Raw genomic sequence first — 54,763 nt, 5'->3', positions numbered from 1 at the left:
ACTCTTGAAGGTGGCGAGGGTGATTTCCAGGGTCTTGGTGATCTGCTTGGGCTCGACCATGGTGAAACCCACGCCGAGCAGCAAGGCCAAGTGAATCAAGGCGGCCAGGAACAGGGTAAATCCGAGCCGATCAGCCGGGCGCACGCCGCTATGGGAGAGTTCGGGGGGCAGATCGGACGGGAGTGTCATGACAAAAAAACCAACATCGCGCGTTTCACAGGTGGCGCATGATAACGCAATGTTGGTGCGTGTCCGGCTGTTCTATGTCACTTGGCTTGTAGCTTGCGCTCAATGGCGGCCATCAGCATTTCGCCGATGTTGGTGCCAAAGGCGTTGTCGATCTCGCGGATACAGGTCGGGCTGGTGACGTTGATTTCGGTGAGATTTTCACCAATCACGTCAAGGCCTACAAACAGTAAACCCTTTTCCCGCAGGGTCGGGCCGACTTGGGCTGCAATCCAACGGTCCTTGTCCGTCAGAGGACGCGCTTCACCGCGACCACCGGCGGCCAGGTTGCCACGGGTCTCACCGGCTGCCGGGATACGCGCCAGGCAGTAGTCCACCGGTTCGCCGTCGATCATCAGGATGCGCTTGTCGCCGTCCTTGATCGCCGGAATGTAAGCCTGGCCCATGATCTGCTGAGTACCCAGCACGGTCAGGGTTTCCAGGATTACCGACAGGTTCGGGTCGCCGGCGCGGTGACGGAAGATCGACGTGCCGCCCATGCCGTCCAGCGGCTTGAGGATCACATCGCCATGTTTGGCGGCGAACTCACGCAGCACATCGGCGCGGCGGCTGACCACGGTCGGCGGTGTGCATTGCGGGAACAGCGTGGCGAACAGCTTTTCATTGTAGTCGCGCAGGCTCTGCGGCTTGTTGACGATCAGTACACCGGCGCGCTCGGCCTGCTCCAGCAGGTAAGTGGAGTAGACGAATTCCATGTCGAACGGCGGATCCTTGCGCATCAGGATCACGTCCAGATCGCTCAGCGGGCTGTCGATCTCGTCCGAAAGCTCGAACCATTTTTCCGGGTTGGCGAACACCTGCAGCGGGCGCATGCGTGCGCGGGCCTCGCCGTCGCCCTGGTACAGATCGCGCTGCTCCATATAAAACAGGGTCCAGCCGCGGGCCTGGGCGGCCAGGAGCATGGCCAGCGAGCTGTCCTTTTTATAGGAAATGCTGGCGATAGGGTCCATGACAATGCCGACGCGAACGCTCATGGGGGATTTCCTCTAGCAAATTGGGCGCATAAAAGTGGCGTCAGAGTGGCGCTGCGGCTGTTGTGGGTCAAGGAAAAACCACCTGGCGGGTGCCTCGATAGATTGCTCCCCGAGACTGTGCTAAAAAGACTGCCACGGCGCAGCAGCCCTTGAAATCCAAGGCCTGCGACGCTCATCCTGTGCAACATCAGGCAGTACACACCGAAAAACCGATTCGCTGTGGCGATGGTAGAGCAGATATGGAACAGCATTCCAACGCCTTGAGAGTGATGGTGATCGACGATTCGAAAACGATCCGCCGCACCGCCGAGACGCTGTTGAAGCACTCGGGCTGCGAGGTCATTACGGCACTCGACGGTTTCGATGCCCTGGCCCGGATTGTTGATCATCACCCGCACATTATCTTTGTCGACATCATGATGCCGCGCCTGGATGGCTATCAGACCTGCGCCCTGGTGAAGAACAACCCGGCGTTCAAGTCGATCCCGGTGATCATGCTGTCCTCCAAGGACGGCCTGTTCGACAAGGCCAAGGGGCGCATCGTGGGTGTCGATCAGTTTTTGACCAAGCCTTTCAGCAAGGAAGAACTGCTGGGTGCGATCAAGGCGTATGTGCCGGGGTTCGCCGCAGTAGAACAAGCACACTGACGCCGCCCCACAAGGGCCGGCGCCGACCAATGTAGTGGGGAAAACCATGGCACGTGTTCTGATCGTCGACGATTCGCCGACTGAAATGTACAAACTCACCGGCATGCTGGAAAAGCACGGCCATCAGGTCCTCAAGGCCGAAAACGGCGCCGACGGCGTAGCCCTGGCTCGCCAGGAAAAGCCCGATGCAGTACTGATGGACATCGTGATGCCGGGCCTCAATGGCTTCCAGGCCACGCGCCAGTTGTCCAAGGAGCCTGAGACCAACGCTATCCCGATCATCATCATTACCACCAAAGACCAGGAAACCGACAAGATCTGGGGCGCACGCCAGGGCGCCAAGGATTACCTGACCAAGCCGGTCGACGAAGAAACCCTGATCGCCACCCTGAACAAGGTGCTGGCCGGCTGACGGCACGCCATCATGACCGAGTCGCAAACCGCCTTCGAGTTGCTGCTGGACATCGACCGCCGCTGCCGCCTGCTGGCCGCCGACCTGCCGTCCCAGGAAGCCCGCCTGCAACGCTGGAGCGGGATCGGCTTTCGCCTGGGGCAACATTGGTATGTGGCGCCCATGGGCGAAGTCGCCGAAGTCCTGCATGAACCGCGATGCACTTTAATGCCCGGGGTCAAGGCCTGGGTCAAAGGTGTTGCTAACCTGCGCGGGCGCCTGCTGCCGGTGATGGACCTGGGTGGTTTCCTCGGCCTTGCGCTGTCCAAGGCGCGCAAGCAGCGGCGGGTGCTGGTGGTGGAATACAACGATCTGTTTGTCGGGTTGCTGGTAGACGAGGTGGTGGGCATGCAGCATTTTGCACAAGACGCCTTGCTGGCGAGTGCCAGCCCCGGCGCGCCGTTTATCCAGGGCCAGTTCGACGGCGACCCGCCGTGGCAGGTCTTCAGCCCCTTCGCCCTGGCCCAGGCCCCAGGCTTCATGGACGTCGCCGCATGACCACCGCTACCGCGCCCAAACCCCAGGCCGGCTCGCGCAGCCGCTCACAGATCATCGTGCTGTTTATCGCACTGATCGTGTTCATCATGCTGCTCTTCGCCAACTTCGCGTACCTCAACACCCAGTCCACCTACGACAAACAGTACATCGGCCACGCCGGAGAACTGCGGGTGCTGTCCCAGCGCATTGCCAAGAACGCTACCGAAGCCGCCGCCGGCAAGGCTGCTGCCTTCAAGCTGTTGGGTGACGCGCGCAACGATTTTGCCCAGCGCTGGGGCTACCTGAAAAAAGGCGACCCGCAAACCGGCCTGCCTGCGGCGCCCAGTGCGGTGCGGGCCGAGATGCGCGCAGTGCAGACCGACTGGGAAGCGCTGCTGAAAAACACCGACGCCATCCTCGCCAGCGAGCAGACCGTGTTGTCCCTGCACCAGGTGGCCGCGACCCTGGCCGAAACCGTGCCGCAATTGCAGATGGAATCGGAAAAGGTCGTCGACATCCTGCTGCAACGTGGCGCCCCGGCCAGCCAGGTGGCCCTGGCCCAGCGCCAGTCGCTGCTGGCCGAACGTATTCTGGGGGCGGTCAACACCGTGCTGGCCGGCGACGAAACAGCCGCGCAGGCCGCCGACACCTTTGGCCGCGATGCCGCCCGTTTTGGCCAGGTGCTCAATGGCATGCTCAACGGCAACCCCGGCCTGCGCATCACCCAGGTCGAAGACCACGATGCCCGCGCGCGGCTGGCGGATATCGCCGAACTGTTCGAGTTTGTCTCCGGCTCCGTGGATGAAATCCTCGAAACCTCACCGCAACTGTTTCAGGTGCGCGCCTCGGCGAGCAATATTTTCAATCTGTCGCAAACCCTGCTCGATGAAGCCTCGCACCTGGCCACCGGGTTTGAAAACCTCGCCAGCGGGCGCAGCTTCGACACCATTGGCGGCTACGTGCTGGGCCTGCTGGCGTTGGCCTCGATCATCCTGATTGGCCTGGTAATGGTGCGTGAGACCAACCGCCAACTGCACGAGACTGCCGAGAAGAACGAGCGCAACCAGAACGCGATCATGCGCCTGCTCGATGAAATCGAAGACCTGGCCGATGGCGACCTCACCGTGACGGCCTCGGTGACCGAAGACTTCACCGGCACCATCGCCGACTCCATCAACTATTCCGTGGACCAACTGCGCGATCTGGTCGCGACGATCAACCTCACCGCCGGCCAAGTTGCCGGTGCGGTGCAAGAAACCCAGGCCACCGCCATGCACCTGGCCCAGGCCTCGGAGCATCAGGCCCAGCAGATCGCCGAAGCGTCCACCGCGATCAACCAGATGGCCCAGTCCATCGACCAGGTATCGGCCAATGCCGCCGAATCCTCGGCCGTGGCGGAACGCTCGGTGGAGATTGCGAACAAGGGCAACGAGGTGGTTCACAACACCATCCACGGCATGGACAACATCCGCGAACAGATCCAGGACACCGCCAAGCGCATCAAGCGCCTGGGCGAATCGTCCCAGGAGATTGGCGACATCGTCAGCCTGATCGACGACATCGCCGACCAGACCAATATCCTCGCCCTCAACGCCGCCATCCAGGCGAGCATGGCCGGGGATGCCGGACGCGGCTTTGCGGTGGTGGCGGATGAAGTGCAGCGACTGGCCGAGCGCTCATCGGCCGCCACGCGGCAGATCGAAACCCTGGTGAGGGCGATCCAGACCGACACCAACGAGGCGGTCATCTCCATGGAGCAGACCACCACCGAAGTGGTCCGCGGCGCACGGCTGGCCCAGGATGCCGGCGTGGCGCTGGAAGAGATTGAAGGCGTGTCGAAGACCTTGGCGGCGTTGATCCAGAGCATCTCCAATGCAGCGCAGCAGCAGACGTCATCGGCGGGGCAGATCTCCCTGACCATGAACGTGATCCAGCAGATCACTACGCAGACGTCGTCGGGGTCGACCGCGACTGCCGAAAGCATCGGTAACCTGGCGAAGATGGCGAGCCAGTTGCGCAGGTCGGTGTCGGGTTTCACCCTCCCACCCCCGAAACAGGCAGATGACTGAAATGCATTCCAAATGTGGGAGGGGGCTTGCCCCCGATTGCAGTGGGTCAGCCATAGATAGATCAACTGACAGTCTGCAATCGGGGGCAAGCCCCCTCCCACATTGATTTCCATTGGTTCAAAAATACCAGCAACCCACGAATTCTAAGCGGAGCAGTTATGGTTGACCGGCACGACTACGTGGCCCTCGAATGGGTCAAGGGCGACATTGCCGAAACCCTGAAACAGGCCCGTTCGGCGCTGGATGCGTTTGTCGAAACCCATGACGATGACGTGATCTGCCAATGCCTGGCCGGTATCCATCAAGTGCATGGCGCGCTGCAAATGGTCGAGTTCTACGGTGCGGCGCTGCTCGCCGAAGAGATCGAAGAACTGGCCCTGGCGCTCCAGGCCGGGCAGGTCAGCCAGCGCGAGGAAAGTATCCGTCTGCTGCAACAGGCCCTTGGCCAACTGCCCCTGTACCTCGACCGCGTGCACAGCGCCCGCCGCGATCTGCCGTTGGTGGTGCTGCCGCTGCTCAACGACCTGCGCAGTGCGCGAGGTGAAAGCCTGCTCTCGGAAACCAGCCTGTTCAGCCCACAACTGCTGTCGATTGCGCCACTGCCCGATGAAGCCCTGGCCCAACGCGCAGTGCCGGACCTGCATGAACAACTGCGCCAATGGCACCAACTGCTGCAACAGGCCCTCGCCGGGTTGCTGCGCGAAGACCACGGCCCCAGCAATCTGGAAGACATGGCGCGTGTGTTCGCACGCCTTGAAGCCCTGTGCCAGGGCGCGCCATTGTTGCCGTTGTGGCAAGTGACGTCGGCGCTGGTCGAAGGCATGCTCACCGGCGTTGTTGCCAACAGCCCGGCCTTGCGCAGCCTGCTCAAGGCCAGTGACAAGCAGCTCAAGCGTTTGCTGGCCCAAGGTATTGGTGGAATCAACCAGTCTGCGCCGGATGAGTTGCTCAAGAGCCTGTTGTTCTACGTCGCCAAAGTCACCCGGCCGACGCCGCGCATGCAAAGCCTCAAGGAACGCTACGGCCTGGATGAAGCCTTGCCCGACAGCGCCGTGGTCGACGCCGAACGTGCCCGCCTGGCCGGGCCGGACCGCAATGCCATGGGCTCGGTGCTCGGTGCGTTGTGTGAAGAGCTGGTGCGGGTCAAGGAGCGCCTCGACCTGTTCGTACGCAGCGACCGCCAACACACCCACGACCTCGATGCGCTGCTGGCGCCGCTGCGGCAGATCGCCGATACCCTGGCGGTGCTGGGGTTCGGCCAGCCGCGCAAAGTCATCATCGATCAGCTTGCGGTGGTATTGAGCCTGGCCCAAGGCCAACGCGAACCCAATGACGCCGTACTGATGGACGTCGCGGGCGCGCTGCTCTACGTCGAAGCTACCCTGGCCGGAATGGCCGGCACCGTCGAACCGGAAAGCCGCGAAGAAAGCCGCCTGCCCACCACCGACCTGACTCAGATTCACCAACTGGTAATCCGCGAGTCTTGCCAGTGCCTGAAGCAAGCCAAAGAGTTGGTGATTGACTGCATCGAAGCCGACTGGGACCGTCAGCGCCTGGAGTCCCTGCCGGAACTGCTGAGCCAGGTGCGCGGCGCATTGGCGATGATTCCGCTGCCGCGTGCAGCGAGCCTGATGCGCGGCTGCACCGATTACGTCGATGAGCAGTTGGTCGTCAACCATGACGCGCCGTCCGAGACCCAGTTGGCCCATTTTGCCGAGGTAATCAGCAGCCTGGAGTACTACCTCGAACGCATGCTCCAGGACCCCGACGCCGCCGGTGAACGGGTATTGGAACTGGCCACCCAAAGCCTCGCGGCGCTGGGTTACCTGCCTGCTGAAAAACCCTGGCGCCAGGCCTTGCTGGCCCCCGATGGCGTGCTGTCGACGGATGAGGCCCCGAGCCAATCCCAGTTCGACGCGTTGGCCAACCCCACGTCGCGCCTCAACCCGCCGGCCTTGCAACGCCCCGGTAGCCTGTTGCCACCCCCGGCTGATGAAGAGCCCATCGACGATGAACTGCGCGAAGTCTTCCTCGAAGAAACCGACGAAGTCCTCGACGTGCTGCACCGTCACCTGCCCAACAGCGCGGACAAAACCGCCCAAGGCGAAATGCGCCGCGCCTTCCATACCTTGAAAGGCAGTGGTCGCATGGTGCGCGCCCTGGTGCTGGCCGAACTGGCATGGGCCGTGGAAAACCTGCTGAACCGTGTGCTTGAACGCAGCGTGGCCCTCGGCCCCGGAATCCAGCAGGTGCTGGATGATGCCGTGGCCTTGCTGCCGGAATTGATCGCCGACTTTGCGACGGACGACCAACACCAACGCGACGAAGTCGACGCACTGGCCGCTCGCGCCCACGCCTTGGCCGGTGGCGGCGCTGTATCCGCTGCCGAGCCCCATGACCCGATGCTGCTGGAGATCTTCCGCAATGAAGCCCAGAGCCACCTGGACAGCCTCAACCACTTCCTGCAACAGGCCGCCGAGCATGTGCCGCTGCAAGTCAGCGATGAGCTGCAACGCGCCCTGCACACCCTCAAGGGCAGTGCCTACATGGCCGGCGTATTACCGATCGCCGAACTGGTGCGACCGCTGGATCACCTGACCCGCGAATACAAGGCCCATCGCCTGCCGCTGGACCTGGACGAAGTGGAGTTGCTGCTGGAAGCCGAAGCCCTGTTCCAGCGTGGCTTACGCCAACTGGACCGCGACCCTCTGGTGCCGATCAAGGGCGCGGCCGACCTGATTGGCCGCACCCAAACCCTGCTCGACCATCAGTTGGCCGCGCTGCTCGACGCGCCCAACACCGGCTTGCGCATCAAACGCGACCCGCAACTGATCACCAACTTCCTGGCCCAGGGCATGGACATCCTGCTCGACGCCGAAAGCCTGCTGCGGCGCTGGCAACAGCACCCCGGCGAGCGCCAGGAACTCACCGCTCTGCTGGATGAACTGACCACCCTGGGGGAGGGCGCACACACCGCCGACCTGCATCCCATCGACGAGTTGTGCGAAGCCTTGCTCGACCTCTATGGGGCGGTGGAAGAGAGCAGCCTGGCGGTCAGCGAGCGGTTTTTCCATGAGGCCGAACAGGCCCATGAAGCACTGATCAACATGCTTGACCAGTTGGCCGCCGGCCAGGAAATCAGCCCGGTGCCGGCCCGGGTGCAGGCCCTGCGCGACCTGCTGGACGATGCCCTCGACCCGTCCGCCACCGGCCTGATCAAAACCGACGGCAACCGTGCGCTGAGTATTGCTGAACTGGGTACTGCCACCGCGCAGTTGGAGCATGAAACGGCGATGGACGATGAGATCGTCGAGATCTTCCTCGAAGAAGCCGTGGACATTCTCGACAGCGCCGGGCAGTCCCTCAAACGCTGGTTGCTGGAACCTGAAAACGCAGCACCGTTGTCCTCGTTGCAGCGCGACCTGCACACCCTCAAGGGCGGCGCGCGCATGGCCGAAATCGGCCCGGTGGGCGATCTTGCCTACGAATTGGAATGCCTTTACGAAGGCCTTGTGGACCGGCGCTATAGCTACAGCACCGAGCTGTCCCAGGTGCTCATGGCCAGCCATGAACGCCTGGCTTTACAGCTGGACGAACTGCACCGCCACCAGCCCTTGAGCGAAAGCGCCGAGCTGGTTGCCAAGCTGCGCGAACTGCGCCAGAGCAGTACCCCCGCCGCACAGGCTCCTGCGCCTGAAACGGCGGGCGCCGACCCGGAATTGCTGGATATCTTCCTCGAAGAAGCCGCCGATATTCTCGACAGCTCCGGCAGCGCACTGCTGCGCTGGCAGGCCGAGCCGAACAATCGCCAGGAAGTCGAGACCCTGCTGCGCGACCTGCACACCCTCAAGGGCGGCGCGCGCATGGTCGAGATCGGGCCGATTGGTGACCTGGCCCATGAGCTTGAGTTTCTCTACGAAGGGCTATCGGCCGGCTTGCTCGCACCGTCCGCCGAACTGTTCGCGCTGCTGCAAGGCTGCCATGACCGCCTGGCGCAGATGATCGACGCCGTGGCAGACGGCTTGCCCGTGGGCGCGGTGGACAAGCTTATCGGACGCATCAGAAGCCTGGTGCACCCAAGCGTAGAAGCAGTGGCACCGGTCGCATTGCCCGCAGGCAAGACCGAGGCGGTCGTTGACCCCGCCGCCGACATGGTGAAGATCTCCGCTGATCTGCTGGATGACCTGGTCAATCTGGCCGGCGAGACCTCGATCTTCCGTGGTCGGATTGAACAGCAAGTCAATGACGCACGCATCGCCCTGACCGAGGTGGAAACCACCATCGAGCGCATGCGCGATCAACTGCGCCGCCTCGACACCGAAACCCAGGGCCGCATCCTCAGCCGCCAACAGGCCGAGGCCGAGCGCCTGGGCTATGAAGACTTCGACCCGTTGGAAATGGACCGCCATTCGCAGTTGCAGCAATTGTCACGTGCGTTGTCCGAATCCGCCTCCGATTTGCTCGATCTGAAGGACACCCTCGACCGTCGCAACGAGGACGCGCACGCCCTGTTGCAGCAACAGGCACGCATCAACACCGAATTGCAGGAAGGCCTGATGCGCACGCGCATGGTGCCGTTCGAACGCATGCTGCCACGCCTCAAACGCATCGTGCGCCAGGTGGCGGGCGAGTTGGGCAAGGACGTGGAATTCATCGTCGGCAACGCCGAAGGTGAGATGGACCGCAACGTGCTGGAACGCATGGCGGCGCCTTTGGAACACATGCTGCGCAACGCCGTCGATCATGGCCTGGAATCCAGTGAGGCGCGCCTGCTGGCCGGCAAGCCGAAAAAGGGCCGCATCACCCTGGACCTGACCCACGAAGGCGGCGACATCGTGTTCGACATGCGCGACGACGGCGCTGGCGTGCCCCTGGACGCGGTGCGGCGCAAGGCGATCAAGCGTGGTTTGCTCGGCCCTCATCAAGAGATCAGCGACCGCGACGTGTTGCAGTTTATCTTGCAGCCGGGGTTCTCCACTGCCGAGAAAATCACCCAGATTTCCGGACGTGGCGTGGGCATGGACGTGGTGCATGAAGAAGTACGCCAGCTCGGCGGCTCGATGTTCATTGAGTCGACGCCGGGCGAGGGCGTGCATTTTCGCATTCGTTTGCCGTTCACCGTGTCGGTCAACCGTGCGCTGATGGTGCAGTGCGCGGACGATCAATACGCGATCCCGCTCAATACCATCGAAGCGTTGGTGCGGGTGCTGCCCCATGAGCTGGCGGGGCACTATCAGCAAGATCCGCCACGCTATGAATATGCCGGGCAGAGCTACGAGTTGTTCTACCTGGGCGACCTGCTGCACACCGTCGGCCGGCCCAAATTATTGGGCCAGTACCAACCGGTGCCGGTGTTGCTGGTGCAGTGCAATGAGCGCCGCGTGGCGGTGCATGTGGACGCCATGGCCGGTACCCGGGAGATCGTGGTCAAGGGCCTGGGGCCGCAGTTTGCCGGGGTGCAAGGGTTGTCCGGCGCGACCATCCTGGGCGACGGCCGCGTGGTGCTGATCATCGACTTGCTTGCGCATATCCGCGAACGGCAACCGGCGTTGCCGGCCCAGTCGGTGGATGCGCCGCTGATCCTCAACGACCCACTGAAAAAGCGCCCGCTGCTGGTGCTGGTGGTGGACGACTCGGTCACCGTGCGTAAAGTCACCAGCCGCCTGCTGGAACGCAACGGCATGAACGTACTCACCGCCAAAGATGGCATCGACGCCCTCGCGTTGCTCGAAGAACACACCCCGGACCTGATGCTGCTCGACATCGAAATGCCGCGCATGGACGGTTTTGAAGTGGCCACGCAAGTGCGCAACGACCCACGCCTGATGCGCCTGCCGATCATCATGATCACCTCCCGCACCGGCCAGAAACACCGCGACCGCGCCATGGCCATTGGCGTCAACGACTACCTCGGCAAGCCGTATCAAGAGTCGGTGCTGCTGGAAAGCATCGCCTATTGGAGCAAGTCCCATGCTTGACCACCGCACCAGCCAACTCACCGGCCTGCTGCTGCCCCTGGCTGACCGTCACCTGGTGCTGCCCAACGTCGCCGTGGCCGAACTGATCGACTTCCAACGCGGCGAACCGGCCAGCGATGCGCCGCCGTGGTATCTGCGGCAAGTGACGTGGCGGGATCGGCAGATTCCGTTGATCAGTTTCGAAGCCGCGTGCGGCGAGGCCAGCGTGACTGGCGAACGCTCACGGATCGTGGTGTTGAACGCGCTGGGCGGGCGACCGACGTTGAAGTTCATTGCGTTGGTGATCCAGGGGATTCCCCGGTCGTACAAGCTCGACAGCGAGTTGAGCTACGTGGACGTGCCGCTGTGCCCGTTGGAACTGGCGGCGGTGCAGGTGGGGGAACAGGTGGCGAAGGTGCCGGACCTCATGGGGTTGGAAGCCTTGCTGGTCGAATCCGGATTGGCCTGAACACTCTTCTCAAATTCAGTGAGACCTACTGTGGGGAGCTGGCTTGCGCTCGGCTCCAGCCCTCAATCAATCCGCGCAAACCGCTCAATCACCGGCTGCTCCCGATGCTCGGCCTGCCACAAATCGTAGGCACTTTGCATCGACAACCATAGCTGCGCGGTACTCACACCGGCCCGTTCCAACCGAACGGCAAGGTCCGGGCTGACCGGGGCGTGGCCATGCAAGATCCTTGAAAAAGTCTCGCGGGCGAAGCCAAGACGTCGCGCCATTTCGGTAATGGTGATGCCCAGGGCAGGGATTACATCTTCAAGCAAGATTTCACCGGGGTGAGGTGGGTTGTGCATGCCCATATCGATACCTCTACTCAGTGGTAGTCAAGATAATCGACCAGTTCGACCTGGTCGTCGAAATTGTGATGTGATGCATCACACTCTGCAACGGCCTTGCATCGGGTTTAACAGTCGGATTCATGATGTCTGCCCGTGGCACGATTCGGATGGAAAAGGCTACAAAAAACGGTGACACGGACGTGCAAGTCCGGTTACATGTCGGCGCACCAGCGCCCATAGCCATCCAACGGGCGTTTTTTATGCCTGCTGTATTCGTTATGGCGGCTGTGCGTGGGAGATCCCTTGGGGTCTGCCGGGGTCCGATATGCCCGGTCTTGCACACCTGCGCACGGCTGCCACCCTAATTCGCGTGCAAGCGGAGCGGGCAGTCTCCATCACATATCGGAGCTGTAAATCATGATCAAACCTACCCCTAATCCGCCCCTCTTCACCGTAAAGCCTCATCAAGACACCGAAACCCTGCTGGTCAACGCCAGCGAAACCCTGTCCTCCCTCAACGCACTCACCTGCAACCTGGCCTTCGACCTGGACACTTCCCAGCGCGCCATCATGCTCGGGATTCAGCAAATGGCCGAGTTGGGGCAACTGTTGGTGGATCGGGCGCTGGAACAGATTTCTCCATCTTCTACAGCTTAAAACTTGATCGTTCCCAAAAAGGGACCTATCGTTCCCTTTTTGGGACTCATTGGCCGCCGCAATGCAAAACTTACCGCTCAGCACCGCGCTCTTCACCGTCACCCAGCAAAAAGTACTGAGCCTGCTTTTCGGTAAGCCCGACCAAAGCTTCTTCACCAATGAAATTGCGCGATGGGCTCATGTGGGCAAAGGCAGCCTCACCCGGGAGCTGGAGCGCTTGCAGTTGGCGGGCATTTTGAGCATGACGCGCCAAGGCAACCAGATCCACTACCAAGCCAACCCCCAATGCCCGATCTACTCGGAGCTGTTAGCCATTGTGCGCAAGACGCTGAGCCTGGATGAGCCATTGCGCGCTGCACTGGCACCGTTCGCCGAGAATATAACCTGGGCTTTTATCTACGGTTCCATCGCGAAGGGCGAAGCGCACTCATCCAGTGACATAGATCTGATGCTGATTGGCGAAAGCCTCAACTACAGTGAAGTCATGGAGCAGCTCATACCGTTGGAAGAGCAACTGGGCCGTCCCATCAATCCGACGCTTTACACCCCCGAAGACTGGCTCAGCAAATGGAATGCCGGGAACAGTTTTGTGCAGCGGGTCGTGCAGCAGGACAAGATCAATCTAATTGGGGGCAACCCTCTGGAATCCTCGAATGGACAGCAAGGCAAACCTGGAGAATCTGCGACGTAGCGGTGGCTTGAAGGCTGAGCCACCGGATCGCAAGGAGTGTGATGGGCTGATGCGTTCAGCCCTGCACCGCCTGAAAGATGCTGGTAATCCACAGTTAGCGTTCGCCAGTCGTTTCGACCTGGCTTACAACGCCGCCCATGCTCTCGCGCTCACGGCTTTGCGTCTGCGAGGCTATCGCTCTGACAAACGCTATCTGGTGTTTCAATGTCTGGTTCACACCACCGACGTGAGCAAGGTGGCGGTAAGGTTATTGGCCCTGTGTCATGAGCGTCGAAATCTGGCGGAATATGAAGGGTATATGGATGAGGATGAGGCCCTGCTGGGTCAATTGATTGATAGCGCCACAGCACTGCTGAATAAGGTGCAGGATTTGTTGGCTGGCCATGAGTGGAGATAGCGTGGTTCGTTCAAACACAGCCACTCCCACATTCTGACCTTCAGCTGGCTCGGGTCGGCGTTTGCTGACGGTCCATTACTCCAGCCGTAACGATCCACCGCCGGGCTTGATTGATGGCCCCCTAAATCACTCCTAAGGTAAGCCCACGACAGCAACCCTCGTGGAGCGACCATGACAACAATAACTACCCCCGACTCGCGCTGGACGCGGCGGCGCGATGAGAAGCAGCGGCGGCTCGGGCTGGTCAAGAAGTACGCAGACGGGGCCGTGCTGCCCAGCGACAAGATCGTCGAAGCGCTTGAAGCCCTGATCCTCCCCGGCGACCGCGTCGTACTGGAAGGCAACAACCAGAAGCAAGCCGATTTCCTCTCGCGCTCCCTGGCCAAGGTCGACCCCGCCAAGCTCCACGATTTGCACATGATCATGCCCAGTGTCGGCCGTTCCGAGCACTTGGACCTGTTTGAAAAAGGCATCGCCCGCAAGCTCGATTTCTCCTTTGCCGGCACCCAATCCCTGCGCATCAGCCAGTTGCTCGAAGACGGCCTGCTGGAAATCGGTGCGATCCACACTTACATCGAACTCTACGCACGGCTGGTGGTGGACCTGATCCCCAACGTGGTGCTCTCCGCCGGTTTCATGGCCGACCGTGCCGGCAATATCTACACCGGCGCCAGTACCGAAGACACGCCAGCGCTGATCGAACCCGCCGCCTTCAGCGATGGCATCGTGATCGTGCAGGTCAACCAGTTGGTGGACGATGTCACCGACTTGCCCCGCGTCGACATCCCGGCGAGCTGGGTGGATTTTGTGGTGGTGGCCGACAAGCCGTTCTACATCGAGCCGCTGTTCACCCGCGACCCGCGCCACATCAAGCCAGTCCACGTGCTGATGGCGATGATGGCGATCCGTGGCATCTACGAAAAACACAATGTCCAGTCGCTCAACCATGGCATCGGTTTCAACACCGCCGCCATCGAGCTGATCCTGCCCACCTACGGCGAATCCCTCGGCCTGAAGGGCAAGATCTGCCGCAACTGGACCCTCAACCCGCACCCGACGCTGATCCCGGCGATCGAAAGCGGTTGGGTGCAAAGCGTGCATTGCTTCGGCACCGAATTGGGCATGGAGAACTACATCGCCGCACGCCCGGATGTGTTCTTCACCGGACGCGATGGCTCGATGCGCTCCAACCGCATGTTCTGCCAACTCGCCGGCCAATACGCGGTAGACCTGTTTATCGGCGCCACCCTGCAAGTGGATGGCGACGGCCACTCCAGCACCGTGACTCGTGGCCGCCTCGCCGGCTTTGGCGGCGCGCCGAACATGGGCCACGACCCACGTGGCCGTCGCCACGGTACCCCGGCATGGTTGGATATGCGTCACGACGATGCGCCTGAGGCCTTGTTGGAGCGCGGCAAAAAGCTCGTGGTGCAAATGGTCGAGACCTTCCAGGAGGGCGGCAAACCCACCTTCGTCAACACCCTCGACGCGGTGGAAGTGGCACGCAAAAGCGGCATGCCGCTGGCGCCGATCATGATCTACGGCGACGACGTCACCCACCTGCTCACCGAAGAAGGCATCGCCTACCTGTACAAGGCGCGCTCCCTGGAAGAGCGCCAGGCGATGATTGCCGCCGTCGCCGGGGTGACCGCCATCGGCCTGCGCCACAACCCCAAGGACACCGCGCGCATGCGCCGCGAGGGCCTGATCGCCTTGCCCGAAGATCTGGGCATCCGCCGTACCGACGCCACCCGCGAGCTGTTGGCCGCCAAGAGCGTGGCCGATCTGGTGGACTGGTCCGGTGGCCTGTACAACCCGCCCGCCAAATTCAGGAGCTGGTAAATGCGCGCTCTTAAACTGCACGAACTCAGCCTCGCGGATCGCCTGGCGGACATGGCCGTTGATGCATTGATCGATGAAGCCGACCTGTCGCCCAAACCTGCCCTGGTGGACCGTCGCGGCAATGGCGCCCACAGCGATTTGCACCTGGGGCTGATGCACGCCTCGGCGCTGTCGTTGTGGCCGATGTTCAAGGAAATGGCCGAAGCTGCGCTTGAAATCGGTGAGGTCGGCTTGCCCCTGCGCGAAGCCCTCGGGCGGATCGGCCGTGAAGGTGAGCAAGTGATGCTGATCACCACCAACGGTGTAAACACCCATCGCGGCGCGATCTGGGCGCTCGGCTTGCTCACTGCTGCGGCAGCCCTGGAACCTCGCGCAGTAACGCTGAATGCCGCCCGATTGGCCCTGCTCAACGACCGCTACGCCCCACAATCGCGGAGCCACGGTGCTGAGGTCGCGCAACGCTACGGCGCCCGTGGAGCCCGTGAAGAAGCACAACTTGGCTTCCCCTCGGTGATGCAACGCGGCCTGGTGCAACTGCACAAAAGCCGCAGCCAGAACGCCGGCGAACAGAACGCACGCCTCGACGCCTTGCTGGCGATCATGACCGAGCTGGCCGACACCTGCGTGCTCTACCGCGCCGGCACCGAAGGCTTGCACGCGATGCAGCGTGGCGCCCAGGCAGTGCTTGATGCGGGCGGCAGCGCAAGCCTCGCCGGGCGCCGCCAGCTGCATGAGCTCGACCACCAATTGCTGGCCCTGAATGCCTCCCCCGGCGGCGCCGCCGACCTGTTGGCCGCCTGCCTGTTTATCGACCGCCTCGACGGAGCGTTGTGATGGAAACCTTATCCTTTGAGTTCCCCGCCGGGCAGCCGCCGAAAGGTCGTGCGCTGGTGGGTTGCGTCGGCTCCGGCGACCTGGAAGTCCTGCTGGAACCGGGCACGCCCGGCACGCTGACCATTCAGGTACAGACCTCGGTGAATGGCGCTCAGCAACGCTGGCAGCATGTGTTCGAACGCATCTTCCAGGAGCAGACGCCGCCTGCCCTGAAGATTGATATCCACGATTTCGGTGCCACCCCCGGCGTGGTGCGCTTGCGCCTGGAGCAGGGTTTCGAGGAGATCGGCCATGATTGATTTCTCCAGACACAGCTTCGTTGAGCTGGGCGCTCGGCAGCGGGCCAAGGCCTTGCTGGACGCCGGCACGTTCCGCGAATTGATCGACCCGTTCCAACGGGTCATGTCGCCCTGGCTCAGCCGCCAGGGCGTGGTGCCCCAGGCTGACGACGGCGTGATCATCGCCAAGGGCAGCATCGATGACTTACCGGTGGTGATCGCCGCCATCGAAGGCAATTTCCAGGGCGGCAGCCTGGGTGAGGTCGGCGGCGCAAAAATCGCCGGCGCGCTGGAACTGGCCGCCGAGGACAACCGCAAAGGCATTGCGACCCGCGCCGTGCTGCTGCTGGAAACCGGCGGCGTGCGCTTGCAGGAAGCCAACCTGGGCCTGGCTGCGATTGCTGATATCCACGCGGCGATTGTCGACCTGCGCCAATACCAACCGGTGATCGGTGTGGTGGCGGGCAGCGTTGGCTGTTTTGGCGGCATGTCCATTGCCGCCGGATTGTGCAGCTATCTGGTGGTGACCCGCGAAGCGCGCCTGGGCCTCAACGGCCCGCAAGTGATCGAGCAGGAAGCCGGGCTGGAGGAGTACGACTCCCGTGACCGCCCGTTTATCTGGAGCCTTACCGGCGGCGAGCAGCGCTTCAACAGCGGTCTCGCCGACCGTTATGTGGCCGACGATGTGGCGCAGATCCAACAGACCGTCACCGCGTTGCTGCATCAAGGTATGCCCGCTCAACAGCGCAGCCAGCAGGCTGATCTGTATCTCGCACGCCTGGCCGAACTGGACGCGGCGGCGCAAATCGACCCGGCGACGGTTCGCGATCTGTATCAGGGAGAGCGCTCATGAGAGGTTTGCAGTGGTTCAACGCATTGAGCGCCGGCGCCGCACCTGTTGACGGGTTGCCGGCTTCGCTGAAAGTCGCCGATGGCCCATTAGGTCGTTTTATCGCCGTGGTCACGGATGAGCAAAACCGCTTCCCCCGTGCCCGCAATGGCGAAGTCGGCCTGCTGGAAGGCTGGGGGTTGGCCAAGGCCGTGGATGAAGCCATCGCTCGCGGCGACAAGCGTCCCATCATTGCTATCGTCGATGTGCCGAGCCAAGCCTATGGCCGTCGTGAAGAAGCCCTGGGCATCCATCAAGCCCTGGCCGCCGCCGCCGACAGCTACGCCCGCGCCCGATTGGCCGGGCATCCGGTGATCGCGCTACTGGTGGGCAAGGCCATGTCCGGTGCTTTCCTCGCCCACGGCTACCAGGCCAATCGCCTGATCGCCCTGCGCGATCCTGGTGTGATGGTGCACGCCATGGGCAAGGCGTCGGCGGCGCGGGTGACCCTGCGCAGCGTCGAAGAGCTGGAAGCATTGGCCGCCAGCGTGCCGCCCATGGCCTATGACATCGACAGTTACGCCAGCCTTGGTTTGCTGTGGGAAACCTTGACGGTCAGCCAGATTGAACAGCCTACGGCGGACGATGTGGCGCGGGTCAGCGAATGCCTGGTGAGTGCGATCAAGGACATTGGCACGTCTGATTTGAGCGGACGCCTCGGCGCCACCAATCGTGCCGCCTCCAGCCACGTGCGCCAACTGTTGCGCGAGCAATGGTGAACGCCCACGACCTGCTCTGGGGCATGACCCCGGCGCATCTGCCCGCCGACGCACCGGCCTGGGCGGTGGACGTGATCAGCGCCGGTCACCCGGTGGTGGTGCGTCGCGCCCTCGCCGAGCCGGGCGAGGTGGCGATCGGTGTGCGTGGGCGTTTGCGCGAACAGCGTTTTGCCGCCGTGATGCCGATGGCGGCGGTGCGTCGGCGCGTGGTGCCGGAGGCGTTGCGCGCCGTGATCTCGACCCGGGATTTGCCCGCGTTGCAGGCATTGCAGCAGGTGCGACCGGTGCTGGGCCAGGCAAGCTGGGGCGTCAGTGGCAGTGCGGGTTTTGAGTTGGCGAGCGGTATTGAAGCGCTGCATGCGATGAGTGACCTGGATTTGATCCTGCGCGCACCTGAGCCGCTGGATCGCAACGATGCGCGGGCGCTTCTGGAACAATTGGATAAGGCGGCGTGCAGCGTTGACCTGCAGCTGCAAACCCCGTTCGGCGCCGTCGCCTTGCGCGAATGGGCCGGGCCGTCACGCCGCGTATTGCTCAAAACCGTCAGCGGTGCGCACCTTGTACTCGACCCCTGGCAGGCCGTGGCATGAGCAGTCTGCTGGTGTTTCCGGGGCAGGGCGCCCAGCGCACGGGCATGCTCCAGGCGTTGCCGGCCGACATCCTGGCCGAGGCCAGCGATGCCTTGGGCGAAGACGTGCGCCGGCTCGACTGCGCGCAAGCCTTGGCCAGTACCCGCGCCGTGCAACTGTGCCTGTTGATCGCCGGCGTGGCGCACGCTCGCCTCCTGCAACACACCCCGGATTACGTGGCTGGTCTGTCCATCGGTGCCTACCCGGCAGCGGTAATCGCCGGCGCGCTGGCGTTTGCCGATGCGGTCAGGTTGGTCAGCCTGCGTGGTGAGCTGATGCAACAGGCTTATCCACAGGGCTATGGCATGACTGCTTTGATAGGCCCGCAGTTATCCACCGTCGAAACCTTGCTGGCTGAAATCCACAGCCCACAAACCCCGGTGTACCTGGCCAATATCAATGCCGACAACCAGACCGTCATCGCCGGCAGTGATGCCGCCATGAAGCGCGTTGCCGAGCGCATCAAAGGCAACGGCGTCGCCAAGCGCCTGGCGGTCAGCGTGCCGTCCCATTGCGCATTGCTGGAGCAACCGGCCCAGGCGCTGGCGCAAGCGTTCGTTGCACTGAAGGCACCGCGTATCACCTATTTGAGCAGCACCCGTGCGCGGCCGATCCACAATCCCGAGCAACTGCGTGACGACCTGGCCTTCAACATGTGCCGCGTGGTCGACTGGCGCGGCACCGTGCAAAGCGCCTATGAGCGCGGCGTGCGCCTGCAAATCGAACTGCCGCCGGGCGCCGTGCTCACCGGTCTGTCACGCCGCGTATTCGAACAAGGTACGGTGATCGCCTGCGAAGGCGCGCGCCTGGACACGTTGCAGGCCCTGCTGCAAGAGGAGGAGCGCCGCCACCGATAAAGCACCACCCAAGGCTTTCGAAGCACAAAAACAACAATTTCGATCGAGCACTTTGAGGACAACAACAATGATTATCTACGGTGTGGCGTTTCTGGCGCTCTGCACGTTGGCTGGCCTGTTTGTCGGTGAACTGCTGGGTAAGTGGATGGGTATTCCTGCCAACGTCGGCGGGGTGGGCATCGCCATGTTGCTGTTGATTGGGCTGGGCAGTTACCTCGGCAAGCGGGGCTTGTTTACCGGCAAGTCGGAGCAGGGCGTGAGTTTCTGGGCGGCGATCTATATCCCTATCGTGGTGGCCATGGCGGCCCAGCAGAACGTGTATGGCGCCATCAGTGGCGGGCCCATGGCGATACTGGCCGGGACCCTGGCCGTGGTGCTGGGCTTTGCCCTGGTGCCGGTGTTGGTGCGCATCGGCAATCGTGAGCCGAGCGCGGCCGTTCCCACCAAAGAGGCGGGGTGATCGCCATGTACGAATCCTTGATGAAAGTGATCACCGGCTACGGCCTGATCAGCGGTTTCGCGGTGATCGGCCTGACCATGTGGGTGTCCTACTGGATCTCCGACACCTTTACCAAAGGCCGCCTGCACGGCTCAGCCATCGCCATCCTGCTCGGGCTGGTGCTGTCGTACGTCGGTGGTGCCTTCACGGGTGGCGCCAAGGGTGTGGTGGATATTCCGTTGTTGTCGGGCATCGGCCTGTTGGGCGGGGCGATGCTGCGCGACTTCGCGATTGTCGCCACGGCGTTTGGTGTGAGTGTCGATGAGCTCAAGCGCGCTGGATACGTGGGTGTGCTTGCGCTGTTTGTCGGGGTGGGCTCGTCGTTTGTCGCCGGCGTCGGCGTGGCCATGGCGTTCGGTTACACCGATGCGGTGAGCCTCACCACCATTGGCGCGGGCGCCGTGACCTACATCGTCGGCCCGGTGACTGGCGCGGCGATTGGTGCCAGCTCCGAGGTGATGGCGTTGTCGATTGCGGCGGGGTTGATCAAGGCGATTCTGGTGATGGTGATGACGCCGTTCGTGGCACCGCTGATCGGTTTGGACAATCCGCGCAGTGCGGTGATTTTCGGCGGGTTGATGGGCACGTCCAGCGGCGTGGCGGGAGGGTTGGCGGCGACTGATCCGAAGCTGGTGCCTTACGGCTGTTTGACCGCAGCGTTCTATACGGCGCTGGGGTGTCTGCTGGGGCCGTCGTTGCTGTTTTTGCTGATGCGGGGGTTGGTGGGCTGATTTCGGGATTTGTGCTGTCTGGTGTGGTGCTATCGGGGGCAAGCCCCCTCCCACATTTTTAATTGCGGATACATTCAAGTGTGGGAGAGGGCTTGCCCCCGATAGCGGTCTCAGGCCTGCCGATTGGCATACATCCGACACTCCGCCAACAGCGCCAGTAAATTCGGGTCACGTTCCTTGGCCTTCAAGAACACCACGCCAATCTGCTGCTGCAACCGATACCTGGGTTGCAGCGGTATCAGCTTCACGCGGTTCTCATACACCGCCGCAATCCGCCCCGGCAGCAGCGCATAACCCACCCCCGAACTGACCATGCTCAACAGGGTGAAGATGTCATTGACCTGCATCGCCACTTTCGGCTCGAACCCCGCTTGCTTGAACACCCGGTTGCCATCCTGGTGAGTGGCGAAGCCTTGGGTGAGGGTGATGAAAGTAGCGTCGCGCACGTCGGCCAGGTCGATTTCGCGTTCACGGTCGAAGGGTGAATCGGCCGGTGTGGCGAGGAAGATGTCGTCGGAGAACAGCGCAATCTGCTCGCAATCGGGGTCGTTGGCGTGTTCGTCGAGGGAGATCAGGATCGCGTCCACTTCCATGTTCTTGAGCTTGTAGAGCAGGTCGAAGTTGGAGCCCAGGATCAGGTCGATGTTGAGCTCGCTGCGGCGGATCTTCAGGCCCATGATCAGCTGCGGCACGGTTTTGACCGTCAGCGAATACAGCGAGCCCAGCTTGAAACGCTCGGCGGAAAAACCCGCGGCTTCGCGGGTCAGGCGCACGCTGTCGACCACATCGGCCACCAGCTTCTGTGCGCGTTCTTCGAGCACGTAGGCGCTTTCCAGCGGTGTGAGGTTGCGCCCTTCGTGTTTGAACAGCGGGCAGCGCAGGGCGTTTTCCAGGGAGTGGATGGCGCGGTGCACGCTGACGTTGCTGGTTTGCAACTCGGCCGCGGCGCGGGCCAGGTTGCCGGTACGCATGAACGCCAGGAAGATTTCGAGCTTTTTGAGGGTGAATTCTTCGTCGATCAGCATGGCCGCAGGCTCTTGTTCGAATGTTCCCGATTGTGCCCGCAAAACTGCGCGGCGTCGCTGGAACGTCATGCGGCGCTTGCACTCTTAAGCCCAAGGCGGAAGGCTTGCCGCCAGCCGTTAATGGTTACAGGAGGTCGGTAACACATGTATCACGGGGAACGATTCAACGCCTGGAGCCATTTGCTCGGTGCAGTCGCGGCGTGTATTGGCGCCGTGTGGATGTTGGTGGTGGCGAGCCTCGATGGCAGCCCCTGGAAGATCGTCAGCGTGGCGATTTATGGTTTTACGCTGATGGTGCTGTACAGCGCGTCGACCGTGTACCACAGCGTGCGCGGGCGGCGAAAAGAGATCATGCAGAAGGTCGATCACTTTTCGATCTACCTGTTGATCGCCGGCAGTTACACGCCGTTTTGCCTGGTGACGCTAAGAGGCCCGTGGGGCTGGACGCTGTTCGGCATCGTGTGGGGGCTGGCGGTGATTGGCATTTTGCAGGAGATCAAGCCGCGCTCCGAGGCGCGCGTTTTGTCGATCGTCATCTACGCAGTGATGGGCTGGATTGTCCTGGTGGCGGTCAAGCCGCTGATCGCCGCATTGGGCACCGCTGGGTTTACCTGGCTGGCGTCGGGCGGGGTGTTGTACACCGTCGGCATTATCTTTTTTGCCCTGGAGGACCGCCTGCGGCACTCCCATGGGATCTGGCACCTGTTTGTGATCGGCGGCAGCCTGCTGCATTTCGTGGCGATCATGCGCTACGTGCTATAGGCGTTCCAGCAACTCACAGGCGCGGTTGCCGAAGATCTCCAACAGCTTGGCCAACATATGCGGTGGTGGCTCATTGGCGCGGGTCAGGGCGTACAGGGTGATCGGCAGCGGCGGCGTGAGAGGGCGGATGCAGGTAGTGGCCGTCGAGGCGCCCAGTGCGGTGAAGGGGTCGATCACTGTCAACCCCGCGCCGGACTCGACCATCGCGCGCGCCAATGAATAGGTTTGCACCGAGATCGTCACCCGTGGCGCCGGTTCGACACTCTCCAGGTAGCTGTCGAGTTTGGCGGCCAGCGGGTCGGCGCTGGATAACCCAATCAGCGGCGCACCGGCCAAGTCGGCCAATGGCAACGGCTGATGCAGTTCCGCATCCGGCCAATAGCCTTTGGACGCCAACGCCACCAGCACGCCGTTGGCCAGCACTTGGGTGGTCAACCCCGGATGGCCTGAGAAATTGAGGGTCAGCGCCAGGTCAATCTCGCGCATCAACAGCTTTTGCACCAGTTCGCGGCTATGGTCGCTGGACAGTTCACAGGCCATGTCCGGGTAGTCGCGCTTCCATTCCAGAATCGCCGGTGGCAGCAGCGATAGCGCCAGCGCGGGGATGGCACCGATGCGCACGCTTTGTCCCGGCGCACGGCGCAAGCTCTTGGCCAGGCGCCGCACCCCTTGCAGGCTCGCGGTGACTTTCTCGACTTCGCTTTCCAGCGCCAGGGCTTCCGGTGTGGGTTGCAACTTGCCGCGCACGCGCAGGAACAAGGGGAAACCCAGCTGCAATTCGGCGTGCTGCAACACTTTGGTCACTGCGGGTTGCGACACGTGCAGCAGTTGCGCGGCGGCGCTGACGGAGCCGGTCTGGCGGATCGCCTGGAAGATCTCGATATGACGCAAGCGCATGGCAAGTCCATAACCTTTGTTTATAGGTGGCCCATCTTTATTCATTGTCGGTGGCCTGTCACCTGCGCCTACGCTTGAAGCCTCTGATTTAAGCGGGTGACAACGATGGTGTGCATCATTGGCGGTGGGGTGATCGGTTTGGCCAGCGCCTACGCGTTGGTACGCGCAGGCCATGAGGTGACAGTGATCGACGCCCGCGACAGCCTGGGCAGCGAGACCAGTTACGCCAACGGCGGGCAGTTGTCCTACCGCTATGTGGCGCCGCTGGCCGACGCCGGTGTGCCGCTGCAAGCGATTGGCTGGCTGTTGCGCGGTGATTCGCCGTTGAAGCTGCGCCCGCGCCTGGACCCGCAACAGTGGCGCTGGATGGCCGCATTCATTGGCGCCTGCCGTGGCTCGGTGAACACGCGTAACGCGGCCCACCTACTGCGTCTGGCCTCCCTGAGCCAGAGCACCCTGCAACAATGGCGTATCGACGACCGCCTGGGCGACTTCGATTGGCGGCGCAACGGCAAGCTGGTGACGTTTCGCACTGCCGACACGTTTGAGCGAGCGCGCAATAAGGTCACCGATGTCCTGCAGCAACAGGTTCTTTCCACGCTGGATTGCGTCCGCCTGGAACCTGCACTGGCCCAAGCGGCGCAGGGTTTTGTCGGCGGTATCTACACGCCGAATGAGGAAGTGGCGGACTGTCATGCCTTTTGCCAACGGCTGGCGCAGCGGCTTGAAGCTTCGGGACGCTGTACCTTTATGCTGGGGCGCAAGGTGACTGGGGTTCGTCACGCCGACGGTGCAGTCACGGCCATCGAGTTGGGCGATGACGTGATGCCGGTCGAGCAACTGGTGCTGGCGGCCGGGCATCGCAGCGCGGAGCTGGGGTTGCCGGGGTTGTCGCTGCCGTTGTATCCGCTCAAGGGCTACAGCCTGAGTGTGCCGATTGGCCCGCAGCATCAGGCGCCGAATGTGAGCATCACCGACTACGACCGCAAGATCGTCTACGCACGCATCGGCGAACAACTGCGGGTCGCGGCGATGGTGGATATCGTCGGCTTCGATGCCGGCCTTGAGCCCAAACGACTGGCGCTGATGAAACGTCAGGCTGTTGAGACATTTCCTACAGTGGGTGACTACGACCATGGGGTGGAATGGGCCGGCATGCGCCCCGCCACGCCTACCGGTGTGCCGCTGATCGGCGCCAGCGTCTATCGCAACCTGTGGCTGAACCTGGGCCATGGCGCGCTGGGCTTCACCCTGGCGTGCGGCAGCGGCCACTTGTTGGCCGAACTGATCGGCCAGCGCACACCGTCCATTGATATGCAGGGCCTGGCGCCCCGCGCCGCTTGAGGATGCACACATGACCATCAACCGAATCAGCAGCAACGAGCGTCTTTCGGGTGCCGTGACCTATAAGGACTTGGTGTTCCTATCCGGCCAGGTGCCGGGTGACGGTCAGGATGTAGCGACACAAACCCGCGAAGTGCTGGCCAAGATCGACGAGCTGCTGGCCCATGCGGGCAGTGACAAGGATCACCTGCTCAATGCAACCATTTACCTGAAAGACATCTGCACCGGCTTTGCACCGATGAACGAGGTGTGGTCGGCGTGGCTGTCGCCGGGGATGGCGCCCACGCGCACCACCTTGCAGGCGGAGCTGGCACGGCCGAGCGTGCTGGTGGAAATCAGCGTCATTGCTGTACGTAAATAACCAACGGAGCATAACAATGAAAAAAATCCTGTTGACCGGCTGTACATTGGGGCTGTTGTTCGGGGCTCAGGTTCAGGCCAATGAACCGGCGCTGAACGGCACGTTGAGCAAGATCGCCAACGCCAAGTCCATCACCCTGGGCTATCGCGATGCGTCGGTGCCGTTTTCCTATGTGGGGGATCACAGCGGCAAGCCCATGGGCTATTCGGTGGACCTGGCGAGCAGGATTGTCGAGCGCGTCCAGCAGAAAACCGGGTTGGCGGACCTCAAGGTGAAGTACAACCTGGTGACGTCCCAGACCCGAATTCCGCTGGTGCAGAACGGCACCGTCGACCTGGAATGCGGCTCCACTGGCGTGACCGCCGAGCGGCAGAAGCAGGTGGCGTTTTCCTATGGGTTTATCTACGTGAAAGGCCAGTTGCTGACGGCCAAAGACAGTGGCATCAAAGGCTTCAGCGATCTTGCGGGCAAGAACGTGGTGACCACCGCTGGCACTACCAACGAACGTTTTCTCAAGAGCTACAACGCCGAGCACAAAACCAATATGTTCGTGATCAGCGCCAAGGATCACGGCGAGGCGTTCAAGATGCTGGAGACGGGCCGCGCAGTGGCGTTCTACATGGACGACGCGCTGCTCTATGGCGAACGCGCCAAAGCCAGGGACCCGCACAATTGGGTCGTGGTGGGCGAGGAGCAGTCGCGGGAGATCTACAGCTGCATGGTGCGCAAGGACGATCCGCAGTTTCTCGCGGTGGTCAACGACACCTTGGGTGAGTTGTACCGCAGCGGCGAGATCAACGGGATCTACCAGCGCTGGTTTGAACAACCGATTCCGCCCAAGGGCCTGAACCTGGAGTTCCCGATGACCAGTGAGTTGAAGGCGATCATTGCCAAACCGGTCAGCGACCCTGTCGAGTAAGACGGGATAATCCAATCCAAATGTGAGAGGGGGCAAGCTCCCTCTCACATTTTTGACTGGGTTGGCAAAGGCGGTTAGAAGTCGCCCCAGAGTTGTTGGGCGACGGCCAATGCGACGACGGGCGCGGTCTCGGTGCGCAACACCCGCGGACCCAGGCGCGCTGCATGGAAGCCGGCACTTTGGGCAGTGTCGACTTCATGGTCGGTCAAGCCGCCTTCCGGCCCGATCAGGAAGGCCAGGCTCGACGGCTTGGCATGGCTGATCATCGGCTCGGCCACCGGGTGCAGCACCAGCTTGAGGTCAGCTTCGGCCTGTTTCAGCCAGTCTGCCAGCAGCAGCGGTGGGTGAATCAGCGGCACCGTGGAGCGTCCGCATTGCTCACACGCACTGATCGCCACTTGGCGCCAGTGCAGCAGGCGCTTGTCGGCGCGTTCGTCCTTGAGGCGCACTTCGCAGCGGTCGCTGAAAATCGGCGTGATTTGGTTGACCCCCAATTCAGTGGCTTTCTGGATCGCCCAATCCATGCGTTCGCCTCGGGACAGGCCCTGGCCGAGGTGGATGTGCAGCGGCGATTCAGCCTGGCCGTTGAAGCTTTCGGTGAGGTTTACGGTGACACGTTTTTTCCCGACCTCCAGCAAGGTGCCGCGAAACTCCTGGCCGGAGCCGTCGAACAATTGCACGGCGTCGCCGTCGACCATGCGCAGCACGCGGCTGATGTAGTGCGCCTGGGCTTCGGGCAGTTCATGGTCACCGAGGCTCAGCGGGGTGTCGGTGAAAAAGCGGGACAGTCTCATGTCTGTTCTCTGAAGAATTTAGGTAGGAGCCATCAGCCCGGGTCGCGAAAGCCTGGGTGGAAGTCTGTTGGCACGGCGACGCTGACCTTGCTGTTGGTCGCGATATCGATGCCTTCGCTGGCGACGGTGGCGAGGAAGTCGATCTGCTCCGGCGTAATCACATACGGCGGCAGGAAATACACCACGCTACCCAATGGCCGCAGCAGCGCGCCACGTTCCAGGGCGTGTTCGAACACCTTCAAGCCACGGCGTTCCTGCCACGGGTAGGCGGTCTTGGTGGCCTTGTCCTGGACCATTTCGATGGCCAATACCATGCCGGTCTGGCGCACTTCCGACACATGGGGGTGATCGACCAGGTGGGCAGTGGCGGTAGCCATGCGCTGGGCCAGGGCCTTGTTGTTTTCGATGACGTTGTCTTCTTCGAAAATATCCAGGGTTGCCAGGGCCGCCGCGCACGCCAGCGGGTTGCCGGTGTAGCTGTGGGAATGCAGGAAGGCGCGCAGGGTTGGGTAGTCATCGTAGAACGCGTCGTAGACGTCGTCCGTGGTGACCACGGCCGCCAGCGGCAGGTAGCCACCCGTCAGGGCCTTGGACAGGCACAGGAAGTCCGGGCGGATGCCGGCCTGCTCACAGGCGAACATCGTGCCGGTACGGCCGAAGCCTACGGCGATTTCATCGTGGATCAGGTGCACACCATAGCGGTCGCAGGCTTCGCGCAGCAGCTTGAGGTACACCGGGTGGTACATGCGCATGCCGCCTGCGCCCTGGATCAGCGGCTCGACGATCACGGCGGCGACGGTGGCGTGGTTTTCTGCCAGGGTCTGTTCCATGGCCAGGAACATGTTGCGCGAGTGCTCTTCCCAGCTCATGCCTTCGGGCCGCAGGTAGCAGTCCGGGCTTGGCACCTTGAGGGTGTCGAGCAGCAGCGCCTTGTAGGTCTCGGTAAACAACGGCACGTCGCCCACCGACATCGCCGCGATGGTTTCGCCGTGGTAGCTGTTGGTCAGGGTGACAAAGCGTTTTTTGTCCGGCAGGCCGCGGTTGAGCCAGTAGTGGAAGCTCATCTTCAGGGCGACTTCAATGCACGACGAACCGTTGTCAGCGTAGAAGCAGCGGGTCAGGCCTTCGGGCGTCATCGCCACCAGGCGCTCGGAAAGCTCAATCACTGGCTGATGGCTGAAACCGGCGAGGATCACGTGTTCCAACTGATCGACCTGGTCCTTGATGCGCTGGTTGATGCGCGGGTTGGCGTGGCCGAACACGTTGACCCACCAGGAACTGACGGCGTCGAGGTACCGCTTGCCTTCGAAGTCTTCCAGCCAGACGCCTTCACCGCGCTTGATCGGGATGAGCGGCAGTTGCTGGTGGTCTTTCATCTGGGTGCAGGGATGCCACAGCACGGCGAGGTCGCGTTGCATCCACTGGTTGTTCAAGCCCATCGGTGATCTCCTCGAAGCGGTCCTGCGAGCGGCGCAGGCGAAACAATCGCGCAAGCCTATGCAATGGTGGCCTGGGTCACAAGCCATTGTCGGGAATTCGGAGTAAACACAGGACGGACTGTCACGTTTCTTAGGAATAGTCCTTAATCCTTGGTTAACTTATTGTGCATACGCTCCAGATCGTATTTCTCGATATTTCAAAGCGAAATTTTCCGCTTTAATTCGATAGGTAAAACGCTAATCTTGGGCGCAGCTCTTACGGGATTAAGTACATGCAGCTACGTAACTCTCCAGCCCGTTACGGCTGGGTCAGTATGATTTTGCACTGGGGCGTGGCCCTGGTTGTATTCGGTCTGTTCGCCCTGGGCTTGTGGATGGTCGGGCTCGACTACTACAGCGCCTGGCGCAAAGATGCGCCGGACCTGCACAAGAGCATCGGCATCACGCTGTTCGCCATCATGCTGGTGCGTATCGTCTGGCGCCTGCTCAGCCCGCCACCGCCACCGTTGGCCAGCTACAGCCGCCTGACCCGCCTTGGTGCTGCGTTTGGCCACGGGTTCCTCTATTTCGGCCTGTTTGCCGTGATGATTGCCGGTTACCTGATTTCCACCGCAGACGGTGTCGGTATCCCGGTGTTTGGCTTGTTTGAAATTCCTGCCGTGGTTTCCGGTCTACCGGACCAGGCAGACAACGCAGGCCTGGTGCATCTGTACCTGGCCTGGGTGCTCGTGGTCTTCGCTGGCCTACATGGCGTGGCTGCGTTGAAACACCACTTTATTGATCGTGATGCGACCCTCACGCGAATGCTGGGGCGCAAAGCCTGATGTTCAACCTCGACTCACAAGGAATATAAAGCATGTTGAAAAAGACACTCGCTGCTCTGGCACTCGGTACTGCTCTGCTGTCTGCCGGTCAGGTGATGGCCGCTGACTACAAAATCGACAAGGAAGGCCAGCACGCCTTCATCGACTGGAAAATCAGCCACCTGGGCTACAGCTTCATCCACGGTACCTTCAAGGACTGGGATGGCTCGTTCAGCTGGGATGCCGCCAAGCCTGAAGCCAGCAAAATCGCCGTCGACGTGAAAACCGCCAGCCTGTGGTCCAACCACGCTGAACGTGACAAGCACATCGCCAGCAAGGACTTCCTGGACGTTGCCAAGTTTGCTGATGCCAAGTTCGTGTCTACCGCTGTTAAATCCACCGGCGACAAAACCGCTGACGTGACCGGCGACCTGACCTTCCACGGCGTGACCAAGCCTGTGACCTTCAAGGCTACCTTCAACGGTGAAGGCAAGGATCCATGGGGTGGCGAGCGTGCTGGCTTCAACGCCAAGACCACGCTGAACCTGAATGACTTCGGCATCAAAGGCCCAGGCCCGTCGTCGCAGACTGTTGACCTGGACATCTCGCTGGAAGGCGTCAAGCAGAAGTAATTTCTGCCCACAGCAGGGCTCATTCATTTTTGCTGAGTCCAAAAAAATGCCCCGTCTCGAAAGAGGCGGGGCATTTTTTATGGTGCTTTAAAACTCAGCGGTTGCGGGTCAGCAGCGCTGGTTTTTCACCACGAGGGCGGCCTGGCAGTTGATCCAACTGCTCAGGTGTCGGGAAGCGGTCAGCTTTCGACTCCTTGTGGATGATCTTCGGCGCCGGGCCACCGCGCGGGTTTTGCACGGCTGGCTCGGACGAACGAGGTTGGTCGTCACGGGCCGGTCGGCGGTTGTTGCTGCGCGAGTCTTCACGGCGGGCCTGGCCGTCACGCGGTGCACCGCTACGCGGGCCGCTGCGCTTGGCAGGTGGAGTGCCGGTGGTGCCGCCGCTGCTGTTGCGCGGACCGTTTTGGCGAGCGCCCTGTGGCTGGCCGCCACGGGGTGCGCCCGTGCCTGCGCCCTGTGCTGGCGCACCTGGACGACGACCACGGCCTTGGGCCGGTTTGGCCTGGGGTACGTAGTCAACGCGGTTACCGAAGTTATCCACGTCGTCGTCGAGGAACTCGTCCGGGGCACGGTCGGCGGTAGCACGGGGCGGCTGGCTTGGCTGACGCTGTTCGCGGGCCGGGGTCCCTTCACGGGGTTTCTGCTCGCGGGCAGGGCGTTCGCCACGGCCGTTGGCGGGCGCTTTTTCCTTGCCGCCTTTGTCTTTGCCTTTGTCACGACGACCACCGCCGCCACCGCCGCCGTTCGGGCCATCGCCCTTCGGACCGCGTGGGTTGCGTGGGTTACGCACGTCCGGACGTTCGCGCACTTCAGGCTTCTCGGCCTCTACGGCGCTGGCATCGAAGCCCATCAGGTCGCCGTCGGCGATTTTCTGCTTGGTCATGCGCTCGATGCTTTTCAGCAGTTTCTCTTCGTCCGGTGCGACCAGGGAAATGGCCTCGCCCGAACGACCGGCACGGCCAGTACGGCCGATACGGTGTACATAGTCTTCGTCGACGTTTGGCAGCTCGAAGTTGACCACGTGTGGCAACTGGTCGATATCCAGGCCGCGTGCGGCGATATCGGTTGCTACCAGGATACGTACGCTGCCGGCCTTGAAGTCAGCCAGGGCCTTGGTGCGCGCGTTCTGGCTCTTGTTACCGTGGATGGCGACGGCGGTGAGGCCGTGCTTGTCCAGGTATTCAGCCAGACGGTTGGCACCGTGCTTGGTACGGGTGAACACCAGCACCTGTTCCCACGCGCCGTGGGTGATCAGGTGGGCCAGCAGCGAGCGCTTGTGGCTGGCGGCCAGGCGGAACACGCGTTGCTCGATACGCTCGACCGTGGTGTTCGGTGGCGTGACTTCGATGCGTTCCGGGTTGTGCAGCAGCTTGCCGGCCAGGGCGGTGATGTCCTGGGAGAACGTTGCCGAGAACAGCAGGTTCTGACGTTTGGCCGGCAGGCGGGCGAGGACTTTTTTCACGTCATGGACAAAACCCATGTCGAGCATGCGGTCGGCTTCGTCCAGCACGAGGATTTCCACGTGGGACAAGTCGACGCTGCCTTGGCCGCACAGGTCGAGCAAGCGACCAGGGCATGCCACCAGCACGTCAACACCACGGGACATGGCCTGAACTTGTGGGTTCATGCCGACGCCGCCGAAGATGCAGGCGCTGACGAACTTCAAGTCGCGGGCATACAGCTTGAAGCTGTCGTGCACCTGGGCGGCGAGTTCGCGGGTAGGGGTCAGGACCAGTACGCGCGGTTGGCGCGGGCCGTGACGCTGGGATTTGTCCGGGTGACCATTGGGAAACAACCGCTCCAGAATCGGGAGGGCGAAGCCGCCGGTTTTACCAGTACCTGTCTGAGCCGCAACCATCAGGTCGCGACCTTGCAACACGGCGGGAATGGCCCGCTGTTGCACCGGAGTAGGCTCGGTATAGCCCGCTGCCTCGATGGCGCGGACTAAAGCCTCGGAGAGACCGAGGGAAGCAAAGGACATGAGTAATCCTGTTTTAGTTAGGGCTTGGCCCAAAGGGATAATCTTGCCGGGCGTGAATGGCGCTTAGGGGAGCGCAATCCCGTCCGGTCCTGCTGCGTCTGGCGGGCACTCCACCGGCTCGCGCGGGCTTCAAAGCTGCGCAGTAGCGGGGTTGGGTGCCTTTTTCAAGACCTCAGCGGCCGGGCGTAAGCCTGGCGGGAAGGCCGGAGTATAACAGAGCAATCACGGCGCGCCGCTTTCCTGCTGCTCAACGGCGTGTCCGAACGCTGTAAACGCTTGGATTCCACCATATTTGACGCTCAATTGCGTGTAGGCCGGCTCCTGTTTGAAGCGTTTGAGCTCGGCGGCAAAACGTTGCACCAACAGGTCCATGCCCGCGCCACGGCGTACGGCGAGGTATTGTTGCTGGCGGCTGACCACCACGGGGGCCTGGCTGACTTTGTTTTCCAGGCCCAGTGCCTTGATCACGTGCTGGCCCACCCGGCGGTCGGTGATCAACAGGTCGATGCGCCCCAGCAGCAATTTGCCGAAGTTGGCTTCATGGCTGGGGGCCGGCTCGCGGTTGAATTCGGTGGAGTCGATAAAGGGCGAACCGTACAGGTAGCCTGGCGACGTGCCGACCGTGAGGCCGCGCAGCTCGTCAAGGCTTTGGATCGGATGCGGACGTTCGTTGGCGTAGAACATTACGAACTCCACCTGCGACAGGGGTTCGCTGGGGTACAGCAACAGCGCGTCGCGGTCGTGGCTGTGGAAAATATCCAGCGCACCGTCAGCATGACCTTGATCAAGCATGGCCAGGCAGCGCTTCCAGGGCAGGAACTGCCATTGCACCTCGACCCCCAGGCGCTGGAATACGATCACCGTGGTTTCGTAGTCCAGCCCGTGCATGGCGCCGTGTTCCTCATAGACATAAGGCGCCCACGGCTCGGTGACAATACGCAATTTCTCGCCGTAAGCTGCCAGGCTCAGGCAAGTAAAAAATGCAGCGGTCAACAGCTTCAGAATGACGGGCATACCCTGAGGTTACGACGCCCGTGAGCTAAAGAGAAGCTCTGGCGCAAGCTTCTGCGGGCGCTGCTATTTTGTGGGCGAGGTCATCAGGTGTTCGTAGATGGCTGCACGTCGCTCGCCGAGAATCAGCCGCACCACAGGGTTGGCGAACCAATGTTCGAGTTGGTGCGCGTCGACGGGGGATTTCTGGCGTTCTTCCTGGTTCTGCAGCGCCTTGTCCCACCAAACCGGGCCACAGGCTTGGTCGAATTCATTTTCGTGCTCGTAGCAGCCGTAGAGAATCTCGCGGATGAACTGCTGCTTGCGCTTGGGCAGCGCCAGGGTGATCAGCTTGTACATCAAGCGTTGCAGGCGTGGCGGACGGGGCAGGTGCGCGGAGACCTTGCGTGTATCGGCCAGGGCCTGGGCGCAGAGCGGGTCGGCGGCGTGCTTGGTCACCCACGCCTTGACCTTGGCCCGGAACAACTGCTTGCGGCTCCAGTAGTGATGGATGAGGTCGGGGCACTGGCGGACGTCGAGTGTGCGGTACGCAGCCACCGACAGGCAGAACTCTTCCAGGGTGTAGGCGCCGCGGGCCATGGGGAACAGTTCGTCCATCAGCTCGATCGAGCGATCCAGAATGTGCGCGTCTTGCCGGGTCAGGCCCATGACGCCGGAGTTGAGCAGCCACATTTCGTCGTCGGCCAGGCCTTTGTCGGCCAAGTGTTTGGCCAGGGCTTCATACAGCACGCTTTCGTGGTTATCGCCGTACTTGGCGTGGAAGGCATTGCACAGCACGGCGCCAGGTGCGACGCGTTCGAACAGCGCCATGGGCGAATCGTGGAAAAACGTGTCGGTGTCGATCAGCAACGCCCGTTCAGCCGTTTGCAGCACCTGGCGCAACAGCACATGTTTGGTGCGGAAGTGGTAGCCGTGGGGCTCGCTCCAGCGCTGGCGCGTCGCGTCGTCCAGTACATGGACCTGCACCGGCAGGCCACGGTAGGGCGCCGGATTGTCGCTGAAGACCTGGATATCCAACGGCATGTCCTGGGGGCCGCCCAGGTGAGAAAGGGCACTGGCGATACTGAATACGGCTTCCTGATGGTAGGTCTCGGCGCCGAATACCAGGTAAATCAGCTGCGGGCGGGGAGTCGGGGACGCTGTATTCATTTACTGCTGGTTTCCTTTCCGAGGATATACAGGCAAAAAAAGCCCCCGTGATAACGAGGGCCGGGTACTGCTATTAAACTGGCCTAGCGTGGCAGTTTAAGGTTGTTCCAGATAGCAAGGCTCGGCTCAGCCTGGTTCAGGGTATAGAAGTGCAACCCTGGTGCGCCACCTTGTAACAAACGCTCACACATTTCGCTGATGACCTGCTCACCGAACGCCTGGATGCTCTTGACGTCGTCGCCGTAGGCTTCCAGTTGCTTGCGTACCCAGCGTGGAATCTCGGCACCGCAGGCGTCGGAGAAACGCGCCAGCTTGCTGTAGTTGGTGATCGGCATGATGCCCGGCACGATTGGGATGTTCACACCCATCGCCCGTACACGCTCGACGAAGTAGAAGTAGCTGTCGGCGTTGAAGAAGTACTGGGTGATCGCGCTATTGGCGCCAGCGTTGGCCTTGCGCACGAAGTTTTGCAGATCGTCTTCGAAATTGCGCGCTTGAGGATGCATCTCCGGGTAAGCCGCCACTTCGATATGGAAGTGATCGCCGCTTTCTTCGCGGATGAAGCTCACCAGGTCATTGGCGTAGCGCAGCTCACCGCTGGCCATGCCCATGCCGGAGGGCAGGTCGCCACGCAGGGCGACAATGCGCTGGATGCCGGCAGCCTTGTATTGGGTCAGCAGGCCGCGCAGGTCGTCCTTGCTGTCGCCCACGCACGACAAGTGCGGAGCGGCGGGAACTTTGACTTCGCTTTCGAGCTGCAACACGGTGTTGATCGTGCGATCACGTGTCGAACCGCCGGCGCCGTAGGTGCAAGAGAAGAAGTCAGGGTTGTAGCTGGCCAACTGCTTGGCAGTCGCCATCAGTTTTTCATGCCCAGCATCGGTCTTGGTCGGGAAGAACTCGAAGCTGTAGCGACGGTCTTGGGACATGGTCATACCCTTGGAAGCTCATAATTGCGCAATATGCACACCGTCGATGTGGGAGGGGGCTTGCCCCCGATAGCGGAGTGTCAGTTAGTAAATATATCGACTGACCCACCGCCATCGGGGGCAAGCCCCCTCCCACATTAGAAGCCCGCTCCCACTGGGAGAGCAGGCAGCAGGCATATCAGTAGCGGTAAGCGTGCGGCTTGAACGGACCTTCAACGGTCACGCCGATGTAGTCGGCCTGAGTCTTGGTCAGTTGAGTCACTACGCCGCCGAAGCCGCGGACCATTTCCAGGGCCACTTCTTCGTCGAGTTTCTTCGGCAGTACTTCCACGGTCAGGCGCTCTGCTTTCTGGGCAGGCGACAGGTCGGCGTATTTCTGGCCGAACAGGAAGATCTGGGCCAGTACCTGGTTGGCGAACGAGCCATCCATGATGCGGCTTGGGTGGCCAGTGGCGTTACCCAGGTTAACCAGACGGCCTTCAGCCAGCAGGATCAGGTAGTCGTCGTTCTGCGGGTCGAAATCGCCAGCACCGGTACGGTGAACCTTGTGCACCTGTGGCTTCACTTCTTCCCATGCCCAGTTCTTGCGCATGAAAGCGGTGTCGATTTCATTGTCAAAGTGGCCGATATTGCAGACAACGGCGCGCTTCTTCAGGGCTTTGAGCATGTTTGCGTCGCAAACATTCACGTTGCCGGTGGTGGTCACGATCAGGTCGATCTTGCCCAGCAGGGCCTTGTCGATGCTCGCTTCGGTGCCGTCGTTCTGGCCGTCGATGAACGGCGAAACCACTTCGAAACCGTCCATGCAGGCTTGCATGGCGCAGATCGGGTCAACTTCGGAGACCTTGACGATCATGCCTTCCTGACGCAGGGACTGGGACGAACCCTTGCCCACGTCACCGTAGCCGATCACCAGGGCTTGCTTGCCCGACAGCAGGTGGTCGGTGCCGCGCTTGATGGCGTCGTTCAGGCTGTGACGGCAGCCGTACTTGTTGTCGTTCTTGCTCTTGGTCACCGAGTCATTGACGTTGATGGCCGGGATTTTCAGCTCGCCCTTGGCCAGCATGTCCAGCAGGCGGTGTACGCCAGTGGTGGTTTCTTCGGTGACGCCGTGGACGCGGTCCAGGATCGCCGGGTATTTCTTGTGCAGCAGCTCGGTCAGGTCGCCGCCGTCGTCGAGGATCATGTTGGCATCCCAAGGCGCGCCATCTTTGAGGATGGTTTGCTCCAGGCACCACTCGTACTCTTCTTCGGTTTCGCCTTTCCAGGCGTAAACCGCGATACCGGCAGCAGCGATCGCAGCGGCGGCCTGGTCTTGAGTCGAGAAGATGTTGCAGGACGACCAACGCACTTCGGCACCCAGGGCAACCAGGGTTTCGATCAGTACGGCAGTCTGAATGGTCATGTGGATACAGCCGAGAATCTTCGCGCCCTTGAGCGGTTGCTCGCCGGCATACTTGCGACGCAGGCCCATCAGGGCTGGCATCTCGGATTCGGCGATAAAGGTTTCGCGACGGCCCCAGGCGGCGAGGGACATGTCGGCGACTTTGTAGTCGGTGAAATCTGCAGGCGTGTTGACAGCGCTCATGAAGAGCCTCCATTCGTAGTGTGCGAATGGGCGCCGTTGTGCGTTTAGTATCAGGCCAGGGGAATCAGGCCGGACAACGCCCCATCCGAGCCTGACAGGTTGAACCTGCTGCAGCGCCCCTCGGACAGGTGGCGGGAGAACGGTATCAATTGAAAATGACCGTTTTGAAACGGGGGCGATTATAGCCGTGTGCGCCAGACTTCCCAAGCCTTTCTGTCGGCGGCATGAAGATCGTTCATGGGCTTGATAGGCAATGGCTCATAGAGCTTGGGCCTGGGCTCTGCCATGATGTTGCCCATCATTCGGCAAGACGCTTTGGAGTGACCATGAACTTCCACACCCGCAAATGGGTAAAACCCGAAGACCTCAACCCCAACGGCACCCTGTTCGGCGGTAGCCTGCTGCGCTGGATCGACGAAGAAGCAGCTATCTACGCCATCGTCCAACTGGGCAACCAGCGGGTGGTGACCAAATACATTTCCGAAATCAACTTCGTCAGCGCGTCGCGCCAGGGCGACATTATCGAGTTGGGTATCACCGCCACCGAGTTCGGCCGCACCTCCATCACGCTGACCTGTGAAGTGCGCAACAAGATCACCCGCAAAAGCATCCTCACCGTGGAAAAAATGGTCTTCGTCAACCTCGGCGAAGACGGCCTGCCGGCCCCTCACGGCCGTACAGAGATCAAATACGTGAAAGACCAGTTCCAGGATGACAGCCTTCGTGAATAACACGGCAGCGGTTGGATTTTAATTACCGGATCATTCTGCGTGGATCTTTTAGTAGCGTGCTCATCACTCAGTCTCACACCCTGCAGTGAGAGGCTTGCGTATGAAAGTGTCCGGTTCCGTTCATCAGGTTCAGCCGCCGTTGCCTTGCCCTTTGGACCCAAGCACTAGCACCTCGTTGGTCGAGGGTCTAGGGCCCCGTAAGTTGAGCCTCTATCGCGACAGCAGTGGCGCAGTGGAGGTGGTTTTGTCACCGCCTGCGCCTGGACACCTGGTGCTCAGCGGTGGCGGTGCCAAAGGTGTGGCCTTTTCCGGGATGACGCAGGCGCTTGAAGATGTCGGGAAAATGCAGGGTATCAAGGTGGTGTCCGGCTCATCCGCGGGGGCGATTTCTGGCGTATTGCTTGCCAGCGGAATAGGCGGCAAGGCGTTCGATAGCCTGCTGGATCGTATCGACCTGCCCGGTTTGCTCAACAGCCAAGACCCGGTAACAGCCTGGTTGCAAGATGCAAGTTCGACCCTTGGCAAGCTCGCCAAGCGACTGCCTGGTCCGGTTGGTAATATTTCCCAGCTCTTATTGACCATGATGCCGCGCCTGCAAAGCGAGGCACCCCTATTGGTAGAGATGATGCGCAATGAGTCGCGCAAATCAATTCTCGCCCATATCGCCGACACGCCCAGAGCCACCCGGCCAGCAGAACTCATGAAGATTGCCGACCGGCTCAGTGCCGGAGGGGCGCCCACCTTTCGCGATCTTGAGGTGTTGAATCGCGTTATCCCTGCAATCAAGCAACTCAATATCACCGGCACAGCTATGTTCGACGGTCGCCCGCAGTTGGTGGTGTTCAACGCCAACCTGACCCCGGACATGGACATCGCCCGCGCTGCCCATATTTCGGGTTCGTTGCCGATGCTGTTCAAGAGCCCGGTCGAGCAGGGCCAAGGATTTCAGCAGGGTTCAGAAGTTACGGCCTTTCGCGATGGTGCGCTGCTCCTCAATACCCCTGCTCCCAATGTCATTGACCGTTCGTTGCCAGAGAGCATCTGGAACAGAGACGAGCCGCTGATCGTCCAATTCGAATCCGAAAAGCCTGAAACGCCGCAAAAAAGCGGTGGTTTTTTCAGTCATCTGGTCGACACCTTTACCGATACTCCGCACACGGCGGCCGAGGCTTATCAAGATGATCGGCTCAAAACACTCGCTGATCAGACCGTGACGTTGCCGCTGAACACCACAAAAGGTGACTTCCGCGGCCTGCTCAATGGCACCGTCAACTTCACCATGACCCCTGAACAGAAAAATTATCTGCAGGCGCTGGCGCGTCAAGCGGTAGCGGCCCATCTGGAAAGGCGTGACACAACACGTGAGCATCATCCGTTCGCCTCATTGGAAAGCGCGCTGTTAGCGATGGATGATGAACACATCACCCGTGTTCAGGGTCACTTGGAGAATGATCCGGCTGCCGGAGCCGTACTGAAGTTTCGCGAGGATGCTTACGAGGCGTTGGGGGTGCTGGACGGTGCGATTACGGATGACAATCAATCTGCAGGAGCGCTTGCGCTCACGCCGAAGTTGGCATCGGCGCTACGTAACCTGGACGCACTTGCTCGTCAGCCCGAACAAGTCGAGTGGCTGGGGCAGCGCCTTAATGCCGGTGGGCAGCGTAACTTCCAGCAGCTTTTGCAGATGGGCGCCATGCAGGCATTGGTTAAAACGCCAATCTCCAAGGTCATGACCAGTGCCGTCGCCGAAATGCAGAGGCGTGATCTCGCGGTGAGGGCTGAGAACTTCACCCGTGAGGTCATTTACCCATCGCAGTACCGCCCGGGCCAGCCAGATGCCAATGTCGAGTTGTTGCAAGCGGCGGCGCGTGACTTGGCCAAAGCGACCACGCCGGCAGCATTCAACCGCGTGCTTGACGGCATTGTTCAAAATTACGGAGCACGCAATAAACCCTGGGGTAAGCCGGTCAATTCCACGACGGTGGAACAGGCCAGGGCCTGGCGTATTCCGGTTTAGTGACCTGGCCACTGAACAGCCATCGCTGGGGCGTGTCGTAGCTACAGGCACCCCTTGGACTCTGGACCATCATGGCCAAATACGAAGACGGCAAAACTCCCAACCTTTCGCAGGAAGAGCAGCAGGATGTGGACGATAACCAGCCACCCCGTGCAGCGGTGCTGCATGAAATCATCCGCACCCAGGGTGACCAGGAACTGGAGCGCAACGTGGCCGCCTTGTGGTGGTCGGCATTGGCCGCCGGGTTGACCATGGGCCTGTCGCTGATGGCCATGGGGCTGCTCAATTCACGCCTGCCCGAGGGTGAAGCATTCAAGGTGATTGCCAGCTTCGGCTACTGTGCGGGCTTTCTGGCGGTGATTCTTGCGCGCCAGCAACTGTTCACTGAAAACACTCTTACCGCCGTGCTGCCGGTCATGAGCAAGCCAACTCTGGCCAATGCCGGGCGTCTGCTTCGGCTGTGGTCAGTGGTGCTGGTCGGCAACCTCTGCGGCACCCTGTTGGTGGCCTATGTGATGCTGCATCTGCCGATCTTCGATACCAAGACCGACATGGCCTTCCTGGAGATAGGGCGCAAGATCATGGAAAACGACCCCGGTCAGATGTTCGCCAAGGGCATCATCTCCGGCTGGATGATCGCCACCATGGTGTGGATGATTCCATCGATGGAAAGCGCCAAGATGTGGATCATCATCCTGATCACCTACCTGATGGCGCTGGGGGATTTCACCCATATCGTGGTGGGTTCGGCAGAAGTGTCTTATCTGGTGTTTGCCGGCGAGCTGCCGTGGAAGGATTTCTGGCTGGTGTTTGCCGGCCCGACACTGGCCGGCAACATCATCGGGGGCAGCTTTATCTTTGCCTTGATCAGCCATGCGCAGATTCGCAGCGAAGGCAGCCTGCCGGGCAAGAAGGCTGCGGACCCAAGGCATCCGCAGCGTATCGACCAGGATCAGTGAACGTCAGGCGTGGCCTGGGGCTCGTCCCGGGTCACGCGCTTGACCAGCTTGCCGATGCTCAACCCCTGCAACAGGATCGAGGACAGCACCACGATGTAGGTGATGCTCAGCAGCAAGTCGCGCTCCGGGCCCAGTGGCAGGGCCAACGCCAATGCCACCGAAACCCCGCCGCGCAAGCCGCCCCAGGTCAGGATGCGGATGGTCCCGCGCGGCACCGCGCGCCAGCGGCGCAGCAGCAGGATCGCCGGGGCTACGGTCAGCAGGCGCGAAAGCAGGATCGCCACTGCCAGCAAACTGGCCGCAAACACGTGCAGCCAATTGAACGGCAACAGCAGCAGTTCCATGCCGATCAGTGCAAACAGCAAGGCGTTGAGCATGTCGTCGAGCAATTCCCAGAAACCGTCCAGGTAGCGCCGGGTCATGTCGTTCATCGCCAGCTTGCGCCCCAGGTTGCCGATGATCAGCCCGGCCACCACCATCGCAATCGGTGCAGAGACGTGCAGCTCGGTGGCCATGGCCGAGCCGCCGATCACCAGGGCGAGGGTCAGCATGACTTCGATCTGGTGCTGTTCGATGCTCTTGATCATCAGGTACACCAGGTAGCCGATGAGCCCGCCGAACACCACGCCGCCAACGGCTTCATGGACGAACAGCATGGCTGTGGCGCCCACGGTAGGCGTCTCGCCCAATTGCGCGATGCCCAGCAGGACGGTAAAGACCACCACCGCTGTGCCGTCGTTGAACAGTGACTCGCCGACGATGGTGGTTTTAAGCGGTTTCGACGCATTGGCAGTACGCAGCACACCCAACACCGCAATCGGGTCGGTGGGTGAGATCAGCGCGCCGAACAGCAAGCAGTAGAGGAAACTCACGTGCCAGCCGAACAGGGCAAAGATGTAGTACGCCAGGCTGCCGATCACTACCGTGGCGATCAGCACGCCGAAGGTTGCCAGCAGGCCGATGGGCCAGCGGTAGCTACGCAGGTCGCTGAGGTTGACATGCAAGGCACCGGCGAACAGCAGGAACGACAGCATCCAGTTCATCAGCAGGTCGCCGAAGTCGATCTGGCCGATCAGTTGCTGGATGCGTTCCTCCAGGCCGGGGTAGCCGAGCACGCTCAGGCCTTGCAGGATCAGGGAAAACAGCAGGGCCGTGACCATGACGCCGATGGTGGGCGGCAGGCCGATAAAGCGGAAGTTCACGTAGGTGAGCAGGGTGGTGAGGCAAATGAAGGCGGCGACAAGTTCGAGCATCCGGGGTCCTTGGAGTGGGGGGAAGATCAGTGATGAGTGGGGGGATGGACCGCAGCAGCGGCATGAGGTTGCACCGCGCACGATAGAACCTTTTGGTGCGGGGCGGCTCTTAGCGGGTAAGTGCGGTTTGGTATGTTTAGTGCTAAAACTCTAATCGCTGTTTAAAACGACAAAAGGAATGAGTGATGACGGTCGCTTTCTGGTGTGTGTTGATCGCAATTTTTCTGCCTTACCTGTGTACGGGTGTGGCCAAGTTCAGCCAGGGCAAGTTCGGGCCTCGGCAGAACCACGACCCGCGTGCTTTTCTGGACACCCTGCAAGGGGTTGCCAAGCGTGCCCACAGTGCGCAACTCAACGGCTTTGAAGTCACCCCGGCATTTGCGGCGGCGGTGATTATCGCGCATCTGGCCGGTACGGCCGAGCTGGTGACCATCAATGTGTTGGCCGTACTGTTTATCACCAGCCGCCTGCTGTACATCATTTGCTACCTGGCCGACTGGGCGATACTGCGCTCGGTGGTGTGGTCTGTCGGCATGGCGTTGATTGCGAGTTTCTTCTTTGTCTCGATCTGACCTGTGACGCAGATCCACTTGTGGGAAGGGGCTTGCCCCCTCCCACATTTGACTTAGAGGGTCTCCGGAACCTGTGGCAACGCCGCGCCCTTGGGCCACAACATCCAGATTTGTCCTTGCTGCTTCATATTCCCGGCCAGTTCACCTGCCGCATCGCCGGTGCCCCAGAACAAGTCCGCACGCACTTCGCCGGTGATTGCACCACCCGTATCCTGTGCCGCAACCGGACGTGCCAACGGCGTGCCGTCAGGCTTGGTGGTCGACAACCACAACAAACTGCCCAGCGGAATCACCTTGCGATCCACCGCCACGCTGTAGCCGGCGGTCAACGGCACATTCAGCGAACCGCGTGGGCCTTCGTTGCTGTCGGGGCGGGCGCTGAAGAATACGTAGCTGGGGTTGCTCGCCAGCAACTCCGGGATTCGCTCCGGGTGCGCCTTGGCCCAGGCACTGATGGCGCCCATGGTCACGTCTTCTTTCTTCAGCTCGCCTTGCTCCACCAGCCAGCGGCCGATAGGGCGGTAGGGGTAGCCGTTCTGGTCGCCGTAACCGACGCGCAGTTGACGCCCGTCTTTGAGTTGAATGCGCCCCGAGCCCTGAATCTGCAGGAATTGCAGGTCCATCGGCTGGGTCAACCAGGCAATCGGCTTGGCGCTGGAGCCTTGGCCGTTGATGGCGCTGGCATCGTCGTAAGGCTTTAGCACGCGGCCTTCCAGGCGACCGCGCAGACGCTTGCCCTTGAGTTCCGGGTAGATGCTTTCCAGGTTGACGATGATCAGGTCATCCGGCACGCCATACACCGGCACATGGGCGGCGGCGGTCTTGGTCAGGCTGCCGGGGTAGACCGGTTCGTAGTAGCCGGTGATCAAGCCGTTTGGGGTGTTATCAGCCGAGCGCAGCCCGAACACATCCAGGCGCTCCTTGAGAAAACCGCGCACCGCTACGGCATTGCCCGGCACGCTGGCTGCCGCCGCGCAGGTCGCGCCCCATACCGGGTCGGCCTTGAGGCGTTGGCAAGCGCTGCGCCAGGATTCAAAGCCGGCCAGCAGGTCGCTGTCGGATACCGTCGGCAGCGCTTCCCAGGGGGCGCTGACGTAAGTGGCAACGGCATGGGGTTTGGCTGCTTCATCTTTAGCTGTGTCTTTACCGGTGTCCTTGCCTGCGTCGCAGCCGGCCAGCAGCGCAATCATCGGCAGAGCCCACGCCAGACGGTGGCTCCAGGGTTTCAACATGAGACTCATACACGTATTTCCTGAAACGATTGCCCGCGCCTTGGCGCCTTGGGCAACCCTTGTTATTAATAGGGCTATTGGTCTTTGCGGGCGGGGCGAGGATACTGGCCGCCGTTTCCCGTGACCCTGAGCCACCATGACTTTTAAAAAAATGACGGTTGTACTGTTGGCCTGCCTGGCAGTGTCTGCCTGCGGTGGCGTCGATCCGAATTCGCCCCTTGGCCAGCGCAAGGCGATCTTCAAGCAGATGCTCAAGACCGGTGAAGACCTGGGCGGCATGTTGCGTGGACGCATTCCGTTCGACGGCGCGAAATTCGCCGAAGGCGCGGTCAAGCTCGATGCGTTGTCCCATGAACCATGGAAGCATTTTCCGAGCGTGCGCGAGCAAGATCACACCAGCGCCAAGGATGACGTGTGGCAAAAACAGGCGCAATTCCAGCAATTGGCTCGCGACCTGGAAGCGGCCACCGGCGAGTTGGTGATCGCCAGCCAGGTGCAGCCCTACAAGGCCAGTAACCTTTCGCCTGCCGTACAGAAAGTCGAAGACGCCTGCAGTGCCTGCCATAAACAGTTTCGTGACCACTGACCGGTTTTACTGGTCGAGTTCTTCCACGGCGTCCTGCAGTTCCTTGCGGGACTCGGCGAGTTTGTCCTTACGTTTGTTGATCTTCTCCGAGTCGCCTTTTTTCATCGCCTTGTCGAGGTCGGCCTGACGGCGGCTGACCTCGTGCTTGGCGTCGAGCACTTTGTTTTCCCGCTCCTTTCTCAACGAGGCGTCGGTGCAGTTGGCGGTGACTTCGCTCAAGGCTTTTTCCAGGCCGGCCTGTTGGGCGCTGTTGCCGTGGGCCTTGGCTTGTTCGATCTGGGTGCTGATGGCCTGGCGCTTGGCGGCGCAGCCGGTGAGTTGGGGGGCTTCTTCAGCGGCCAGCAGTGGCGTGGCCATGAAGCTTGCGACGGTCAGCAGGGCAAAAGGGGCGAGGAATTTCATGTGGAGCTCCAGGGTCGCAAAGTGCAGGGTGAATTCTGCGGTGGTTTAAGGGTGGCTGGGCGGGGTTTAAAACCCGTCTATTCCTGCCACGCGTAATGTTTCAGCCAAAGCCAGTACTTGTGGATCGCGGAAAAAAGCGCTCAGTTGCGCTGCACGCCCCGGACCTATGCCATCGATGGCCAACCAGGCCTGGGTATCTCTGGCGACCAGCGTCTGCCAGTTGCCCTCCAGATTGCTGCGGGCCGCAGGCGGCACACCCAAGGCTTTGAGCCATTGTGCAAAGGGTCGTTGCCGAGCGCTGTGAAGGCTGTCGAGCAGTCGTGCGCGGCTGCGCTCACCCAAGCCATCAATGTTAGCAAGCTCTGTCGTATCCAGGGTTAACCAATCGAGAAAGCCTGCGATTAGACCGGCCTGGATCAATATGTTCCATGTCTCGCGACCCATGTGCGGCAACGCCAGGCCCTGGTTGCCGCTCAGCCAGGTCAGGCGTGCGAGCAGCTGTTCTTCGCAGCCTGGGTCCAGTTGCCAGCAACTCAGGGCGTGAAAGTCCTGCGGGTCGGGGACAGGAAGGTCGATCCGTTTGGTATTGCGCAGGATCACCTGGTCCAGTCGCGGGATCACTTGGCCTGCCAGGCTGATGGACACCTGGTCGCCAGGGCGAATATCCAGCGCCTGCCAGCGTTTCAGCGAGCCGGCGCTGACCCGGCTGATCTGTCGGTCGTCCAGCCGCACTGGCTCCAGTTCCAGAATCGGCGTTATGCGCCCCGTGCGGCCGATCTTGAACTGCACCTTGCGGACCAGGGCCAACGCCCTGGAAGCGGGGTACTTCCAGGCGACAGCCCAGTAGGGTGCGCTGACTTGCCAGCGCTTGGCGGGCACCTGTGATGCCTGATGCAGTACCACCCCGTCGCTGGCGAAGGGCAGTGTGTGGTTGTACCAATAGGTGCGCCAGTGCGCGGCTTCGGTGATCGTCCGGGCGGGCTGGCTATAGCGCTGGCTGTCGGTGAAACCCCAGCGTGCCAGGATCGCCAGGCGTTCGGTAAAAACGGCCGGGCCGTCCGGCCAGGCCCAGACAAACAGGCCGATACCGGCGGCGTCGGCGTTACTCAGCTGCCGGCGATTCATCAGGCCGGCCACCTTGCTGCGGGCATTGAGCCCGCCCAGGGCCGATTGCACGTGGTCGTCGAGGCGCCAATACAGCTCGCCTTGCAGCACCACATCGATGGGCTCCGGCAGTTGCTGGACAATGCCGGGGATCCTGCGGGCGGAGGCTGACCAGTCCTGGCCGAGAGTGCCATCGCCGCGGCTGATCACCTGCTTCAAGCGGCCCTGACGGTACACCAGCGTCACTGCAACGCCGTCGACCTTGGGTTGGATCCACACGTCGTGTCGGGTGTCCAGCCAGGCGCCGACGGCCTGTTCATCCAGGAGTTTTTCCAGGCCGGTATGCACAACCGGATGTGGCAAGGTGCCCCGAGCGCTAGCCAGTGGGTTATCAGGTTTCGAGGGGGTTGGAGGGACGCATTGGCGCCAATGGGTCAGGCGCCGGCGGGCCTGGTCGTAGAGCTCATCATGGACGGGGGATTGGCCGAGGCGGTGGTAGCTGTCATCCCACAGGCGGACCTGTTCGGCCAGGGTGTCGACCTGTGTCCTGGCCTCGTCGGGGCAGTCTTCGGCCGATGCCAAGAAGGGGAACGTGCTGAGTAACAGGGCAACCAATAAACGCATCATGAGCATCCTTGCTCGGAAAGGGTGCCCAGCCTAAATGAACCTCACGGCCACAAAAAAGCCCCGACAGTGCGGGGCTTTTTACCGGGTGTTTCTACTTACTTGAACAGACCGCCCAAGGCTTTCACGGCATCCGGCTTATCAGCCTTGGCCTCTTGGGTTTGCTGCTTGGCGTCGGCTTTGGCCTGGGCCTCGGAAAGTTTGTCACAACCTTTGTTGATCTGGTCTTGCGCCGCTTTGAAGGCCTTCACTTTCAAGGTGTCTTTGCTGGCTTCGGCCGCATCGATCTTGGTTTGCAGGTCTGCGGCTTGTTTTTGGCAGTCGCCGGAGTTGCCGCCGCCCAGCTGGGAGGTCAGGGCGCCACTCAGTGCGCTCAGGTCAGCGGCGTGGGCCGGCAGGGCGAACAGGCTGAGCAGAAGGGCAGCAGGGGCGAGCGTGGAGATGCGCATGAAAAACCTCAATGTTCGATTGCCTGTGCACGTGTCTATCCCGGGCTGGCGCAGGTCAATATCCAGATAAGGTTAGAGGGCCCGAGAGGGCGCGGATTCTAGAGGGCCATCATTGGGCCTGCAAGGTTTGGATCCAAAAAATGTGAAAGGGGTCGCGCAGGCCATAAAAAGCCCCGCCGGGCGAACCCGGCAGGGCTTTTGGGTGCAGCGCGTGCTTACAGGCCGGCGGCGGTGCGCAGGTCGTTGGCGCGGTCGGTTTTTTCCCAGGTGAACGTGGTGAAGGTGTCGTCGCCGACAGTCTTTTGCGCAGGGGTACGACCGAAGTGGCCGTAGGCTGCGGTTTCCTGGTACATCGGGTGCAGCAGGTCGAGCATGGTGGTGATCGCGTACGGGCGCAGGTCGAAGATCTCACGCACCAACTTGACGATCTTGTCGTCGCTGATCTTGCCGGTGCCGAAGGTATTCAGCGAGATCGACGTAGGCTGGGCCACACCAATGGCGTAGGACACCTGAATTTCGCAGCGCTCGGCCAGGCCAGCCGCAACGATGTTCTTGGCCACGTAACGACCGGCGTAGGCGGCCGAACGGTCAACCTTGGACGGATCTTTACCGGAGAACGCGCCACCGCCGTGACGCGCCATGCCGCCGTAGCTGTCGACGATGATCTTGCGACCGGTCAGGCCGCAGTCGCCCACCGGGCCACCGATGATGAACTGGCCAGTCGGGTTGATGTGGAACTGGGTGTCTTTGCTCAGCAGTTCGGCCGGCAGTACGTGCTTGACGATCAGCTCCATCACGCCTTCACGCAGGTCGGCGTAGGACACGTCAGGGTTGTGCTGGGTCGACAACACGACAGCGTCGATACCCACCACCTTGCCGCCTTCGTAGCGGCAGGTCACCTGGGACTTGGCGTCCGGGCGCAGCCAAGGCAGCAGGCCGGATTTACGCGCGTCGGCCTGACGTTGCACAAGCTGGTGCGAGAAGGTGATCGGTGCTGGCATCAGCACTTCAGTTTCGTTGCTGGCGTAGCCGAACATCAGGCCTTGGTCACCGGCACCCTGGTCTTCTGGCTTGGCACGGTCGACACCTTGGTTGATGTCCGGGGACTGCTTGCCGATGATGTTCATCACACCGCAGGTCGCGCCGTCGAAGCCGACGTCGGAGCTGGTGTAGCCGATCTCGGTGATCACGTCACGGACGATCTGCTCCAGGTCAACCCAGGCGGTGGTGGTCACTTCGCCAGCGATGATCGCTACACCGGTTTTCACCAGAGTCTCGCACGCCACGCGGGCGAACTTGTCTTCAGCAATGATGGCGTCCAGCACCGCATCAGAAATCTGGTCGGCGATTTTGTCCGGATGCCCTTCAGACACGGACTCGGAGGTGAAAAGGGAGTATTCGCTCATCTCGATGTTTTCCTGATATTACCGATGGTGAGTGTCGCCAGCCGGTCGCTGAAAATGGCGAACCTGGATCTGGAAACCATTACGTAAGCCTACATAGAGGCTTTCCCCGGGAACGAGCCCCGCAGCGGTGGCCCAACGGGCCAGATCGTCCTGTTCAAAACCCAACCAGAGATCACCGCAGGCCTCCCTGGCCCAATTCTGGTTGTGGCTGCATAAATCCGTAACCAACAGGCTACCGCCGGGGTGCAGCAACCCGGCCATTTGCTTTAATGCGTCGGCGGGAGCGGCGAAATGGTGCAAGACCATGTTCAGCACCACGCAGTCGGCCTTGATCAGCGTGCCGCTCAAGGCGTCAGCCAGTTGCAGGGTCACATTGCTCAGCGATTCACGCTCGCACAGCTGTCGCGCCAGTTCGAGCATCGCCGGGCTGTTGTCCAGCGCGGTCACCTGATGAAAGCGGCGCGCCAACTCCGGCAGAAAACCGCCATCCCCAGGCCCGACTTCCAATGCCGTCGCCTCATCACTGAAGCTCAGCTTGTCCAATAGCGCCAGCACGCTGTCGCGGTACTGCGGCAGGCCGGCAATCAGGTCTTGCTGCGCACGAAACTTCTCGGCCACCCGTGCGAAAAAATCCTGACTCGCCGCTGCGCGTTGCCCGTGGACCTGGCCGATGCGCGACTGTACGTCGGTTGGCAGGCTCAGGTTGTCCACTTCTTCGAGCAGGGCGGCGTGCAGCTTGCCGCCGAGCAGGTCGGTGTGGGGCAGGGCGCGGCGGTAAAAAATTGCATTGCCTTCGCGGCGCGTGGCTACCAGGTCGGCCTGGGACAGCACCTTCAAATGGTGGCTCATGCCGGACTGGCCGATGGCGAAGATCTGCGCCAGTTCCAGTACGCCGAAGGAGTCGTTGGTCAGCGCACGCAAGACGTTCAGGCGCAACGGGTCCCCAGCGGCCTTGCACAAGGCTGCCAGTTCATCGCCGTCGTCGGGACGCAGTGAGGGCACGGGTAGGTTCATAAGGCCAGCAGTCTAGTGACGGGTGCATATCCTCGCAAGGCCAATATCAAAAAGTTTTGATATTGATCGATAAGTGGCGGTTATAAGCCGCCGCTATAACCGTTAGACGAACAAGTTGCCGATTTCTGCAGGCGATTGCCGGCAACGCACAGGAAAAACAGCCTCAAGTGACTATCTGTCATTGCCCGCAGGCGGTGGCTGAGGGAAAATGCCGGTCCTTTTTTGCGTTTCTTTTTATTCACTCTTTATTCAAATCCTCAGGAGAACAGCGATGCCCAGCCGTCGTGAGCGTGCCAACGCCATTCGTGCCCTCAGCATGGATGCCGTGCAAAAAGCCAACAGCGGCCATCCCGGTGCCCCGATGGGCATGGCGGATATCGCCGAGGTACTTTGGCGTGACTACCTGAAACACAACCCGAGCAACCCGTCGTTCGCCGACCGTGACCGCTTCGTGCTGTCCAACGGCCACGGCTCGATGCTGATCTACTCGCTGCTGCACCTGACCGGCTACGACGTCACCATTGATGACCTCAAGAGCTTCCGCCAGCTGCACAGCCGCACACCGGGCCACCCGGAATTCGGCTACACCCCAGGCGTCGAGACCACCACCGGTCCCCTGGGCCAAGGCCTGGCCAACGCTGTTGGCTTCGCGCTGGCTGAAAAAGTCCTGGGCGCGCAGTTCAACCGTCCTGGCCACGACATCGTTGATCACCACACCTACGTGTTCCTGGGTGATGGCTGCATGATGGAAGGCATTTCCCACGAAGTCGCTTCCCTGGCCGGTACCCTGGGCCTGGGCAAGCTGATCGCCTTCTACGATGACAACGGCATTTCCATCGACGGCGAAGTCGAAGGCTGGTTCACCGATGACACGCCAAAGCGTTTCGAAGCCTACAACTGGCAGGTGATCCGCAACGTCGACGGCCACGATCCTGAAGAAATCAAGACCGCCATCGACACCGCTCGCAAGAGCGCGCAACCAACCCTGATCTGCTGCAAGACCACTATCGGTTTCGGTTCGCCGAACAAGCAAGGCAAGGAAGACTGCCACGGCGCCCCACTGGGTGACGCGGAAATCGCCCTGACCCGTGAAGCGCTGAAGTGGAACCACGGCCCGTTCGAAATCCCGGCTGACATCTACGCCGAGTGGAGCGCCAAGGAAAAAGGCCTGGCGACCGAAGCCGAGTGGGACCAGCGTTTTGCTGCCTACTCCGCCGAATTCCCAGAGCTGGCCAATGAGCTGGTGCGCCGCCTCGCCGGTGACCTGCCTGCCGACTTCTCGGAAAAAGCCTCGGCCTACATCGCCGAAGTCGCGGCCAAGGGCGAGACCATTGCCAGCCGTAAAGCCAGCCAGAACACCCTGAATGCCTTCGGCCCGCTGCTGCCTGAGTTCCTTGGCGGTTCGGCCGACCTGGCCGGTTCCAACCTGACCCTGTGGAAAGGTTGCAAAGGTGTCTCGGCCGAAGACGCCAGCGGTAACTACATGTACTACGGCGTGCGCGAGTTCGGCATGAGCGCCATCATGAACGGCGTGTCGCTGCACGGCGGCCTGGTGCCGTACGGCGCGACCTTCCTGATGTTCATGGAATACGCACGTAACGCAGTACGTATGGCCGCTCTGATGAAGAAGCGCGTGATCCATGTCTACACCCACGACTCCATTGGCTTGGGCGAAGACGGCCCGACGCACCAGCCGGTCGAGCAACTGACCAGCCTGCGTACCACGCCGAACCTGGATTGCTGGCGTCCAGCCGACGCGGTGGAATCCGCTGTGGCCTGGAAGCACGCCATCGAGCGTAAGGACGGCCCGTCGGCGCTGATCTTCTCGCGTCAGAACCTGCAACACCAAGTGCGTACCGACGCACAGATCGCCGACATCGCGCGTGGCGGCTACGTGCTCAAGGACTGCATCGGCGAGCCGGAGCTGATCCTGATCTCCACCGGTTCCGAAGTCGGCCTGACCGTTCAGGCCTACGACAAGCTGACTGCCCAGGGCCGTAACGTGCGCGTTGTGTCCATGCCGTGCACCAGCGTGTTCGAAGCCCAGGATGCTGGCTACAAGCAATCGGTCCTGCCGTTGCAGGTCAGCGCGCGTATTGCCATCGAAGCGGCTCACGCCGACTACTGGTACAAGTACGTGGGCCTGGAAGGCCGCGTCATCGGCATGACCACCTACGGTGAGTCGGCGCCGGCGCCAGCCTTGTTCGAAGAATTCGGTTTCACCCTGGAAAACATCCTGGGTCAGGCTGAAGAGCTGCTGGAAGACTAAGTCAGTCTGCGTTGTCTGTACTGGCGCTATCGCGGGCAAGCCCGCTCCCACATTTGGATCGCGGTCTAATGTGGGAGCGGGCTTGCCCGCGATGGCGTCAGAACATTCGACACCGAACTAACCTTGATCGAGAACCCCATGCCCCAACCGCGTCCCTACAAAGTTGCACTCAACGGCTACGGCCGCATTGGTCGTTGCGTCTTGCGTGCTCTGTTCGAGCGAGGGGCGGCTGCCGGGTTTGAAATTGTCGCGATCAACGATTTGGCCGACATGGCCAGCATCGAATACCTGACACGCTTTGACTCCACTCACGGCCGCTTCCCTGGCGAAGTGCGGGTCGAAGACGATTGTCTGCATATTAATGGCAACTGCGTGCAGGTCTTGCGCAGTGCCACCCCCGAAGGCATCGACTGGAAAGCATTGGGCGTCGACCTGGTGCTGGAATGTTCCGGTGTCTATAACACCCGCGCCGATGGCCAGCGTTTTCTCGATGCCGGCGCGCCGCGTGTGCTGTTTTCCCAGCCGATGGCCAGCGAGGCGGATGTCGACGCCACTATCGTCTACGGCATTAATCAGGATTGCCTGACCGGCGATGAGCTGCTGGTATCCAACGCTTCCTGCACCACCAACTGCAGCGTGCCGCTGTTGCGCCTGCTGGATCAGGCGATCGGCATCGATTACGTGTCGATCACCACCATCCACTCGGCGATGAACGACCAGCCTGTGATCGACGCCTATCATCATGAAGACCTGCGTCGTACACGCTCGGCGTTCCAGTCAGTGATTCCGGTGTCCACAGGTCTGGCCCGCGGCATCGAGCGCCTGCTGCCGGAACTTGCCGGGCGAATTCAGGCCAAAGCCGTACGGGTGCCGACGGTGAACGTGTCCTGCCTGGACATCACCCTGCAAACCGTCAGCGACACCGATGCGGTGGAGGTCAACCGGATTCTGCGCGACGCCGCCACCCGCGGCCCGCTCAAAGGCTTGCTGGCCTACACCGAGTTGCCCCACGCCAGTTGTGATTTCAACCATGACCCGCATTCGGCGATTGTCGATGCCAGCCAGACTCGCGTTTCCGGCCCCAGGTTGGTGAACATCCTGGCTTGGTTCGACAACGAATGGGGGTTTGCCAACCGTATGCTGGATGTTGCGGAACATTATCTGCACATCGCCTCTAAACAACCTCAACAACAGTAACTCAGGAACTGCGACCCATGACCGTGTTGAAGATGACCGACCTCGATCTGCAAGGTAAGCGCGTACTGATTCGCGAAGACCTCAACGTCCCAGTCAAAGACGGTGTTGTCACCAGCGATGCGCGGATCCGGGCTTCGCTGCCGACCATCAAGCTGGCCCTGGAAAAAGGTGCAGCCGTCATCGTCTGCTCCCACCTGGGTCGTCCGACCGAAGGTGAGTTCTCGGAAGAAAACAGCCTCAAGCCTGTAGCCGATTACCTGAGCAATGCCCTGGGCCGCAACGTGCCACTGGTGACTGACTACCTGGGTGGCGTTGACGTGAAGCCCGGCGACCTCGTGCTGCTGGAAAACGTGCGCTTCAACAAAGGCGAGAAAAAGAACAGCGACGAACTGGCCCAGCAATATGCGGCCCTGTGCGACGTGTTTGTAATGGACGCGTTCGGTACCGCCCACCGTGCTGAAGGTTCGACCCACGGCGTGGCCAAGTTCGCCAAGGTCGCCGCTGCTGGGCCGCTGCTGGCTGCTGAACTGGATGCACTGGGCAAAGCCCTCGGCGCACCGGCCCAGCCGATGGCTGCCATTGTGGCGGGCTCCAAGGTGTCCACCAAGCTGGACGTGCTCAACAGCCTGAGCCAGATCTGCAACCAATTGATCGTCGGCGGCGGCATTGCCAACACCTTCCTGGCCGCTGCCGGCCACCCGGTAGGCAAGTCGCTGTACGAGCCGGACCTGCTGGACACCGCCCGCGCCATTGCTGCCAAAGTCAGTGTGCCGCTGCCAGTAGACGTAGTGGTAGCCAAGGAATTCGCCGAAAGCGCCGCCGCTACCGTCAAACTCATCGCTGACGTTGCCGAAGACGACATGATCTTGGACATCGGCCCGCAAACTGCAGCCAACTTCGCCGAACTGCTGAAAGCCTCCCAGACCATCCTGTGGAACGGCCCGGTTGGCGTGTTCGAATTCGACCAGTTCGGCAAAGGCACCAAAGTGCTGGCAAACGCCATCGCTGAAAGCTCGGCCTTCTCCATTGCCGGCGGTGGCGACACTCTGGCGGCCATCGATAAATATGGCGTGGCTGACCGTATCTCCTACATTTCTACCGGTGGCGGCGCGTTCCTTGAATTCGTCGAAGGCAAAGTCCTGCCTGCCGTTGAAGTGCTGGAAACCCGAGCCAAAGGTTAAGGCCCGTGATCAGGAAAAGGAGCATTCCCATGATCAAGTCGTTGGCACTGGTGATCGCAGCGGGCCTTTTGGCCGGTTGCGGCAGCACGCCAAGCGCGGCGCAGCAGGCTGGAAAGCCGGCATCGCAGCAGAAAACGAGCTGCTACCAGGCGGACTGGCAAGCCGAGACCATGCCGGTGATCAACAAGCGCATCGGCAATGAGCGGCTGGAGAAATACGACTCCGCGCCCAACGGTCAGGAACAGGGTTGCCCTTGACGGGTCTGATCAACTAACCGACAGCATCGGCGGCCTTTGGCGCCGCTGCGAGGATTGGCAATGAAAGGCGTTTTCGCCCTGGCAGCCCTGGCCCTACTGGCCGGTTGCAGCAGCATGAACATGTACAACAAGGCAGAACCTGCCGACAAGTGGACCACCTGGACCTGCGACAGCAAGGCCGAGGTCAACTGGCGCTTTGCCAATGCGGCCAAATCCGAGGTGGATGTTCGCCTCGGTGGTTCCGATCAGGTTTACCGCCTTAAACAGGATGTTGCGGCTTCTGGCGTGCTGTATAGCAACGACCAATTGGCGTTTCACACGAAAGGTGAGGAAGGCCTGGTTTACTGGGTGGCTACCGACGATTTGATCGGGCGCGGCTGCAAAGCCCAATAAGCCTGACAGCAATAACGATTCAGCAGGCCAGGCATGCAAAACCTGACCGGCAATAACTTGAATAGCAGCCGCCGCTACGGCAGGCTTGCACGATTAACGACCCTCGACCGGGAGAGACAACACAATGGCACTTATCAGCATGCGTCAAATGCTGGACCACGCAGCCGAGTTCGGCTACGGCGTCCCAGCCTTTAACGTCAACAACCTTGAGCAGATGCGCGCCATCATGGAAGCCGCTGACAAGACCGACTCCCCAGTGATCGTCCAGGCGTCGGCCGGTGCGCGCAAATACGCCGGCGCCCCGTTCCTGCGTCACCTGATCCTGGCAGCCATCGAAGAATTCCCGCACATCCCGGTGTGCATGCACCAGGACCACGGCACCAGCCCTGACGTGTGCCAGCGCTCCATCCAACTGGGCTTCAGCTCGGTAATGATGGACGGCTCCCTCGGCGAAGACGGCAAGACCCCGACCGACTACGAATACAACGTGCGCGTGACCCAACAAACCGTGGCCCTGGCTCACGCCTGCGGCGTCTCGGTTGAAGGCGAGCTGGGTTGCCTGGGTTCGCTTGAAACCGGCATGGCCGGCGAAGAAGACGGCATCGGCGCCGAAGGCGTGCTGGATCACAGCCAGATGCTGACCGACCCGGAAGAAGCCGCCGACTTCGTCAAGAAGACCCAGGTCGACGCCCTGGCCATCGCCATCGGCACCAGCCACGGCGCCTACAAGTTCACCAAGCCGCCTACCGGCGACGTGCTGGCCATCGACCGTATCAAGGAAATCCACAAGCGCATCCCCAACACCCACCTGGTGATGCACGGTTCTTCCTCGGTCCCGCAA

The 54,763-nt window shown here is 61.4% G+C and carries 54 protein-coding genes and 1 riboswitch (2 of these 55 cut by a window edge); of the genes, 35 read left to right on the top strand and 19 right to left on the bottom strand.

What is annotated here, in order from left to right:
- Both DNK50_RS01490 and gshB read right to left on the bottom strand, forming a co-directional pair.
- A protein-coding gene (locus DNK50_RS01490; protein ID WP_099585835.1) for an energy transducer TonB crosses the window boundary here: on the bottom strand, nt 1–189 show its start. 717 nt of this gene lie to the left of the window's left edge; only the first 189 of its 906 coding nucleotides appear in the window; the start codon lies at nt 187–189; the stop codon falls past the left edge of the window.
- Nucleotides 190–266: 77 nt separating this feature from the next.
- A complete protein-coding gene (gene gshB, locus DNK50_RS01485) occupies nt 267–1,220 on the bottom strand; it encodes a glutathione synthase (RefSeq protein WP_112192665.1) in 954 nt (317 codons plus the stop codon).
- A gap of 239 nt (nt 1,221–1,459) precedes the next feature.
- On the opposite strand from gshB, the gene pilG reads away from it, so the two are divergent.
- The 6 genes from pilG to DNK50_RS01455 all read left to right on the top strand — a co-directional run bounded on the left by pilG (nt 1,460) and on the right by DNK50_RS01455 (nt 11,290).
- Nucleotides 1,460–1,867 (top strand): twitching motility response regulator PilG, encoded by a 408-nt coding sequence (pilG, locus tag DNK50_RS01480; RefSeq protein ID WP_099585833.1) that lies wholly within the window; start codon nt 1,460–1,462, stop codon nt 1,865–1,867.
- Between the two features lie 46 nt (nt 1,868–1,913).
- Nucleotides 1,914–2,279 (top strand): twitching motility response regulator PilH, encoded by a 366-nt coding sequence (gene pilH, locus DNK50_RS01475; RefSeq protein ID WP_003176670.1) that lies wholly within the window; start codon nt 1,914–1,916, stop codon nt 2,277–2,279.
- Between the two features lie 12 nt (nt 2,280–2,291).
- On the top strand, nt 2,292–2,816 hold the full coding sequence (locus tag DNK50_RS01470; RefSeq protein ID WP_099585832.1) for a chemotaxis protein CheW: 525 nt from the start codon (nt 2,292–2,294) through the stop codon (nt 2,814–2,816).
- Nucleotides 2,813–4,864 (top strand): methyl-accepting chemotaxis protein, encoded by a 2,052-nt coding sequence (locus DNK50_RS01465; RefSeq protein WP_112192664.1) that lies wholly within the window; start codon nt 2,813–2,815, stop codon nt 4,862–4,864. The genes DNK50_RS01470 and DNK50_RS01465 overlap by 4 nt, the downstream gene beginning before the upstream one ends.
- A gap of 158 nt (nt 4,865–5,022) precedes the next feature.
- Entirely contained in the window at nt 5,023–10,842 is a 5,820-nt protein-coding gene (locus DNK50_RS01460) for an Hpt domain-containing protein (protein WP_112192663.1), read from the top strand.
- Nucleotides 10,835–11,290: a chemotaxis protein CheW gene (locus DNK50_RS01455; RefSeq protein ID WP_099585829.1), complete on the top strand. Its 456-nt coding sequence runs from the start codon at nt 10,835–10,837 to the stop codon at nt 11,288–11,290. The genes DNK50_RS01460 and DNK50_RS01455 overlap by 8 nt, the downstream gene beginning before the upstream one ends.
- Nucleotides 11,291–11,352: 62 nt before the next feature.
- On the opposite strand, the gene DNK50_RS01450 is transcribed toward DNK50_RS01455, so the two are convergent.
- The gene (locus tag DNK50_RS01450) at nt 11,353–11,640 is read right to left on the bottom strand and encodes a HigA family addiction module antitoxin (RefSeq protein ID WP_020301914.1); all 288 of its coding nucleotides are present in this window, start codon (nt 11,638–11,640) and stop codon (nt 11,353–11,355) included.
- Nucleotides 11,641–12,036: 396 nt separating this feature from the next.
- On the opposite strand from DNK50_RS01450, the gene DNK50_RS01445 reads away from it, so the two are divergent.
- The 12 genes from DNK50_RS01445 to madM all read left to right on the top strand — a co-directional run bounded on the left by DNK50_RS01445 (nt 12,037) and on the right by madM (nt 20,642).
- Nucleotides 12,037–12,276 carry a DUF6124 family protein gene (locus tag DNK50_RS01445; protein ID WP_099585828.1) on the top strand — a complete coding sequence of 80 codons (240 nt, stop codon included), beginning with the start codon at nt 12,037–12,039 and terminating at the stop codon, nt 12,274–12,276.
- 61 nt (nt 12,277–12,337) lie between these two features.
- Nucleotides 12,338–12,967, top strand: coding sequence for a nucleotidyltransferase domain-containing protein (locus DNK50_RS01440; protein ID WP_099585827.1), 630 nt, complete (start codon nt 12,338–12,340; stop codon nt 12,965–12,967).
- A complete protein-coding gene (locus tag DNK50_RS01435; RefSeq protein ID WP_099585826.1) occupies nt 12,930–13,364 on the top strand; it encodes a hypothetical protein in 435 nt (144 codons plus the stop codon). The genes DNK50_RS01440 and DNK50_RS01435 overlap by 38 nt, the downstream gene beginning before the upstream one ends.
- Nucleotides 13,365–13,535: 171 nt before the next feature.
- Nucleotides 13,536–15,206, top strand: coding sequence for a malonate decarboxylase subunit alpha (mdcA, locus tag DNK50_RS01430; protein WP_112192662.1), 1,671 nt, complete (start codon nt 13,536–13,538; stop codon nt 15,204–15,206).
- Nucleotides 15,207–16,040, top strand: a complete 834-nt coding sequence (locus DNK50_RS01425) for a triphosphoribosyl-dephospho-CoA synthase (RefSeq protein ID WP_099585824.1) — start codon at nt 15,207–15,209, stop codon at nt 16,038–16,040.
- Nucleotides 16,040–16,339, top strand: a complete 300-nt coding sequence (locus tag DNK50_RS01420) for a malonate decarboxylase subunit delta (protein ID WP_112192661.1) — start codon at nt 16,040–16,042, stop codon at nt 16,337–16,339. The genes DNK50_RS01425 and DNK50_RS01420 overlap by 1 nt, the downstream gene beginning before the upstream one ends.
- Nucleotides 16,332–17,171 carry a biotin-independent malonate decarboxylase subunit beta gene (locus DNK50_RS01415; RefSeq protein ID WP_112192660.1) on the top strand — a complete coding sequence of 280 codons (840 nt, stop codon included), beginning with the start codon at nt 16,332–16,334 and terminating at the stop codon, nt 17,169–17,171. Before DNK50_RS01420 ends, DNK50_RS01415 begins: the two co-directional genes overlap by 8 nt.
- Nucleotides 17,168–17,926, top strand: coding sequence for a biotin-independent malonate decarboxylase subunit gamma (gene mdcE / locus DNK50_RS01410; RefSeq protein ID WP_112192659.1), 759 nt, complete (start codon nt 17,168–17,170; stop codon nt 17,924–17,926). Before DNK50_RS01415 ends, mdcE begins: the two co-directional genes overlap by 4 nt.
- Nucleotides 17,920–18,516: a malonate decarboxylase holo-ACP synthase gene (locus tag DNK50_RS01405; RefSeq protein ID WP_099585820.1), complete on the top strand. Its 597-nt coding sequence runs from the start codon at nt 17,920–17,922 to the stop codon at nt 18,514–18,516. Before mdcE ends, DNK50_RS01405 begins: the two co-directional genes overlap by 7 nt.
- Nucleotides 18,513–19,412, top strand: coding sequence for a malonate decarboxylase subunit epsilon (gene mdcH / locus DNK50_RS01400; protein WP_112192658.1), 900 nt, complete (start codon nt 18,513–18,515; stop codon nt 19,410–19,412). Before DNK50_RS01405 ends, mdcH begins: the two co-directional genes overlap by 4 nt.
- A 67-nt stretch (nt 19,413–19,479) precedes the next feature.
- Nucleotides 19,480–19,872, top strand: coding sequence for a malonate transporter subunit MadL (gene madL, locus DNK50_RS01395; RefSeq protein ID WP_112192657.1), 393 nt, complete (start codon nt 19,480–19,482; stop codon nt 19,870–19,872).
- A gap of 5 nt (nt 19,873–19,877) precedes the next feature.
- Nucleotides 19,878–20,642: a malonate transporter subunit MadM gene (gene madM / locus DNK50_RS01390; RefSeq protein WP_112196883.1), complete on the top strand. Its 765-nt coding sequence runs from the start codon at nt 19,878–19,880 to the stop codon at nt 20,640–20,642.
- A 110-nt stretch (nt 20,643–20,752) separates the two neighbouring features.
- On the opposite strand, the gene DNK50_RS01385 is transcribed toward madM, so the two are convergent.
- Complete coding sequence (locus DNK50_RS01385; protein ID WP_099585816.1) at nt 20,753–21,667, bottom strand: LysR substrate-binding domain-containing protein; 915 nt, start codon at nt 21,665–21,667, stop codon at nt 20,753–20,755.
- Between the two features lie 144 nt (nt 21,668–21,811).
- On the opposite strand from DNK50_RS01385, the gene DNK50_RS01380 reads away from it, so the two are divergent.
- On the top strand, nt 21,812–22,429 hold the full coding sequence (locus DNK50_RS01380) for a hemolysin III family protein (protein ID WP_099585815.1): 618 nt from the start codon (nt 21,812–21,814) through the stop codon (nt 22,427–22,429).
- Here DNK50_RS01380 and DNK50_RS01375 read toward each other — a convergent pair.
- The gene (locus DNK50_RS01375; protein WP_112192656.1) at nt 22,424–23,326 is read right to left on the bottom strand and encodes a LysR family transcriptional regulator; all 903 of its coding nucleotides are present in this window, start codon (nt 23,324–23,326) and stop codon (nt 22,424–22,426) included. The two genes, DNK50_RS01380 and DNK50_RS01375, sit on opposite strands and share 6 nt — an antisense overlap.
- Before the next feature lie 96 nt (nt 23,327–23,422).
- On the opposite strand from DNK50_RS01375, the gene DNK50_RS01370 reads away from it, so the two are divergent.
- From DNK50_RS01370 to DNK50_RS01360, 3 genes are read left to right on the top strand one after another with little or no spacing between them, the layout of a single operon-like run.
- Nucleotides 23,423–24,670 carry a D-amino acid dehydrogenase gene (locus tag DNK50_RS01370; RefSeq protein ID WP_112192655.1) on the top strand — a complete coding sequence of 416 codons (1,248 nt, stop codon included), beginning with the start codon at nt 23,423–23,425 and terminating at the stop codon, nt 24,668–24,670.
- 10 nt (nt 24,671–24,680) lie between these two features.
- The gene (locus DNK50_RS01365; RefSeq protein WP_112192654.1) at nt 24,681–25,031 is read left to right on the top strand and encodes a RidA family protein; all 351 of its coding nucleotides are present in this window, start codon (nt 24,681–24,683) and stop codon (nt 25,029–25,031) included.
- A gap of 16 nt (nt 25,032–25,047) precedes the next feature.
- On the top strand, nt 25,048–25,950 hold the full coding sequence (locus DNK50_RS01360) for a transporter substrate-binding domain-containing protein (protein ID WP_112192653.1): 903 nt from the start codon (nt 25,048–25,050) through the stop codon (nt 25,948–25,950).
- Between the two features lie 74 nt (nt 25,951–26,024).
- Here the strand turns inward: DNK50_RS01360 and DNK50_RS01355 are convergent, their stop codons facing one another.
- Together DNK50_RS01355 and DNK50_RS01350 are read right to left on the bottom strand one after the other, a co-directional pair.
- Nucleotides 26,025–26,744, bottom strand: coding sequence for a 16S rRNA (uracil(1498)-N(3))-methyltransferase (locus tag DNK50_RS01355; protein ID WP_112192652.1), 720 nt, complete (start codon nt 26,742–26,744; stop codon nt 26,025–26,027).
- Nucleotides 26,745–26,776: 32 nt separating this feature from the next.
- Complete coding sequence (locus tag DNK50_RS01350) at nt 26,777–28,183, bottom strand: adenosylmethionine--8-amino-7-oxononanoate transaminase (RefSeq protein WP_112192651.1); 1,407 nt, start codon at nt 28,181–28,183, stop codon at nt 26,777–26,779.
- Nucleotides 28,184–28,455: 272 nt separating this feature from the next.
- Between DNK50_RS01350 and DNK50_RS01345 the strand changes: the two genes are divergently transcribed.
- Nucleotides 28,456–29,007: a cytochrome b gene (locus DNK50_RS01345; RefSeq protein ID WP_112192650.1), complete on the top strand. Its 552-nt coding sequence runs from the start codon at nt 28,456–28,458 to the stop codon at nt 29,005–29,007.
- 32 nt (nt 29,008–29,039) lie between these two features.
- The gene (locus DNK50_RS01340) at nt 29,040–29,618 is read left to right on the top strand and encodes a YceI family protein (RefSeq protein WP_099585807.1); all 579 of its coding nucleotides are present in this window, start codon (nt 29,040–29,042) and stop codon (nt 29,616–29,618) included.
- A 94-nt stretch (nt 29,619–29,712) separates the two neighbouring features.
- Here the strand turns inward: DNK50_RS01340 and DNK50_RS01335 are convergent, their stop codons facing one another.
- The 5 genes from DNK50_RS01335 to ahcY all read right to left on the bottom strand — a co-directional run bounded on the left by DNK50_RS01335 (nt 29,713) and on the right by ahcY (nt 36,276).
- The gene (locus tag DNK50_RS01335) at nt 29,713–31,599 is read right to left on the bottom strand and encodes a DEAD/DEAH box helicase (RefSeq protein WP_099585806.1); all 1,887 of its coding nucleotides are present in this window, start codon (nt 31,597–31,599) and stop codon (nt 29,713–29,715) included.
- Between the two features lie 222 nt (nt 31,600–31,821).
- On the bottom strand, nt 31,822–32,613 hold the full coding sequence (locus DNK50_RS01330; RefSeq protein ID WP_099585805.1) for an ABC transporter substrate-binding protein: 792 nt from the start codon (nt 32,611–32,613) through the stop codon (nt 31,822–31,824).
- Between the two features lie 63 nt (nt 32,614–32,676).
- Nucleotides 32,677–33,759: a hypothetical protein gene (locus DNK50_RS01325; RefSeq protein ID WP_099585804.1), complete on the bottom strand. Its 1,083-nt coding sequence runs from the start codon at nt 33,757–33,759 to the stop codon at nt 32,677–32,679.
- Between the two features lie 83 nt (nt 33,760–33,842).
- Nucleotides 33,843–34,688, bottom strand: coding sequence for a methylenetetrahydrofolate reductase [NAD(P)H] (metF, locus tag DNK50_RS01320; protein ID WP_099586237.1), 846 nt, complete (start codon nt 34,686–34,688; stop codon nt 33,843–33,845).
- A gap of 178 nt (nt 34,689–34,866) precedes the next feature.
- A complete protein-coding gene (ahcY, locus tag DNK50_RS01315) occupies nt 34,867–36,276 on the bottom strand; it encodes an adenosylhomocysteinase (RefSeq protein WP_017735703.1) in 1,410 nt (469 codons plus the stop codon).
- 21 nt (nt 36,277–36,297) lie between these two features.
- Nucleotides 36,298–36,404, bottom strand: a riboswitch (S-adenosyl-L-homocysteine riboswitch).
- A gap of 198 nt (nt 36,405–36,602) precedes the next feature.
- Here ahcY and DNK50_RS01310 point away from each other — a divergent pair.
- The 3 genes from DNK50_RS01310 to DNK50_RS01300 all read left to right on the top strand — a co-directional run bounded on the left by DNK50_RS01310 (nt 36,603) and on the right by DNK50_RS01300 (nt 39,983).
- A complete protein-coding gene (locus tag DNK50_RS01310) occupies nt 36,603–37,007 on the top strand; it encodes an acyl-CoA thioesterase (protein WP_099585803.1) in 405 nt (134 codons plus the stop codon).
- A 100-nt stretch (nt 37,008–37,107) separates the two neighbouring features.
- The gene (locus tag DNK50_RS01305; protein ID WP_112192649.1) at nt 37,108–39,024 is read left to right on the top strand and encodes a patatin-like phospholipase family protein; all 1,917 of its coding nucleotides are present in this window, start codon (nt 37,108–37,110) and stop codon (nt 39,022–39,024) included.
- 71 nt (nt 39,025–39,095) lie between these two features.
- A complete protein-coding gene (locus tag DNK50_RS01300; protein ID WP_112192648.1) occupies nt 39,096–39,983 on the top strand; it encodes a formate/nitrite transporter family protein in 888 nt (295 codons plus the stop codon).
- On the opposite strand, the gene DNK50_RS01295 is transcribed toward DNK50_RS01300, so the two are convergent.
- Nucleotides 39,977–41,236, bottom strand: coding sequence for a sodium:proton antiporter (locus DNK50_RS01295; RefSeq protein ID WP_112192647.1), 1,260 nt, complete (start codon nt 41,234–41,236; stop codon nt 39,977–39,979). The genes DNK50_RS01300 and DNK50_RS01295 overlap by 7 nt on opposite strands.
- Before the next feature lie 185 nt (nt 41,237–41,421).
- Between DNK50_RS01295 and DNK50_RS01285 the strand changes: the two genes are divergently transcribed.
- Nucleotides 41,422–41,808: an MAPEG family protein gene (locus DNK50_RS01285; RefSeq protein WP_099585798.1), complete on the top strand. Its 387-nt coding sequence runs from the start codon at nt 41,422–41,424 to the stop codon at nt 41,806–41,808.
- Between the two features lie 53 nt (nt 41,809–41,861).
- Here DNK50_RS01285 and DNK50_RS01280 read toward each other — a convergent pair whose 3' ends face one another.
- On the bottom strand, nt 41,862–43,049 hold the full coding sequence (locus tag DNK50_RS01280; RefSeq protein WP_112192645.1) for a murein transglycosylase A: 1,188 nt from the start codon (nt 43,047–43,049) through the stop codon (nt 41,862–41,864).
- Between the two features lie 127 nt (nt 43,050–43,176).
- Here DNK50_RS01280 and DNK50_RS01275 point away from each other — a divergent pair, with 127 nt between their 5' ends.
- Entirely contained in the window at nt 43,177–43,626 is a 450-nt protein-coding gene (locus DNK50_RS01275) for a cytochrome c (RefSeq protein ID WP_099585796.1), read from the top strand.
- A 6-nt stretch (nt 43,627–43,632) separates the two neighbouring features.
- Here the strand turns inward: DNK50_RS01275 and DNK50_RS01270 are convergent, their stop codons facing one another.
- The 5 genes from DNK50_RS01270 to DNK50_RS01250 all read right to left on the bottom strand — a co-directional run bounded on the left by DNK50_RS01270 (nt 43,633) and on the right by DNK50_RS01250 (nt 48,625).
- On the bottom strand, nt 43,633–44,028 hold the full coding sequence (locus DNK50_RS01270) for a DUF1090 domain-containing protein (protein ID WP_099585795.1): 396 nt from the start codon (nt 44,026–44,028) through the stop codon (nt 43,633–43,635).
- A gap of 66 nt (nt 44,029–44,094) precedes the next feature.
- Nucleotides 44,095–45,759: an NAD-dependent DNA ligase LigB gene (ligB, locus tag DNK50_RS01265; RefSeq protein ID WP_112192644.1), complete on the bottom strand. Its 1,665-nt coding sequence runs from the start codon at nt 45,757–45,759 to the stop codon at nt 44,095–44,097.
- A 95-nt stretch (nt 45,760–45,854) separates the two neighbouring features.
- Nucleotides 45,855–46,205: a hypothetical protein gene (locus DNK50_RS01260; RefSeq protein ID WP_099585793.1), complete on the bottom strand. Its 351-nt coding sequence runs from the start codon at nt 46,203–46,205 to the stop codon at nt 45,855–45,857.
- A 215-nt stretch (nt 46,206–46,420) separates the two neighbouring features.
- Nucleotides 46,421–47,611, bottom strand: coding sequence for a methionine adenosyltransferase (gene metK, locus DNK50_RS01255; protein WP_099585792.1), 1,191 nt, complete (start codon nt 47,609–47,611; stop codon nt 46,421–46,423).
- A gap of 18 nt (nt 47,612–47,629) precedes the next feature.
- Nucleotides 47,630–48,625 (bottom strand): metalloregulator ArsR/SmtB family transcription factor, encoded by a 996-nt coding sequence (locus tag DNK50_RS01250; RefSeq protein ID WP_112192643.1) that lies wholly within the window; start codon nt 48,623–48,625, stop codon nt 47,630–47,632.
- A 271-nt stretch (nt 48,626–48,896) separates the two neighbouring features.
- On the opposite strand from DNK50_RS01250, the gene tkt reads away from it, so the two are divergent.
- From tkt to fba, 6 genes are all read left to right on the top strand, one after another.
- Nucleotides 48,897–50,894 (top strand): transketolase, encoded by a 1,998-nt coding sequence (tkt, locus tag DNK50_RS01245; protein WP_099585790.1) that lies wholly within the window; start codon nt 48,897–48,899, stop codon nt 50,892–50,894.
- Nucleotides 50,895–51,032: 138 nt separating this feature from the next.
- Complete coding sequence (gene epd / locus DNK50_RS01240; RefSeq protein WP_099585789.1) at nt 51,033–52,091, top strand: erythrose-4-phosphate dehydrogenase; 1,059 nt, start codon at nt 51,033–51,035, stop codon at nt 52,089–52,091.
- Nucleotides 52,092–52,108: 17 nt separating this feature from the next.
- Nucleotides 52,109–53,272, top strand: coding sequence for a phosphoglycerate kinase (locus DNK50_RS01235; RefSeq protein ID WP_112192642.1), 1,164 nt, complete (start codon nt 52,109–52,111; stop codon nt 53,270–53,272).
- 29 nt (nt 53,273–53,301) lie between these two features.
- Nucleotides 53,302–53,529 carry a hypothetical protein gene (locus DNK50_RS01230; RefSeq protein WP_099585787.1) on the top strand — a complete coding sequence of 76 codons (228 nt, stop codon included), beginning with the start codon at nt 53,302–53,304 and terminating at the stop codon, nt 53,527–53,529.
- A 60-nt stretch (nt 53,530–53,589) separates the two neighbouring features.
- The gene (locus DNK50_RS01225; protein WP_112192641.1) at nt 53,590–53,922 is read left to right on the top strand and encodes an MliC family protein; all 333 of its coding nucleotides are present in this window, start codon (nt 53,590–53,592) and stop codon (nt 53,920–53,922) included.
- Nucleotides 53,923–54,046: 124 nt separating this feature from the next.
- On the top strand, nt 54,047–54,763 hold the 5' portion of the coding sequence (gene fba, locus DNK50_RS01220; RefSeq protein ID WP_099585785.1) for a class II fructose-bisphosphate aldolase. It continues 348 nt past the right edge of the window; the window shows 717 of its 1,065 coding nt (coding positions 1–717); its start codon is at nt 54,047–54,049; the stop codon falls past the right edge of the window.

The organism is Pseudomonas sp. LG1E9, from assembly GCF_003290225.1.
Taxonomy (GTDB): domain Bacteria; phylum Pseudomonadota; class Gammaproteobacteria; order Pseudomonadales; family Pseudomonadaceae; genus Aquipseudomonas; species Aquipseudomonas cyclaminis.
The sequence above is the reverse complement of the archived record's forward strand: the minus strand, read 5'-3'. Positions and strand labels throughout refer to the sequence as shown.

What these genes read in the sequence shown, in the direction of transcription:
- DNK50_RS01420 (WP_112192661.1), top strand. Translation starts at nt 16,040, where the DNA reads ATGGAAACCTTATCCTTTGAGTTCCCCGCCGGGCAGCCGCCGAAAGGT.
- DNK50_RS01285 (WP_099585798.1), top strand. Translation starts at nt 41,422, where the DNA reads ATGACGGTCGCTTTCTGGTGTGTGTTGATCGCAATTTTTCTGCCTTAC.
- DNK50_RS01460 (WP_112192663.1), top strand. Translation starts at nt 5,023, where the DNA reads ATGGTTGACCGGCACGACTACGTGGCCCTCGAATGGGTCAAGGGCGAC.
- DNK50_RS01305 (WP_112192649.1), top strand. Translation starts at nt 37,108, where the DNA reads ATGAAAGTGTCCGGTTCCGTTCATCAGGTTCAGCCGCCGTTGCCTTGC.
- DNK50_RS01385 (WP_099585816.1), bottom strand. Translation starts at nt 21,667, where the DNA reads ATGCTGATCGACGAAGAATTCACCCTCAAAAAGCTCGAAATCTTCCTG.
- gshB (WP_112192665.1), bottom strand. Translation starts at nt 1,220, where the DNA reads ATGAGCGTTCGCGTCGGCATTGTCATGGACCCTATCGCCAGCATTTCC.
- DNK50_RS01340 (WP_099585807.1), top strand. Translation starts at nt 29,040, where the DNA reads ATGTTGAAAAAGACACTCGCTGCTCTGGCACTCGGTACTGCTCTGCTG.
- epd (WP_099585789.1), top strand. Translation starts at nt 51,033, where the DNA reads ATGCCCCAACCGCGTCCCTACAAAGTTGCACTCAACGGCTACGGCCGC.
- pilH (WP_003176670.1), top strand. Translation starts at nt 1,914, where the DNA reads ATGGCACGTGTTCTGATCGTCGACGATTCGCCGACTGAAATGTACAAA.
- DNK50_RS01450 (WP_020301914.1), bottom strand. Translation starts at nt 11,640, where the DNA reads ATGGGCATGCACAACCCACCTCACCCCGGTGAAATCTTGCTTGAAGAT.
- DNK50_RS01375 (WP_112192656.1), bottom strand. Translation starts at nt 23,326, where the DNA reads ATGCGCTTGCGTCATATCGAGATCTTCCAGGCGATCCGCCAGACCGGC.
- DNK50_RS01445 (WP_099585828.1), top strand. Translation starts at nt 12,037, where the DNA reads ATGATCAAACCTACCCCTAATCCGCCCCTCTTCACCGTAAAGCCTCAT.
- metF (WP_099586237.1), bottom strand. Translation starts at nt 34,688, where the DNA reads ATGTCCCAAGACCGTCGCTACAGCTTCGAGTTCTTCCCGACCAAGACC.
- tkt (WP_099585790.1), top strand. Translation starts at nt 48,897, where the DNA reads ATGCCCAGCCGTCGTGAGCGTGCCAACGCCATTCGTGCCCTCAGCATG.
- DNK50_RS01440 (WP_099585827.1), top strand. Translation starts at nt 12,338, where the DNA reads ATGCAAAACTTACCGCTCAGCACCGCGCTCTTCACCGTCACCCAGCAA.
- ahcY (WP_017735703.1), bottom strand. Translation starts at nt 36,276, where the DNA reads ATGAGCGCTGTCAACACGCCTGCAGATTTCACCGACTACAAAGTCGCC.
- DNK50_RS01295 (WP_112192647.1), bottom strand. Translation starts at nt 41,236, where the DNA reads ATGCTCGAACTTGTCGCCGCCTTCATTTGCCTCACCACCCTGCTCACC.
- DNK50_RS01275 (WP_099585796.1), top strand. Translation starts at nt 43,177, where the DNA reads ATGACTTTTAAAAAAATGACGGTTGTACTGTTGGCCTGCCTGGCAGTG.
- DNK50_RS01325 (WP_099585804.1), bottom strand. Translation starts at nt 33,759, where the DNA reads ATGAATACAGCGTCCCCGACTCCCCGCCCGCAGCTGATTTACCTGGTA.
- DNK50_RS01330 (WP_099585805.1), bottom strand. Translation starts at nt 32,613, where the DNA reads ATGCCCGTCATTCTGAAGCTGTTGACCGCTGCATTTTTTACTTGCCTG.
- DNK50_RS01465 (WP_112192664.1), top strand. Translation starts at nt 2,813, where the DNA reads ATGACCACCGCTACCGCGCCCAAACCCCAGGCCGGCTCGCGCAGCCGC.
- DNK50_RS01345 (WP_112192650.1), top strand. Translation starts at nt 28,456, where the DNA reads ATGCAGCTACGTAACTCTCCAGCCCGTTACGGCTGGGTCAGTATGATT.
- DNK50_RS01280 (WP_112192645.1), bottom strand. Translation starts at nt 43,049, where the DNA reads ATGAGTCTCATGTTGAAACCCTGGAGCCACCGTCTGGCGTGGGCTCTG.
- DNK50_RS01350 (WP_112192651.1), bottom strand. Translation starts at nt 28,183, where the DNA reads ATGGGCTTGAACAACCAGTGGATGCAACGCGACCTCGCCGTGCTGTGG.
- pilG (WP_099585833.1), top strand. Translation starts at nt 1,460, where the DNA reads ATGGAACAGCATTCCAACGCCTTGAGAGTGATGGTGATCGACGATTCG.
- DNK50_RS01335 (WP_099585806.1), bottom strand. Translation starts at nt 31,599, where the DNA reads ATGTCCTTTGCTTCCCTCGGTCTCTCCGAGGCTTTAGTCCGCGCCATC.
- DNK50_RS01235 (WP_112192642.1), top strand. Translation starts at nt 52,109, where the DNA reads ATGACCGTGTTGAAGATGACCGACCTCGATCTGCAAGGTAAGCGCGTA.
- ligB (WP_112192644.1), bottom strand. Translation starts at nt 45,759, where the DNA reads ATGATGCGTTTATTGGTTGCCCTGTTACTCAGCACGTTCCCCTTCTTG.
- DNK50_RS01380 (WP_099585815.1), top strand. Translation starts at nt 21,812, where the DNA reads ATGTATCACGGGGAACGATTCAACGCCTGGAGCCATTTGCTCGGTGCA.
- DNK50_RS01260 (WP_099585793.1), bottom strand. Translation starts at nt 46,205, where the DNA reads ATGCGCATCTCCACGCTCGCCCCTGCTGCCCTTCTGCTCAGCCTGTTC.
- madM (WP_112196883.1), top strand. Translation starts at nt 19,878, where the DNA reads ATGTACGAATCCTTGATGAAAGTGATCACCGGCTACGGCCTGATCAGC.
- DNK50_RS01470 (WP_099585832.1), top strand. Translation starts at nt 2,292, where the DNA reads ATGACCGAGTCGCAAACCGCCTTCGAGTTGCTGCTGGACATCGACCGC.
- DNK50_RS01435 (WP_099585826.1), top strand. Translation starts at nt 12,930, where the DNA reads ATGGACAGCAAGGCAAACCTGGAGAATCTGCGACGTAGCGGTGGCTTG.
- DNK50_RS01225 (WP_112192641.1), top strand. Translation starts at nt 53,590, where the DNA reads ATGAAAGGCGTTTTCGCCCTGGCAGCCCTGGCCCTACTGGCCGGTTGC.
- metK (WP_099585792.1), bottom strand. Translation starts at nt 47,611, where the DNA reads ATGAGCGAATACTCCCTTTTCACCTCCGAGTCCGTGTCTGAAGGGCAT.
- DNK50_RS01230 (WP_099585787.1), top strand. Translation starts at nt 53,302, where the DNA reads ATGATCAAGTCGTTGGCACTGGTGATCGCAGCGGGCCTTTTGGCCGGT.
- mdcH (WP_112192658.1), top strand. Translation starts at nt 18,513, where the DNA reads ATGAGCAGTCTGCTGGTGTTTCCGGGGCAGGGCGCCCAGCGCACGGGC.
- DNK50_RS01415 (WP_112192660.1), top strand. Translation starts at nt 16,332, where the DNA reads ATGATTGATTTCTCCAGACACAGCTTCGTTGAGCTGGGCGCTCGGCAG.
- DNK50_RS01365 (WP_112192654.1), top strand. Translation starts at nt 24,681, where the DNA reads ATGACCATCAACCGAATCAGCAGCAACGAGCGTCTTTCGGGTGCCGTG.
- DNK50_RS01300 (WP_112192648.1), top strand. Translation starts at nt 39,096, where the DNA reads ATGGCCAAATACGAAGACGGCAAAACTCCCAACCTTTCGCAGGAAGAG.
- madL (WP_112192657.1), top strand. Translation starts at nt 19,480, where the DNA reads ATGATTATCTACGGTGTGGCGTTTCTGGCGCTCTGCACGTTGGCTGGC.
- DNK50_RS01405 (WP_099585820.1), top strand. Translation starts at nt 17,920, where the DNA reads ATGGTGAACGCCCACGACCTGCTCTGGGGCATGACCCCGGCGCATCTG.
- mdcE (WP_112192659.1), top strand. Translation starts at nt 17,168, where the DNA reads ATGAGAGGTTTGCAGTGGTTCAACGCATTGAGCGCCGGCGCCGCACCT.
- DNK50_RS01310 (WP_099585803.1), top strand. Translation starts at nt 36,603, where the DNA reads ATGAACTTCCACACCCGCAAATGGGTAAAACCCGAAGACCTCAACCCC.
- DNK50_RS01355 (WP_112192652.1), bottom strand. Translation starts at nt 26,744, where the DNA reads ATGAGACTGTCCCGCTTTTTCACCGACACCCCGCTGAGCCTCGGTGAC.
- mdcA (WP_112192662.1), top strand. Translation starts at nt 13,536, where the DNA reads ATGACAACAATAACTACCCCCGACTCGCGCTGGACGCGGCGGCGCGAT.
- DNK50_RS01360 (WP_112192653.1), top strand. Translation starts at nt 25,048, where the DNA reads ATGAAAAAAATCCTGTTGACCGGCTGTACATTGGGGCTGTTGTTCGGG.
- DNK50_RS01250 (WP_112192643.1), bottom strand. Translation starts at nt 48,625, where the DNA reads ATGAACCTACCCGTGCCCTCACTGCGTCCCGACGACGGCGATGAACTG.
- DNK50_RS01455 (WP_099585829.1), top strand. Translation starts at nt 10,835, where the DNA reads ATGCTTGACCACCGCACCAGCCAACTCACCGGCCTGCTGCTGCCCCTG.
- DNK50_RS01425 (WP_099585824.1), top strand. Translation starts at nt 15,207, where the DNA reads ATGCGCGCTCTTAAACTGCACGAACTCAGCCTCGCGGATCGCCTGGCG.
- DNK50_RS01270 (WP_099585795.1), bottom strand. Translation starts at nt 44,028, where the DNA reads ATGAAATTCCTCGCCCCTTTTGCCCTGCTGACCGTCGCAAGCTTCATG.